The sequence below is a fragment of the Candidatus Sulfotelmatobacter sp. genome, from assembly GCA_035498555.1.
Taxonomy (GTDB): Bacteria; Eisenbacteria; RBG-16-71-46; order RBG-16-71-46; family RBG-16-71-46; genus DATKAB01.
In genome coordinates this window covers 1-43,461 of the sequence record DATKAB010000051.1, presented here as the reverse complement: position 1 = coordinate 43,461, position 43,461 = coordinate 1, and the positions used below count along the sequence as shown (strand labels likewise).

Annotated in this window: 39 protein-coding genes; 26 read left to right on the top strand and 13 right to left on the bottom strand. The window is 69.2% G+C overall.

What is annotated here, in order from left to right; genetic code table 11:
* The 4 genes from VMJ70_04475 to VMJ70_04460 all read right to left on the bottom strand — a co-directional run.
* On the bottom strand, nucleotides 1–326 hold a 326-nt coding region (locus VMJ70_04475), incomplete at its 3' end, for an RsmG family class I SAM-dependent methyltransferase (protein ID HTO90365.1).
* Between the two features lie 509 nt (nucleotides 327–835).
* Complete coding sequence (gene mnmG, locus VMJ70_04470; GenBank protein ID HTO90364.1) at nucleotides 836–2,845, bottom strand: tRNA uridine-5-carboxymethylaminomethyl(34) synthesis enzyme MnmG; 2,010 nt, start codon at nucleotides 2,843–2,845, stop codon at nucleotides 836–838.
* A complete protein-coding gene (gene mnmE / locus VMJ70_04465) occupies nucleotides 2,842–4,242 on the bottom strand; it encodes a tRNA uridine-5-carboxymethylaminomethyl(34) synthesis GTPase MnmE (GenBank protein ID HTO90363.1) in 1,401 nt (466 codons plus the stop codon). Before mnmE (VMJ70_04465) ends, mnmG begins: the two co-directional genes overlap by 4 nt.
* Before the next feature lie 34 nt (nucleotides 4,243–4,276).
* A complete protein-coding gene (locus VMJ70_04460; protein ID HTO90362.1) occupies nucleotides 4,277–6,877 on the bottom strand; it encodes a FlgD immunoglobulin-like domain containing protein in 2,601 nt (866 codons plus the stop codon).
* 382 nt (nucleotides 6,878–7,259) lie between these two features.
* On the opposite strand from VMJ70_04460, the gene VMJ70_04455 reads away from it, so the two are divergent.
* Nucleotides 7,260–7,991, top strand: a complete 732-nt coding sequence (locus VMJ70_04455; protein ID HTO90361.1) for a hypothetical protein — start codon at nucleotides 7,260–7,262, stop codon at nucleotides 7,989–7,991.
* On the opposite strand, the gene mnmE (VMJ70_04450) is transcribed toward VMJ70_04455, so the two are convergent.
* The gene (gene mnmE / locus VMJ70_04450) at nucleotides 7,988–8,851 is read right to left on the bottom strand and encodes a tRNA uridine-5-carboxymethylaminomethyl(34) synthesis GTPase MnmE (protein HTO90360.1); all 864 of its coding nucleotides are present in this window, start codon (nucleotides 8,849–8,851) and stop codon (nucleotides 7,988–7,990) included. The two genes, VMJ70_04455 and mnmE (VMJ70_04450), sit on opposite strands and share 4 nt — an antisense overlap.
* Before the next feature lie 155 nt (nucleotides 8,852–9,006).
* Here mnmE (VMJ70_04450) and VMJ70_04445 point away from each other — a divergent pair, with 155 nt between their 5' ends.
* The 3 genes from VMJ70_04445 (at nucleotide 9,007) to VMJ70_04435 (ending at nucleotide 11,288) form a co-directional block, all read left to right on the top strand.
* Entirely contained in the window at nucleotides 9,007–9,717 is a 711-nt protein-coding gene (locus VMJ70_04445; protein HTO90359.1) for a hypothetical protein, read from the top strand.
* Nucleotides 9,718–10,345: 628 nt separating this feature from the next.
* Nucleotides 10,346–10,504 carry a hypothetical protein gene (locus tag VMJ70_04440; GenBank protein ID HTO90358.1) on the top strand — a complete coding sequence of 53 codons (159 nt, stop codon included), beginning with the start codon at nucleotides 10,346–10,348 and terminating at the stop codon, nucleotides 10,502–10,504.
* Nucleotides 10,505–10,538: 34 nt separating this feature from the next.
* On the top strand, nucleotides 10,539–11,288 hold the full coding sequence (locus tag VMJ70_04435) for a hypothetical protein (protein HTO90357.1): 750 nt from the start codon (nucleotides 10,539–10,541) through the stop codon (nucleotides 11,286–11,288).
* 98 nt (nucleotides 11,289–11,386) lie between these two features.
* On the opposite strand, the gene VMJ70_04430 is transcribed toward VMJ70_04435, so the two are convergent.
* The 5 genes from VMJ70_04430 to rpmH form a co-directional block, all read right to left on the bottom strand.
* Nucleotides 11,387–12,742 carry a Jag N-terminal domain-containing protein gene (locus VMJ70_04430; GenBank protein ID HTO90356.1) on the bottom strand — a complete coding sequence of 452 codons (1,356 nt, stop codon included), beginning with the start codon at nucleotides 12,740–12,742 and terminating at the stop codon, nucleotides 11,387–11,389.
* A gap of 180 nt (nucleotides 12,743–12,922) precedes the next feature.
* On the bottom strand, nucleotides 12,923–14,743 hold the full coding sequence (gene yidC, locus VMJ70_04425; protein HTO90355.1) for a membrane protein insertase YidC: 1,821 nt from the start codon (nucleotides 14,741–14,743) through the stop codon (nucleotides 12,923–12,925).
* A gap of 2 nt (nucleotides 14,744–14,745) precedes the next feature.
* Complete coding sequence (yidD, locus tag VMJ70_04420) at nucleotides 14,746–14,952, bottom strand: membrane protein insertion efficiency factor YidD (protein ID HTO90354.1); 207 nt, start codon at nucleotides 14,950–14,952, stop codon at nucleotides 14,746–14,748.
* A gap of 4 nt (nucleotides 14,953–14,956) precedes the next feature.
* Nucleotides 14,957–15,343, bottom strand: coding sequence for a ribonuclease P protein component (rnpA, locus tag VMJ70_04415; protein HTO90353.1), 387 nt, complete (start codon nucleotides 15,341–15,343; stop codon nucleotides 14,957–14,959).
* 132 nt (nucleotides 15,344–15,475) lie between these two features.
* Entirely contained in the window at nucleotides 15,476–15,625 is a 150-nt protein-coding gene (gene rpmH / locus VMJ70_04410) for a 50S ribosomal protein L34 (protein ID HTO90352.1), read from the bottom strand.
* 192 nt (nucleotides 15,626–15,817) lie between these two features.
* On the opposite strand from rpmH, the gene VMJ70_04405 reads away from it, so the two are divergent.
* From VMJ70_04405 to VMJ70_04395, 3 genes are all read left to right on the top strand, one after another.
* Nucleotides 15,818–17,593 carry a HEAT repeat domain-containing protein gene (locus VMJ70_04405; protein HTO90351.1) on the top strand — a complete coding sequence of 592 codons (1,776 nt, stop codon included), beginning with the start codon at nucleotides 15,818–15,820 and terminating at the stop codon, nucleotides 17,591–17,593.
* Nucleotides 17,590–19,140: an HD domain-containing phosphohydrolase gene (locus VMJ70_04400; protein HTO90350.1), complete on the top strand. Its 1,551-nt coding sequence runs from the start codon at nucleotides 17,590–17,592 to the stop codon at nucleotides 19,138–19,140. The genes VMJ70_04405 and VMJ70_04400 overlap by 4 nt, the downstream gene beginning before the upstream one ends.
* Before the next feature lie 94 nt (nucleotides 19,141–19,234).
* Complete coding sequence (locus VMJ70_04395; GenBank protein HTO90349.1) at nucleotides 19,235–20,446, top strand: ATP-binding protein; 1,212 nt, start codon at nucleotides 19,235–19,237, stop codon at nucleotides 20,444–20,446.
* Nucleotides 20,447–20,455: 9 nt separating this feature from the next.
* Here the strand turns inward: VMJ70_04395 and VMJ70_04390 are convergent, their stop codons facing one another.
* From VMJ70_04390 to VMJ70_04380, 3 genes are all read right to left on the bottom strand, one after another.
* Entirely contained in the window at nucleotides 20,456–21,298 is an 843-nt protein-coding gene (locus VMJ70_04390) for a FecR domain-containing protein (protein HTO90348.1), read from the bottom strand.
* Nucleotides 21,295–21,894, bottom strand: coding sequence for an RNA polymerase sigma factor (locus VMJ70_04385; GenBank protein HTO90347.1), 600 nt, complete (start codon nucleotides 21,892–21,894; stop codon nucleotides 21,295–21,297). The genes VMJ70_04390 and VMJ70_04385 overlap by 4 nt, the downstream gene beginning before the upstream one ends.
* Nucleotides 21,895–21,995: 101 nt before the next feature.
* Nucleotides 21,996–23,621 carry a GAF domain-containing sensor histidine kinase gene (locus VMJ70_04380; protein ID HTO90346.1) on the bottom strand — a complete coding sequence of 542 codons (1,626 nt, stop codon included), beginning with the start codon at nucleotides 23,619–23,621 and terminating at the stop codon, nucleotides 21,996–21,998.
* A 142-nt stretch (nucleotides 23,622–23,763) separates the two neighbouring features.
* Here VMJ70_04380 and VMJ70_04375 point away from each other — a divergent pair, with 142 nt between their 5' ends.
* From VMJ70_04375 to argB, 19 genes are all read left to right on the top strand, one after another.
* Nucleotides 23,764–25,836, top strand: a complete 2,073-nt coding sequence (locus VMJ70_04375) for a hypothetical protein (protein ID HTO90345.1) — start codon at nucleotides 23,764–23,766, stop codon at nucleotides 25,834–25,836.
* Nucleotides 25,833–26,840, top strand: coding sequence for an alpha/beta hydrolase-fold protein (locus VMJ70_04370; protein ID HTO90344.1), 1,008 nt, complete (start codon nucleotides 25,833–25,835; stop codon nucleotides 26,838–26,840). The genes VMJ70_04375 and VMJ70_04370 overlap by 4 nt, the downstream gene beginning before the upstream one ends.
* A gap of 19 nt (nucleotides 26,841–26,859) precedes the next feature.
* Complete coding sequence (locus VMJ70_04365) at nucleotides 26,860–27,627, top strand: ABC transporter ATP-binding protein (GenBank protein HTO90343.1); 768 nt, start codon at nucleotides 26,860–26,862, stop codon at nucleotides 27,625–27,627.
* Nucleotides 27,624–29,258 (top strand): hypothetical protein, encoded by a 1,635-nt coding sequence (locus VMJ70_04360; protein HTO90342.1) that lies wholly within the window; start codon nucleotides 27,624–27,626, stop codon nucleotides 29,256–29,258. Before VMJ70_04365 ends, VMJ70_04360 begins: the two co-directional genes overlap by 4 nt.
* A gap of 281 nt (nucleotides 29,259–29,539) precedes the next feature.
* A complete protein-coding gene (locus VMJ70_04355) occupies nucleotides 29,540–30,238 on the top strand; it encodes a hypothetical protein (GenBank protein ID HTO90341.1) in 699 nt (232 codons plus the stop codon).
* 55 nt (nucleotides 30,239–30,293) lie between these two features.
* Nucleotides 30,294–31,019 carry a hypothetical protein gene (locus VMJ70_04350; GenBank protein ID HTO90340.1) on the top strand — a complete coding sequence of 242 codons (726 nt, stop codon included), beginning with the start codon at nucleotides 30,294–30,296 and terminating at the stop codon, nucleotides 31,017–31,019.
* A 78-nt stretch (nucleotides 31,020–31,097) separates the two neighbouring features.
* A complete protein-coding gene (locus tag VMJ70_04345) occupies nucleotides 31,098–31,664 on the top strand; it encodes a GNAT family N-acetyltransferase (GenBank protein ID HTO90339.1) in 567 nt (188 codons plus the stop codon).
* Nucleotides 31,661–32,083: a hypothetical protein gene (locus tag VMJ70_04340; GenBank protein ID HTO90338.1), complete on the top strand. Its 423-nt coding sequence runs from the start codon at nucleotides 31,661–31,663 to the stop codon at nucleotides 32,081–32,083. The genes VMJ70_04345 and VMJ70_04340 overlap by 4 nt, the downstream gene beginning before the upstream one ends.
* Complete coding sequence (locus VMJ70_04335) at nucleotides 32,073–32,243, top strand: hypothetical protein (GenBank protein HTO90337.1); 171 nt, start codon at nucleotides 32,073–32,075, stop codon at nucleotides 32,241–32,243. Before VMJ70_04340 ends, VMJ70_04335 begins: the two co-directional genes overlap by 11 nt.
* A 44-nt stretch (nucleotides 32,244–32,287) precedes the next feature.
* The gene (locus VMJ70_04330) at nucleotides 32,288–32,950 is read left to right on the top strand and encodes a 7-carboxy-7-deazaguanine synthase QueE (GenBank protein HTO90336.1); all 663 of its coding nucleotides are present in this window, start codon (nucleotides 32,288–32,290) and stop codon (nucleotides 32,948–32,950) included.
* A complete protein-coding gene (gene queC / locus VMJ70_04325) occupies nucleotides 32,950–33,633 on the top strand; it encodes a 7-cyano-7-deazaguanine synthase QueC (GenBank protein ID HTO90335.1) in 684 nt (227 codons plus the stop codon). The genes VMJ70_04330 and queC overlap by 1 nt, the downstream gene beginning before the upstream one ends.
* A 22-nt stretch (nucleotides 33,634–33,655) precedes the next feature.
* Entirely contained in the window at nucleotides 33,656–34,024 is a 369-nt protein-coding gene (queD, locus tag VMJ70_04320) for a 6-carboxytetrahydropterin synthase QueD (protein HTO90334.1), read from the top strand.
* 257 nt (nucleotides 34,025–34,281) lie between these two features.
* Complete coding sequence (locus VMJ70_04315; protein ID HTO90333.1) at nucleotides 34,282–35,196, top strand: NAD-dependent epimerase/dehydratase family protein; 915 nt, start codon at nucleotides 34,282–34,284, stop codon at nucleotides 35,194–35,196.
* A 161-nt stretch (nucleotides 35,197–35,357) separates the two neighbouring features.
* Nucleotides 35,358–37,115: a biosynthetic peptidoglycan transglycosylase gene (locus tag VMJ70_04310; protein HTO90332.1), complete on the top strand. Its 1,758-nt coding sequence runs from the start codon at nucleotides 35,358–35,360 to the stop codon at nucleotides 37,113–37,115.
* Nucleotides 37,116–37,271: 156 nt separating this feature from the next.
* Nucleotides 37,272–38,081, top strand: coding sequence for a CPBP family intramembrane glutamic endopeptidase (locus VMJ70_04305; GenBank protein ID HTO90331.1), 810 nt, complete (start codon nucleotides 37,272–37,274; stop codon nucleotides 38,079–38,081).
* 39 nt (nucleotides 38,082–38,120) lie between these two features.
* Complete coding sequence (locus tag VMJ70_04300) at nucleotides 38,121–40,763, top strand: T9SS type A sorting domain-containing protein (GenBank protein HTO90330.1); 2,643 nt, start codon at nucleotides 38,121–38,123, stop codon at nucleotides 40,761–40,763.
* 134 nt (nucleotides 40,764–40,897) lie between these two features.
* Nucleotides 40,898–41,377: a hypothetical protein gene (locus VMJ70_04295; protein ID HTO90329.1), complete on the top strand. Its 480-nt coding sequence runs from the start codon at nucleotides 40,898–40,900 to the stop codon at nucleotides 41,375–41,377.
* On the top strand, nucleotides 41,374–42,480 hold the full coding sequence (argC, locus tag VMJ70_04290; GenBank protein ID HTO90328.1) for an N-acetyl-gamma-glutamyl-phosphate reductase: 1,107 nt from the start codon (nucleotides 41,374–41,376) through the stop codon (nucleotides 42,478–42,480). The genes VMJ70_04295 and argC overlap by 4 nt, the downstream gene beginning before the upstream one ends.
* Complete coding sequence (gene argB, locus VMJ70_04285) at nucleotides 42,474–43,295, top strand: acetylglutamate kinase (protein ID HTO90327.1); 822 nt, start codon at nucleotides 42,474–42,476, stop codon at nucleotides 43,293–43,295. The genes argC and argB overlap by 7 nt, the downstream gene beginning before the upstream one ends.
* Nucleotides 43,296–43,461 lie beyond the last annotated feature (166 nt).

Sequence of the window (43,461 nt, the reverse complement as noted above, 5' to 3'; positions counted from 1 at the left end):
CGCGATTCCACGAGATCCCAGTGCTCGCCCACGCCGCACAGCGCGAGCGGAATCGCGGGGAAGCCGCCGCCCGATCCGAAATCCAGCCAGCGCGAGAGCCGGTGCGAAGCGATCCACTCGGCCGGCTCGAGCGATGGCACGAGATGCGCCTCGACCACGCGCGACTCGTCATTCTTCGAGATCAGATTGGAAACACGGCGATTCCATTGCAGCAGCAGCTCGACGAACCGCCGGAGCTGGACCAGACGCTCGACGCGGCCGTCGGCTGCCGCGGGAACGAAGCGCTCAATCGCTGCCCACGGCTGGCGCGCGAGAATCCCGCCCACGTCAGGCCAGCGCTGGGCCTGCTCATCGTAGGCCGGGCCTTCGCGCGGCGTCGGTCGGCGGGCGGGCGCCGAGCGCGCGGTCGAGGCTGGGAATCGCGATTTCCCCGGGCGCGACGGGGCCGGGCGAGAGTCGCGCGATCGCGCTTCGCCGGGGCGAGGACCGCCCGCGCGAGAGGTGCGCGAGGGCGGACGCGAGCCCGGGGCACGCGAACGAGCGGCGGGCGGGCCACCCGAGCCAGGACCGCGCGATCGGCCCGAGCGCGGGTCGCCCGAGCGTGGGCCGCCCGAGCGCGATCGGCCCGAAGGCGGAGCGCCCGAAGGCGGAGCGCCCGAACGTGGGCCTGCAGCGGGCCAGCGACTCGGTCGAGGGCCATCCGAGCGCCGGCGTCCCGCGGGCGCGCCGGTCGCGCGCGGGCCACCGACGCCAGGCGCTCTCTGGCGCGGTGCGCGTGGACTTCGTCCGCGATTGCCGGGTGTGCGCCCCATTCGCGCACCCTAGCACGCGACGTTCAGCCTCGCGTCGCGGTTTCTTCGATCGCGCCCAGCCGCTTCAAATGCACCATCAGCACCGCCGCGTCGGACGGCGACACGCCGGCGATGCGCGCGGCCTGGCCGAGCGTCGTCGGCCGCCAGCGCAGCAGCTTCTCGCGCGCCTCGCGAGACAGACCATTCAGCTCGCGCTCCCATAGCGCCGGCGGAATGGCCGCCGATTCCAGCGCCGCCGCCTGGCGTGCAGCGGCCTGCTGGCGCGCGATGTAGCCGCGATAGCGCACGCGCACTTCGAGCGCCGCGCCCCACGCCTCGGGCAGCTCCGGCGAAGCGCCGAAATTCCGGAGCGAAGCATACGTGACGCCGGCCTGCGCCAGCGCATCGATCGCGCGCACGCGGCGCGGCGCCTCCGGCGACTCGGAGCCGATTGGCGCCGTCGCATCTTCAGCGCTCGCCGCGCCCGCTTCGCCAGCTTCGGCGTGGCGCTCGATCGCCGCGCCGGTCTCCGCCGCCGCCCGCGGCAGCGTGACGCTCACGCGCGACAGGCGCCGCTCCTCGGCTTCGATCGCGGCATATTTCGCGCGCACCTGCTCCATCTGCTCGGCTGAGATCAGGCCCAGCTCGCGGCCGATCGCGCACAGCCGCTCGTCGGCGTTGTCGGCGCGCAGCAGCAGCCGATGCTCGGCGGCCGAAGTGAACATGCGGTAGGGCTCGCGATGCTCGCGCGTCACCAGGTCATCGACCAGCACGCCGATGTAGGCCTGATCGCGCCGCAGCACGAACCGCTCGCGACCGCGCACGAGCCGTGCGGCGTTGATGCCCGCGACGAATCCCTGCGCTGCCGCCTCTTCGTAGCCCGACGTGCCGCAGATCTGGCCGGCCAGGAACAGCCCCGGCACGCGCTTCACTTGCAACGTCTCGTCGAGCTGGTGCGGCATCACGAAGTCGTACTCCACCGCGTAGCCGGGGCGAATCATTTCGGCGCGCTCGAGCCCTTCCAGCGTGCGGATGAATTCGAGCTGCACTTCCTCGGGCATGCTCGACGACATGCCGTTGACGTAGATTTCGGGTACGTCGCGCCCTTCGGGTTCCAGGAACACGTGGTGGCTCGTCCGCTCCGGGAACTTGACCACCTTGTCTTCGATCGACGGGCAATAGCGGGGGCCCAGGCCCTTGATGGCGCCCGAGTAGAGCGGCGACAAGTGCAGGTGGTCGCGGATCACCCGGTGCGTCCGATCATTGGTGCGCGTGAGCCAGCACAGCGCCTGCTCGAGTTCCAGCCGATCGGTCCAGTGCGAGAACGGCTCGGGCGGATCGTCGCCGGGCTGGGGCAGAACCGCCTCCCAAGCGATCGAGTCCCTATGGAGCCGCGGCGGCGTGCCGGTCTTCAGGCGCCCGCGCTCGAGCCCGAGCTCGGCCAGGCATTCGCTCAGCGCGCGCGCCGCGTGCTCGCCGATTCGCCCGCCGGGAATCTGCCGCGGCCCGATGTGAATGAGACCGTTCAGGAACGTGCCCGGCGTGATCACCGCCGCGCGGCAGCGAAGCGGCGTTCCGTCGTCCAGCTCGATGCCGGCGACGCGCCCCGCTTCGAGCCGCACGTGATTCGCGACGCCGGCGACGCGCGTCAACCCCGCGACCGAATCCAGCAGCCGCGACATCTCGGCCGAGTAGAGCGCCTTGTCGCACTGGGCGCGCGGCGACCACACCGCCGGGCCGCGCGCGCGGTTCAGCATCTTGAACTGGATCCCGGCGCGATCGGTGACCACGCCCATCACGCCGCCCAGCGCGTCGATCTCGCGCACCATGTGGCCCTTGGCGATGCCGCCGATGGCCGGGTTACACGACATCTTGGCCGAATCGGCGAGGTTCACGGTGAGCAGCGCGGTGTCGAGGCCGAGCCGCGCGCACGCGACCGCGGCCTCGCAGCCGGCGTGTCCGGCGCCGACCACCACCACGTCGAACGACGCGGCGCGGTTCGCCAGCCCGCCGGACGCGGCGATCGGCGAGACGAAGTCGGCGCGCTCGATCATTTCCCCACGCAGAATCGGCTGAAGATCCGGTCGAGCAGATCGTGGCCGATCGAGCGGCCGGTGACTTCGCCGATCGCGGCGAGACTCTCGCGCAGCTCGAGCGCCAGGATCTCGCCCGGAGCACCATCGAAGGCGGCGCTCGACGCGCGTGTGAGCGCGGCACGAGCGCGCGAAAGCGCCTCGGCATGTCGCGGATTCGAGACCGCCGGGTGGGCAGAAGACCGCGAGTCGCTGAGATACGTGCCCAGCACATCGCGCAGCTCCCCGACTCCTGCGCCACTCAGCGCGGAGACCGACACCGCGCGATGTTCGGCGCCATTCAAGAGCGGCGCGACATCGGCAGCGACGAGCCGCGAGCCGCGATCGGATTTGTTGAGCGCTACCACCAGCCGGCGCGGCGGCGCCGCGCGCGCAGGTTCGGCGGAAAGCAGCGCCGCCACCTCGCGATCCTCGCGCTCGAGCGGCTCGGACGCGTCGACCACCCACACCGCGAGCGGACTCTCGGCGAGCGTCTCGCGCGCACGCGCGATGCCGATCGCCTCCACGCCGCCGGCCTCGGCGCGGAGCCCCGCCGTGTCAGAAATCAGCACGCGCACGCCGCGGATCTCGAGCGGCTCGCTCACGCGATCGCGCGTGGTGCCGGCTTCGGGCGTCACGATTGCGCGCTCTTCACCGATCAGCGCGTTGAACAGCGACGACTTGCCGACGTTGGGCCGCCCCACGATCGGCAGCCGCAGCCCCTCGCGCAGCGCGCGACCGTAGGCGGCCCCCTCGAGCAGCGCGGCGAGCGCGGCATCCACCACCGCGATGTCGTCGCGCGCGCGCGGCGGAATCTCGACTCCGCCCACGTCCTCGGCGAAATCCACGCGCGCCTCGACTTCGGCGAGCAGATCGGCGATCCGTTCCGAAAGCGCCTCGAGCCGGCGCGACAGATCGCCCGCGAGCTGGCCGAGCGCCAAGCCGCGCGCCGCTTCGGTCTCCGCGTGGATCACGTCGGCCACCGCCTCGGCCTGCGCCAGATCGAGCCGGCCGTTCAGGAACGCGCGCAGCGTGAACTCGCCGGGGCGGGCGAGCCGCGCGCCGGCGGCGATCAACGCCTCGAGCACTCCAGCGGCGCTCAACCGCCCGCCGTGGCACGACAGCTCGACCACGTCCTCGCGCGTGTAGGAGCGCGGCGCGCGGAAGATCGCGGCCACCACTTCGTCGATGCGCCCGCCATCGGCGCCCACGATCCAGCCGTGGTGCAGCGTGTGGCTCCTGGCCTCGGCCAGAGCGGTGCCGCCGCGAAACACGCTGGCCGCGATCCCAAGCGCCGAGGGCCCGGAAAGGCGCACCACCGCGAGCCCGGCGGCGCCGGGCGAGGTGGCGATGGCGGCGATGGTGTCCGAGAGGGTCATGAGCGGCGAGCCCCAAGTTTCGTTGGCTCGCGGCTCAACGAAGAACTACGGCCTTTTCCTCGGACTGATTCTCGCCCGCCCGGATCCGATAGAGATAGACGCCGGCGGGGACAAGACCACCCCGGTCGTCACGGCGATCCCAGATCGTCGTGTGGAACCCAGCGCTCATCGTTCCGGCGAGCAGCGTCCGCACCCGGCGTCCGCTCGCGTCATAGATCTCGAGCGTCACGCTGGTCGCGGTAGGCAGCGCAAGCCCGATCGTGGTCGTGGAGCTGAATGGGTTTGGATAGGTTGGGTGGAGCTCGAACGGCGCCGCTGGCCGCGAAGGCTGGTCCCCTCGAGTGGACATCATGGACGACCCCTGCGGAGCGACCCGCCGGCCTCTCAGCAGGAGAAACGCCTGGCGCGCAGGCTGCGTGCCCGAGGTCGGGGTCGAATATCGCAGCGTAATCGAGCCCCCGGCGCTCAGCGTCGCCTCGCTGCCGTCGATCGCCGAGAGCGCCCCCGCAACCGATCCCGACGACGCGGAAATGGCGCTGCCCGGCGCGATCCATGTTAGTGAGCTTTGCTGTGGGGCAGGGATTCGTTCGACGTTGCCGACCAGGTAGTCATGGTTGAAACGCAGGCGCACGTGGCTGGCGGTGACCGAGTCGAGAACGCACGCGTCAAGCCCCCGCCGCGGTTGAATCAGGCCGCTGCTGGACCAGCCCCCCGATCCATTGGGCAGCAGGACCTGTACGCCACCGCCCCCTGCCGCGTCGTCTGCTCCGCCACCGGCCAGTTCGATAAGCAGCGCCTGTCGGCTGCCCGCCGACGCGCCTGAAGACAGGGTAATGTCCCAAAGTGTTCCCGCAGACACCGCCCTCGTACTCCCCGCTGCCGAGACAGTCGGCGAGATGCTCGCGCCCGTGCTGTCCGTAATCTGGGCGACCGCCACCGGTTTGCCGACCACCACGTGGCTCCGACTCGCGACAAAGGCTTGGACAGTGTCAGCGTGCGGCACCAGCGCGACCAGGGCGGCGTCCAACGCCACCGAGTTCCCGCCGCCGAGGCTGAGACGGATTCCCAGCGAGTCCACCTGCGGGCCGTCATTCGCCTTCAGAGCATAGATGTCGGTGGCTGCTGCGCTCGTCGTCGCCAGGTCGAGGATCCCATTCTCGACCGCCATGCCGCTGCCACCCCCGCCCTGAGCCATCAGATCGTCGAAGCCGCAAAGGTACTCGGTGTGTCCGCTGCACAGCGTTTCACCGGACGCGACATTGCTGATCGCCGAGCTATTGCTGTCGGCGTCCGAGGTCTTGATGGCGAAGTAGTAACTCGTGCACGACGAGAGCGACGAGAGTCCAATGCATTCCAGTGTCCCGGCCGGATCTGGGTCCGCCGTCGTGATCCGCATGGCGCTGCTGAAATTCGCCCCTGTGATCGGCGCGGTGGAGTAGCGTAGATCGTAGAACGCCGCCGTCCCCGTGGTTGTGTCCGCGCCGGGGGCAGTCCAAGTCAGGACTGCCGTCGTCTTGCCCATCTCGGCCGACAGGTCGGTCACGGCCGAAGGCGCGATGACGTTGGCTGGAGTTTCGAGTGAAAAGTACGTGGAATCGCCACCCCAGGAATTGCCGCCCCACCATCGCATCTGCCAGATCAGGATCGAGCCGAAGCTGACGGCGCAATAGTACTCCCGCCCCGAACCCCCAACACTTGGGTCGCTAAGATACTCGGAGGCGAACTCGGAATTAGTATCAAGACAATCCAGATTCCCGATGCGGTCCCAAAAGCTCCATGCTGTCGAGTCGCTCGGGTCGTTGCCCGTCTGGAATTCCAATGGCTGGCCAGAATTTGTCGTATAGGCGATAAACCACTTGTTGTTGTGCCCAAACAGGTGGGACGATTCGAGCTGGCGGTTGTTATCCCACCAATTTGTGTTGCGCGTCCACAGCGACCCATGATCACGCCATGCAGTGAAATCCCCGGAAGAGAGGGCGACCCCGGGCACTGTCGTGGAATCGCCAACGGCAGGCACTCGGGTCGAATAGTACATAATCCAGCGCCCAAGACTATCCGGATCACGCATAACGAACGGGTCCCTAAAGTCGCGCCCATATCCGTTCAACGAGTCACACCACGTCCAAGGAGCGTTCGCGCATGAAAAGATTGGAGTATCCCTCCGCTGCCAGTCGAGGAGATCGGAGGAAGTCGCAAGCCCAATCGATTGCTTGCCGCTTGTGGACACGCCGGTATAGAAGAGGTTGAAGGTGCTATCGCGCTGAATGACGAAGGGCGCCCACATATTAGTGTTATCCCATTTGTCTGCCCGGACGGGAAGTATGGGCGGGAGTGAGTCCCAGTGGTAGAGGTCCTTAGAGATGTCGTGACCGAAACGCGTCTCGGACGAGGTGCCAAGATCGTCCGAATTGTGGAGGATGTAGACTAGGTGATAGAGCCCATTCCATTTGAAAAGCGAGAAGTCCTTCGCTTTGAAGCCCGGGCGCCGACCGGGCACATTGTCGCCTGCCGCGGCAGGGGGAAATGGTCGACAGCAATACTTTTGGGCCGGGTTGCTGCATAAAGGATGAATCGTCACCCGGTCGCAGGTGTCGGGGATGTCGAAGCAGTGGTCCGTGGCCCATGCGGGGCCCACCGCCAGAAGCGAACTCGCGGTCGCAAGCCTAATGGCGTGCAAGGTCCAGGCGCGAAAAAGGACGCGTGGGACGCATAGAAGCCGCAATAGTTCTTCGCAGGTAGACCGCATGGGCGAGCTCTCCTTTACGAAATAGCAGCACGCATTGGGGCCGACGCGGCCGGCAGGACCGCTAGCGCGGATAATCGGCCGGTCGCGCCCCTCTGAGCAAGCCGGCGAGCGAGGGCGAGTCTAGCCGGGCGCCATGAGCACCCAAGGATGGCTGCCCGAAAGGCATTGTGCCGAGGTCAGCTCCATGAAGGCATTGAACTACGCCGTCACCGGGCCATAGAATTGTCCCCGGACGAAACTTGGTCACCGGCTCGTTCACGTGGAGGCCACAATGCGCTGCGCCCTTCTCCCCACCGCGGTCTTGGCCGTCTGGGCCGGCTCGGCATCCGCCGGCGGCATCAATTTCGCCTGGGGTAACGGGTGCTGGGTCGACAACCCCCAGAGCCTGGTGACCTTCGCCTGCGACACGAACGTCGGCGCATTCCCCATGACCGCGTCTTTCGCTCCTGATTTCGACCTTCCGATGTTCTTTGCCCTCGACTTTGAGATCGACGTGCAGGCAGATATTCCGACCCTCCCGAATTGGTGGCAATTCTGCAGCGCTGACGGATGCCGTATGGGTTCATTGACCGGTACAGCCGACTTCACCTCGGCACCCGGGGGCTGCGCCTACGCATGGCCTGGGAGGTCGCCAAGCCTGACCATGGACTGGTTCACCGCAGGCGCCTGTGGCGGGGGCATCAACCTCGCCGCGAACCGGGCCAAACTACGCGGTTCCGTCGCGAGCGATGGATATCCGACGATCCATCGTGGGACCGAGTACTACGCGTTCCGCCTGAACATAGACGCGCAGAAGTCCAGCGGTGGCAGCGCATGTGGTGGGTGCAACGTGCCTGTCACACTTGTGCTCAACGAGATCGACCTCGGTGGGATCAGCGTGGACAGACTTACCACTCCGCTCGCCAACACCTGCCTCCGCTGGCAGGCCGCAGGCACCACGCCGTGCTCGGCGACGCCGGTGCGCAACATGACTTGGGGCGCGATCAAGAGCTTCTACCGCTAAGCGCCGCCGCCGGCCTCGGTGCGGAGCCCCGCCGTGTCAGAAATCAGCACGCGCACGCCGCGGATCTCGAGCGGCTCGCTCACCCGATCGCGCGTGGTGCCGGCTTCGGGCGTGACGATCGCGCGCTCTTCGCCGATCAGCGCGTTGAACAGCGACGACTTGCCCACGTTGGGCCGCCCCACGATTGGCAGCCGGAGCCCCTCGCGCAGCGCGCGGCCGTAGGCGGCGCCCTCGAGCAGCGCGGCGAGCGCGGCGTCCACCACCGCGATTTCGTCGCGCGCGCGCGGCGGAATCTCGACTCCGCCCACGTCCTCGGCGAAGTCCACGCGCGCCTCGACTTCGGCGAGCAGGTCGGCGATCCGTTCCGAAAGCGCGTCGAGCCGGCGCGACAGATCGCCCACGAGCTGCCCAAGCGCCAAGCCGCGCGCCGCTTCGGTCTCGGCCTGGATCACGTCGGCCACCGCCTCGGCCTGCGCCAGATCGAGCCGGCCGTTCAGGAACGCGCGCAGCGTGAATTCGCCGGGGCGGGCGAGCCGCGCGCCGGCGCTGATCAACGCCTCGAGCACTCCAGCGGCGCTCAACCGGCCGCCGTGGCACGACAGCTCGACCACGTCCTCGCGCGTGTAAGAGCGCGGCGCGCGGAAGATCGCGGCCACGACTTCGTCGATGCGCCCCCCATCGGCGTCCACGATCCAGCCGTGGTGCAGCGTGTGGCTCGGGGCCTCGGCCAGAGCGGTGCCGCCGCGAAACACGCTGGCCGCGATCCCAAGCGCCGAGGACCCGGAAAGGCGCACCACCGCGAGCCCGGCGGCGCCGGGCGAGGTGGCGATGGCGGCAATGGCGTCGTGCAGATCCGTCACGATTCGGGATTTCGCTCGAGTCGAAAATCTGAAGCGGCCGAAATGGCGTGTGGCCCGTGAGCCTACAGAGTTATCATCAACTGTAAATGAGGCGCTCGAAAGCTGGGATTCTGGCGGGCGGAAGGGTGCCGCCATTGGCGCTGCTGGCTTGCGTCTTGGGCATCGCGCTGGTTCGCGGCGCCCATGCTGGCGGCGGCATCAACCTCACCTGGGGCGAAGGCTGCTGGGCCGACAATCCTCAGACCGTCCAGACCTTCGCCTGCGACACGAACGTCGGCACGTTCGCGATGACGGCTTCGTTCGTTCCAAGTATCGACATCCGCCAGTTCGACATCTTTCAGTTCGAGATTGACTTGCAAGCCGACTCACCGAATCTGCCAGACTGGTGGCAGTTCTGCAGTGTTGGTGGTTGCCGAAATGGGGCATTGACGGGGACCGCCGCCTTCAACTCGACCGTTGGCGCCTGCGCCTTTGCCTGGCCTGGCAGTTCGCCGACCTTGGCTTTGAACTGGCGCACTCCTGGTGCCTGTGGCGGGGGCGTCATCGCGGCCAACCGGGGTCAAGTATTCGGTACCGTCTCGATTCCTGGCGTCGTAGACACGACGGCTCATCGTGGCACCGAGTACTACGCTGTTCGGCTGAACATCGACGCGCAGAAGACCATCGGCGGCGCTGCATGTGGCGGCTGCAGCGTCCCTGTGACCATCGTGCTGAATGAGATCGATCTCGGCGGTGTCGGCGAGGACAAGATCACCAGCCCGCTCGCCAACACCTGCCTCCGCTGGCAGGCCGCGGGCACCACGCCGTGCTCGGCGACGCCGGTCCGCAACATGACCTGGGGCGCGATCAAGAGCTTCTATCGTTGATCGGCGCCGAGCGCGACTGGTGTAGGCTTATGTCATGCGCAATCGGCCTGGGCTTCTTTTCGCCGTGCTGTCGACGCTAACGGCATGCTTGGCAGTGGACTCTCACGCCGGCGGAATGAACCTCACCTGGGGCTCCGGCTGCTGGGCGGACAATCCCCAGACCGTCCAGACCTTCGCCTGCGACGCGAACCCAAACACTTTCACGATGACTGCCTCCTTCATGCCCAGCCAAGACCTGCCCCAGTTCACTTCCTTTTTTGCACAGGTCGACCTCCAAAGCGATTCTCCCAGCCTTCCGGATTGGTGGCAACTCTGCGACCAAGGAGGCTGTAGATCGGGAGCGTTGAGTGGGTCAGCGGACTTCAATGTCGCTCCCGGCGGCTGTGTCTACGAGTGGCCCGGCAGCACGCCGTACGTGAGTATGAGTTGGCGAACAAGTCAGTGGTGCAGTGGCGGCGCGGCTCCGGCGCCCCCGGCTAACCGGGCGCAATGGCTCGGCGATTTTGGCAGCGGCGGAGGCGGGACGCTCCACCAGGGGACAGAGTATTACGCGTTTCGCCTCACTATCGATGCCCGAAAGACCACTGGCTCAAACGTCTGCGGTGGGTGCCTGGTTCCGGCGACCCTCGTGTTGAACAAGATTTCGCTCTTCGGCGAGATCACTGACCAACTCACCACGCCTCTCGCCAATTCCTGCCTGCGCTGGCAAGCGGCGAGCACCACGCCCTGCTCGGCAACGCCGGTCCGCAACACGACCTGGGGCGCGATCAAGAGCTTCTATCGATGATCGGCGCCGAGCGCGACTGATGTAGGCTTATGTCATGCGCCATCGGCCTGGGCTTCTCTTCGCCGTGCTGTCGACGCTAACGACATGCCTGGCCGTGGACTCTCACGCCGACGGCATGAATCTCACCTGGGGCGACGGCTGCTGGGCCGACAATCCGCAGACCGTTCAGACCTTTGCTTGTGGCTCGAACACCGGCAGCTTCTCGATGACGGCGTCCTTTTCGTTGACCGCCGACTTCCCCGGGTTCTCCGACATGGATGTGTATCTGGACCTGCAGAGTGATGCGCCCAATCTTCCGGATTGGTGGCAGATGTGCTTCGCAGGTGGCTGCAGAACAGGATCGATCAACGCCGCGGCAGACTTCAATGCCGCGCCAGGCGGCTGCACATACGCTTGGCCGGGGAGTACGCCCCGTGCCTCTTTCGTCTGGCGGACGTTCCAATGGTGCGACGGCAATCTAGTTTTTTCGTCGCCGAGCCGGGCGCAGTTGTTTGCGAGCTTCTTCAACTCCACAGCGGCAAACCTTCATCACGGTACGGAATACTATGCATTCCGAGTGACGATCGATACACAGAAAACGGCCGGGTCCGGCGTGTGCGGCGGTTGCGCGACCCCCGCCACGATCGTCCTCAACACTATTCACCTATTCGGATCGATTCAGCAGAACCTCACCACCCCGCTCGCCAACACCTGCCTCCGCTGGCAGGCCGCGGGCACCACACCGTGCTCGGCGACGCCGGTCCGCAACATGACCTGGGGCGCGATCAAGAGCTTCTATCGATGATTGTCGGCGCGCCCTGATCACAACCCGCGCTTCGAACCCCAAGTCAAAGGCGCCGGCCTCGGAACCGAGACCGGCGCCTTGTCACGTCCAACGCGCGCTTAGTCCTCGACCTCTTCTCCGCCGCCCTCGTGGCCCGCGGGCGCCACGGCCAGGCGTTTGATGTGCCCGGTCCCGAGCGCGTAGGTCTTGACGCGCGAATCTTCCCGCAGCGTCACATGAATGATGCGGCGCTCCTGGGCGTTGAGATAGTCGGTGATCACCTCGCCGTTCCGCGACAGAGCCTCCTCGGCCAGCCGCTGGGCGAGCCCGCGCAGCTCGTTCTCGCGCTTCTCCCAGAAGTCGTTGATCTCGAGCTGCAGGTGGTAGCGCGAGGTCTCGCCGCGGTTGATCATGCGGTTGAGCAACTGCTGCAGGGCCTGCCGCACCTCGCCCTTTTCACCGGTCAATAGTTTCTCGTCGCTCGCGACGGCCGCGCTCACGTTCACGCGATCGCCCTCGGCGCTGGCGCGCACGGTGGCCTCGAAGCCCATCGCGGTCAGGAGCTGCTCGGTCCAGCGTTTGCCCTCGGCGGCCAGCGCGTCGTTGGAAAGCGCCGGGGTGCCGGGAGCCGCGACCACGTCGGCGCCGCCGGCGTCGGTGGCGCGCGGCGCCATCACGGCCGGCCCGCGCTCTTCGCCATGGCCTTCGCCCCGCTCCATCGGCATGCCGCGATCGCCACGCTCGCCGCGGCCGGAATCTCCGCGACGGCCACGGCGACGACGGCGGCGGCCGCCGCCCTCGCGATCGCCGCGCTCGCCGATCTCCTCGCCGCCGCGCGCTTCCATCTCGATCGCCGGCGGCTCGGCGTGCGCGTCGTGCCCGTTGCTGACCGGGCGCGGCGCCTCGTGCATGCGGTCCTCGCGCGGGCGATCTTCACGCGCCTCGCGTGAACGGTCGGGCCCGCGGCCGCGATCCTCGCCGCGTCCACGCTCTTCTCGGCGGCCACGGTCTTCGGCACCCACGCGTTCTTCACCGCGCGGCCGGTCGTCGGGACGCCGCCGCTCGTCGCCGCGCCCGCGCCGTTCACCCGAGGCCGCCATCGGCGGGCGGCGTTCGTCGCGACCAACACGTTCGCCGCGACCGACACCGCCCTCGCGGCCACCGCGCGGGCCGCGCCCCTCGCGCTCGCCCCGGCCGCCGCGTCCACCGCGGTCGCGGCCTCCGCGTTCCCGCCCGCGTCCCCGCGAGCGTCCCCGGTCGTCGTCCTGGCGATACTCGGGCTCGCGGATCGCGCCGCCCGGCCGCGGCATCACGCGCACCTTGTAGGGGCGCGAGCCGAACCCGAGAAACCCACCCGAACCTTCTTCGATCACCGAGATCATGGCCTCGGCGCGGCTGAGTCCCAGGGACTCGAGCCCTTTGCGAACCGCTTCGTCCAGCGTCTTACCTTCGAAAACCGAGCCTGATGGCCCCATGTCGAACCTCTTGGCGGGCCGCCGCGGGAAGCGAACGGAGTGTTGTTCCGCGGGCGGCGATGTCAGCGAACCGGATCGTGGGCGGCGCGTGGCGCTAGAGGAAGCGCGAGCCGCGTTGGCTGAGCCGAGTCTACCTGCTCCGCACCCTCCGTCGCTACGGTGAGAAACGGCCCCTTCGAGTCACTTGCGCCGCCCGCGAGCCGTGACCGGCGCGGCCTGCACGGCCGGCACCACGGCCCCGCCGTCCTGCCTCAGCACCATCCATTGCTGGAGGGCGGTGAGCAGGTTCATGACGGTCCAGTAGAGCACCAGTCCCGAAGGGAGGTTGTAGAAGAACACCAGCATCACCACGTTCATCATGTACATGGTGGGGCGCTGGGTCGGATCGGTCGGCGTCACCGACTGCTGAAGCAGTCCCGAGCCCGCCATCAGCAGCGGCAGCAGGCGGACCGGGAGCGGGCCGATGGTGAACGCCAGGTCGGGGGCCGACAGATCCTGCATCCACGCCACGAACGGCGCACGGCGCAGTTCGATGGAGTTGTACAACACCTGATACAACGCGAAGAACAGCGGCATCTGCACGAACATCGGCAGGCAGCCACTGGCCGGATTCACCTTGTTCTCCTTGTAGAGCGCCATGGTGGCGGCGTTGAACGCCTGCGGATCGTGCTTGTATTTCTCCTTGATCCGCGCGAGCTCCGGCTGCAGCCGCTGCATGGCGCGCATGCTCTTAATGCTGGTGACGTTGAGCGGATGCAGCACCACGCGTACCAGCGTCGCCAGCGCCACGATGGCGAGGCCGTAGTTGCGCAGCACTCCGTAGATCCACTTCATCAGGCTGAGCAGCGTGGTGCTGAAGGGCAGCAGCCACGTCCAGCCCATGTCCACCACGCGCTCGAGCTGGAGATGCAGCTTCGCAAGCCGCTGGTACTCGAGCGGACCGAAGTAGACAACGAAGCGATGGACCGGGCTCTCGCTCGAAGGCAGAGCCATCACCAGCCCACTCTGAACCACGTCCTGCTCGGGTTTGGCGTCGGGACCGAGGGCCGCCACCTCCTCGCTGCTGAGCGGGCGCTTGCTGGTGCTGGCGTTCGAGCCCCGTGCGGGCCCACTCACCAGCGCGACCGCGCCGACGAAGTAGCGGGTCTGCACCGCCGACCACACCACGTTGCCGTCGTAGTCCTTCGGGCCCTTGTTGAGCTGGCCGGGATGGTCGCGATGGATGTTGGTGCCCACCAGGCTCGAGGCGCGCAGCGCGCGCTCGTCGGCCAGCTGATTCGCTTCGGTGAGCAGCGGCCACGAGCGGGTGGTGAGCGTGTAGTCGGAAATCCGCATCGCGTCGGGCACGCCGCGGATCGTCACCTGGAGATCGAGGGCGTAGTCTTCCGGGCGCACACGCCAGGTCTGGCGCACCTCGACTCCCGAGCTGTCGCGCGCGGTGAAGCTCATCGTGCGCACGTCGCCGGCAGCGTCGAGGCTCTCGCTGACCGCGTAGTCGAGCTCGGCGAGCGAGCGAAGCGACGCGCCCGAGCCGAGGTCGAGCCCGAAGGACGGCCCCCCGCCCAGCGCCACGTGCGGCGCCTCCTCGCGCGCCGCCTTGCTGACGCCCACGCCGTGAGCGGTCACGTAGTTCTTGAGCTCGACCGCCACCAGTCGCGCGCCGCGATCCGAGAACGTGGCGCGATAGAGCGGCGTCTCGATCGCGTAGCTCCGCTCGAGGCTGCCCGAGCGGGCGACCAGTGGCGTCGCGCCGAGCGAGGGCGGGGTCGCGGCGCCCGGATTGCTCGCGCCGGTCGCAGCAGCGCCGGGCGTGGCGGCGGGCGGAAGCGGCCGAGCGGCCGCCGCGACCCGGCTCGAGTCGACCGCGGTCGAAGTGGCGCGCGTCGGCGACGACTTCGGCGGATACAGATACTTGTCGAGCCCGATCAGCTTCAGGATCTGCGGGTAGAGAATGAGGAACGCCACGCACAGAACCACCGCCGCGATGCCGCGCTTGTCCATGGTCAGGGCACCGGGTCGTAGCCGTGGGATCCGAACGGCCGGCAGCGCGACAGACGCCGCAGCGCGAGCCACACGCCGCGCATGCCGTGGCGCTCGATCGCCTCGCGCGCGTACTCCGAGCAGCTCGGCACGTGACGGCAGGCGCCGGCGAAATGGGGCCCCAGCACCAGCTGGTAGCCGCGAATCAGAAGTACTGCGAGCGCGCGCACGGGATCAGCGGCCCGGTGATTCGAGCGGCGCGAGCGCGCCGGCCGCGGTGAGCAGGCGCTCGACCTCGCTTGCCAGCTCCTGATGCGTCGCAGCGAGCACGCCCGCCGACGCCACGAACTCGAGCCACAGGCCGGTGGCCGGAATGCGCGGCCAGCGCCGCCGCACGATCTCGCGCAGCCGCCGGCGGGCGCGATTGCGCTGCACGGCGTTCCCGACCCCGCGGCGACTGGCGAGGAAGCCGAGCTTGGTTTGCTCGCCGGGCGCGGCGAGCGAAAGCAGCAGGCAGAAACGCCCGCGATGTGCGGTGGCGCCCGCGCGCACCGCGGCATGCTCGCGGGACGAGCGCAGGCGATTGCTGGCGGCGAGCCGCTCGGGGTGACGATCGCTCATCGCGCTCCATGCCGGCGGAAGGGCCGGCGCCCCGCCGATCAAGAGAGTGGCCCGCATCCGGCGTGGGCGGCAGGGTGATGGGTGAGCGGCGCTCGCGCGCCGGACCCGCCCGTTGACCGCATGATCTGGCGGCTACTTCTTGGGAGCCGTGGGGGTCAGGCGCTTGCGGCCGCGCTTGCGACGGGCCGCCAGCACCTTGCGGCCGCCCTTGGACGACATGCGGGCCCGAAACCCGTGCGTCTTCTTGCGGTGGCGATTGCGGGGGCGATAGGTGCGCTTCATCGGCTAAGCCTCGTGAGTGCGGCGGGTTGGGCGGGTCGGGAAAGGACGGGGCAGCCTAAGGCAGCCGCGGGCCGAGCGCAAGGCCGGGGCCGTTTCGAACGCCCCCAGCCGGGGCGGCCCGCCCATTTCCGGGCTTCAAGCCAATGGGCGGCCGGCCGATAACTCGACCACCTCACCGGCTGGAGAGGCTCCATGGCGCCCGACTATTCGCCGCAGCAACGAGCGCATTCGCACAAGGACCTGTCGCCCGCCGGCCAGGCTCTGCACGCCTGGCTGCGGCAGTTCGCGCGCGCCCTGCGGGTCGCCCGCCTCTATCGCAGCGACAACCCGGTGGTCAAGCAAACGCGCGACCTCGTCGCGAACGGGCTCAGCGAGATCCTCAAGAACCACGGCACCATCACGCTGCGCTTCACGGCGCGCGAGATCCGGCTCGAGAACGAGCCGGTGGTTCGCCCGTACATCGCGCCGCCCGGGCACGATGCGCCGCCTCCCAACCCGGAGGACACGCTGCCGTTCCTGTTCTATCGCGACGGCATTCGAACGTTGCAGATCGCCGAGGGCATGCCGCGCGAGGACTTCGACTCGTTCTTCGACGCCGTGCGCATGGTCGGGCAGGAAGCCACCCATCACGACGATCTGCTGACGCTCATGTGGCAGGCCAACCTCACTTACATCCGCGTCGAGGCGGTGCCGCTCGAGCAGACCATCTACCTCTCGTCCAGGAAGCCGGGCGAAAAGGACAAGGACGAGATGGAGTTCAACGCCCTCGCGTTCAGCTGGGCGCCGACCGGGACCGAGATCCACGCCGAGCTGGGACAGGTGCAGGGCGCTCAAGGTCTGCACCGCGACACCTTCGACGACTGGGAATTGCCCTATCAGACCGGAGACGCGAAGCAGGCCTACGAGGATCTGCTGCCCGACGTCGAATTGGCCCGTTCATTCCTGATGGCGACCTGGGCCGAGGATCGCGACCGGGTGTGGACCACCGAGGCCACCGACACGCTCCGCCACATGCTGAAGGTCGATCCGAGCGACGACACGCGCTCGATCGTGGCCCGTTCCGCGATGACCTGGGTGCTGAGCGCGATCCACCGCACCGACTGGAAGGAGGCCACCGAAGCGCTGGCGCTGCTCAAGGAGTTCGATTCCGACCTGCGATTCGTGCGCGACGAGCTGACCGCCAAGGTCAAGGAGCTGCCGTTGAACGACATCTCCGAGCAGCTCGAGGAGTCGGACGACCAGGATCAGGCGCGGTTCGCCGCGGTGTCGGTGGGGCTCGGCCCCTACGGCGTGGACCTGGCGCTCGCGGTGATGACGCTGTGCTCGCGCAGCCGTCCGCGCGCCGCCGCCTGCACCGCGCTCTGTTACACCTGCACCGAAAATCCGATGCTGCTGGCCGGCGCGGTCAACGATCCGCGCTGGTACGTAGTGCGGAACGCGGTGTTCATCCTCGGCCAGATCGGCGGCGTCGAGGTGATGGACCTGCTGCGCGTCGCCGCACGCCATCCCGAGCCGCGCGTGCGCCGCCAGGTGGTGCAGGCGCTGGGCGGCGTGCCGGCGGAGCAGCGGCTCCCGATCCTGCTGAGCCAGCTCGACACGCGCGACCAGCAGCTGCTGTCGGCGACGCTTGCCATGCTCTCGCGCGACCGCCGGCCGCGCGCGCTCAAGTCGCTGCTCGAGCGCTTCGCGGCGCCCAACTTCGAACACGCGCCCGAGTGGGTGCTGCGCGGCTATCTGCACACGCTGTCGGACTGGGTGGACAACACCTGCGTGCCGATGCTCGCCGGCCTGCTCGAGCGCGGCGGCTGGATGGCGGCGCCCTCGCTGGTGCGCACCGGCTCCGCGCGCCTGCTGCAGAAGATCGGCACCGACGCGTCGAGCGCGGCGCTCGAACATGCGTTGCGCTCGCGCAGCCCGGCGATCCGCGAGGCGGCGATGCAGGGCATGGCGGGAAGGCGGGCGGCATGAGCGAAGACGCGCAGAAGAAACTGGCGGCTGGCTCGGGCGTCACCGGCGACAAGCACACCTTCGACTTCAAGGTGCGCGAGGCCGGGTTGCGCCTGGTGATGCGGCTCGCGGGCGTGATCCGAGTGGGACGCGCCTATCAGGTGGGCAATCACCTGTTCCGCGAGCAGATGTCGAGCTTTCTCGACTCGCTGCGCCCAATCCTCGACGACACCAGGGAAGTGGTGCTGGTCGCGCTCGAGACCGACCTCTACTTGAACGGCCTGCGCATTCCGGTGCGAACCGCCAACATCCGTTTCCACCAGGTGATCCACGACGAGTTCCAGCGCCGCAAGATCGCCGGCATCAAGGTCGAGCCCGGTCTCGATCTCGACGAGCTGGAGCGGTTCTTCAGCTACTTCATGCAGCCCGACGTCTACCACGGGACCGCGCTGCTCGAGGCCTGCCTCGCGAATCACGTCGATCACATCCTGCCGGCGATCCACGCCTCGACCGAAGCGCCGGGACCGGACATCGGCATGCCCGAGGAGGAGCCCCGGGAGGCCTTCGAGGACGCCTGGTCCACCGAGGAGCAGAAGCCCGAGGAGGAGCAGGAGGATCCGCACATCCTCCCCGGCGGCGCGGTCCGCAAGAACTACTCGATGGCGGTGGACGGCATGCGCTCGCTGCTGGCGACCACGTCGCTGCATGAGGGCTTCCACCTCAAGCACGCGAAGCGCGTGGTGCAGCCGCTGGTGGACGACGCGTTCAAGCACCAGCCGGTGGTGGTGGGCCTCGCGGTTCTGCGCCAGCACGACGAATACACCTACGCTCACGCGGTCAATGTCTGCATCGTCTCGGTGAGCATGGGCTACTTCCTGGAGCTCGACCGCAAGGCACTGGCCGATCTGGGCGTCGCGGCGCTGCTCCACGACGTCGGCAAGAGCGTGGTGATGGCGCGCATCCGCCACGGCATCGACGAGTTCACCGACCAGGAGAAGCTCGCCGCCGAGAAGCACGCGATCGAAGGCGCCAAGCTGCTCGCCCGCACCACCGCCCTCAACTCGACCACGCTGCGCTGCATGCGCGTGGCGATGGAGCACCACCTGCCGCAGGATCCGACCGGGGATCCCAAGAACCGCGGCGACTGGACGCCCAACGTGCTGTCGCGGATCGTGTCGGTCGCCGACTGCTACGTGAGCCTGCTCACGCATCGCAGCCGCGGCGGCCAGGCGATCACGCCCTACGACGCGCTCGGGCGCATGCTCGGACCGATGGCGTCGCGATTCGACGCCGCGATGCTGTGGGCGCTGGTGCAGTCGGTCGGGATCTATCCGCCCGGGCAGCTCGTCGAGCTCTCCGACGGCGCGCTGGCGATCGTGCTCGCGCCCAACTCCGAGGATCTCTACCGGCCGCGCGTGCGCGTGCTGACCGACGCCCAGAAGAATCTGCTCACCGCGAGCACGGTCTACGAGTACCAGCCGCTCCCCGAAGAGCTGAAGATCGTGCGGGCCTTGAAGGCCGACGAGTATCCCGAATACATGAAGCCGCCGGCGCCCAAGGCGGCGTAGGGGCGGGGAGGCAGGGCCCCCTCACGACTGGTTCCGGAACCAGTCCGAATGCCCTTGAATTTGCTCAATGTATTGAGTAAAAATACTCAACGTAATGAGTAAACGGGACCTTGCCTATCACCGCCCGCAGGCGGCTGAGCTGAAACGACGGCTGGCCGAGCCACGCCGATTCATGCAGGTCGTGGCGGGCCCGCGGCAGGTGGGCAAGAGCACTCTGGTCGGCCAGGTCCTGGAGGGAGCAGCGCTCTCCAGCCGAGTTGCCAGCGCAGACGAACCCACTCTTCGCCACGCCGAGTGGATCGGTCAGCAGTGGGAAGCGGCCCGGCTGACGGCTCGCGATGCCGGCCGCCGAGGCGCGGTGCTGGCGCTCGATGAGATTCAGAAGATCCCGGGTTGGTCCGATGCGGTGAAACGGCTCTGGGACGAAGACACTCGAAGCCGCGTTCCCCTCAAGGTGGTCCTTCTCGGGTCCGCCCCGCTGCTCGTTGCGCGAGGCCTGTCCGAGAGCCTCGCGGGGCGATTCGAGCTGATCCATCTTCCGCACTGGTCGTACGCCGAAATGCGCGCGGCCTTCGGCTGGTCGGTCGAGCAGTTCATCGTCTACGGCGGATACCCGGGGGGTGCGCCGCTGGTGAAGGAGCCCGGCCGGTGGGCGCGCTACGTACTCGATTCGCTGGTCGAGACCTCGATCTCGCGAGATGTGCTCCTGCTCTCTCGCGTGGACAAACCGGCACTGCTCCGCCGTCTATTCGAGCTGGCCTGTCGGTATTCCGGCCAGGTGCTTTCCTACAACAAGATGCTGGGTCAGCTCCACGACGCCGGCAACACCACGACGCTCGCCCACTATCTGGACCTGCTCGCCGGCGCTGGAATGGTGACCGGGCTCGCCAAGTATTCTGCACAGCCCGCGCGCAGCCGAGGTTCAAGTCCCAAGCTTCAGGTGTTCAACACGGCACTCCTGTCGGCGACTAGCGGTCTCGCGCTCGCTGATGTCCGTCATGACACCGAGATCTGGGGGCGGCTCGTCGAGTCAGCGGTTGGCGCACATCTGGCCAACGCGGCTGCGTCGGGAGAAAGCGAGTTGTACTACTGGCGCGATCGGGGCGCCGAGGTGGACTTCGTGGTTCGGGCCGGGAAGCGCGTCGTCGGCATCGAGGTCAAGAGTGGACGTGCACCGCGCTCGCTCCCGGGGATGGCCGCATTCAGGGCCGCGTTCAAGCCACATCGGACTTTGCTCGTTGGGAGCGGTGGAATCGCCATTGAGGAGTTCTTGGCGAAGCCGGTGGGGGACTGGGTGCGCGGGTGAGGGCCGCACCTACTTCATCATCCCGCTCATCCGCGCCTTGAACCGCGGCAGCTCGGCGTGCTCGGTGTCGCGCATCTCGGCGTTCTCGTCGGGCCGGCCGTCGGTGAACAGGTAGCGCCGGCGCCCCGCTTCCACCATCGCCATGCCGACGCCGCCGCGCGTGCCCACGCGCACGCGGCCCTCGTAGACGCACACGCAGGTGCCGGTCGGCTCGCAGATCACGGCAAACGTGGTGCCGGTGGCCTCGACGCGCGCCTCGTGGGTCTCGATCGCGAGCCTCGCGCCGTGGAACGCGCTTCCGGTGGTGAAGCGCAACTCGCCGACGCGCACCTCGGCCAGCGCGTGACGCTGGAACCAGCGGCCCGGCGCCTGCGGCAGGCTCGCCTCGGTGCCGGCGGTGTACTCGATCGCCAGCTCGCCGGCGCTCGCGATCTCGAGCTCGACTCCGTCCGGAACCTGAACGAACACGCCGGGCTTGAGGTGCTGCTCCAACTCCTCGACGTGCTGGGTGGGAATCGGTACGCCGTCCACCACCACGATGCCCTCGCCGCGCACGTCGGAGAGTTTCCAGGCCGGCGCCTGATTCATGACGCTGACGACGACCAGTGCCGCCGCCGCGGCGACCGCGGTGGCTCCCCAGCGCGCCATCGAGGTGCGATACCAGGGGATCGAGAGCGTGCGCGGGGGCGGCGCCGACTCGATCGCCCCGGTCACGAATTCCTGGCGCAGCCTCGAGCGGAATGCCGCTCGGGGCGCGGCTGCCGGCAGCGCCCGCAGGGTCTCCCGCGCCCGCTCCATATCGGCGGTCAGCGGCTCGTCCGGCGGCAACGGATCGCGCGCTCGATCGCTCATCTCAGCCGTTCCTTGAGCAACACGCCCAGCTTCTCGAGCGCGCGCGAATAGCGCTTGCGCGCCGCGGCGTGGCCGAGGCCGGTAAGCCTGGCGATCTCGAGATGGTCGAGCCCCTGGTAGTCGTGCAGCACCACCGCGAGCCTCAGCGGCTCGGGAAGCTCGCCAATCGCCTGCTGAACGATTCGCTCGCGCTCGCGGGCGATGGCTTCGCCTTCCGGCTCGTCCTGATGGCGCGTCAATCGCTCGGCGAGCCCGGAATCGTCCTCGAGCGAGTCACTCTTCTTGCGCAGTCGATGCGCGCCGGATCGCCACAGGTCGCGGCAGGCGTTGGTCGCGATGGTCGTGAGCCACGGTCCGGGATCGCGACTCGCGTCGAGTTGCGGAGCGGCGCGATGCACCTTGAGAAACACCTCCTGCGTCACATCCTCGGCCAGAGTCCGATCGCCCAGCAGCCGGTAGACCAGCGAAAAGACCTGGTCGACGTAGCGCTCGAAGAATGCCCCCAGCGCCTCCGGTTCGCGCGCCCGCACGCGCTCGAGCACCTCCCGGGGCAGCGGGTCCGAGCCCGCACGGCGTGCGGCCGCGGAGCCTGACATCTCACTTACGAGTGGCGGGGCGGAGTGTGCCCGGTCTTCGGTCGAGGTCACGAGGAACGGGAGTATGTCACAGGCGGAAGCGGCCGCCCGGAGGCAAGCCGCTACGCCGCCTCGCGCCGGATCTCGACCGGAGCCTCGGGCCGCACGCTCTCGGCCAGCGAGAGCGGCAGCCGCACCCAGAACGTGCTGCCGTTGCCGGGCGTGCTGTTGACGCCGACGTGGGCGCCGTGGAGCTCCGAGATGCGCTTCACGAGATGGAGTCCGATGCCCAGCCCGCCGTCGCCCGGCTCCTGGCCGCGAGTGCCCTGCGCGAACAGCTCGAAGATGTGGGTGGTCTCGTCGGGCGCGATCCCCGGGCCGTGGTCGGTGACGTCGAAGACGAAGCTGTCGGGCTCGCGCCAGGTGCGGACCGTGACCTGCCGGCCTTCGGGACTGAAGCGGATCGCGTTGGTGATCAGGTTGACCCCGACCTGCCGCATCTTCACCTCGTCCAGGATCAGGCGCGGCATGTCCTCGGTGTAGTCCTCGATCAGCGTCACCCGGTGCTTCTCGGCGGTGGTGCGCGAGGTCTCCACCGAATCGCGCATCACTTCGTTCAGCTCGACCGGGCGGCGCCGCAGTACCAGCTTGCCGCTTTCGATCCGCGACAGGTCGAGGATGTCCTCGATCAGGCCCATCAGCCGCATGGCTTCGCTCCGCAGGCGGCGCAGAAACTCCTCGCGCTGGTCGCGCTCGAGTTTGTCGGCGTTCTCCTCGAGCAGCTCGGCGTAGGCGATCACCGACGAGAGTGGCGTCTTCAGCTCGTGGCTGGCGGTCGAGAGGAACACGTCCTTCATCTGGTTCAGCTCGCTGAGCTTGGTGTTGGCCTCTTCGAGCGCGCGCGTGCGCTGGTTCAGGCGCTCCATCGCCTCGGCGCGGTCGATCACCGCGCCGACGTGCTCGGCGAACATCCGCAGCATCTCGCGGTGGTGCTCCTTGAACGGATCCGGATGGTTGATCCGGTTCACGTTGAGCACGCCCACGCAGCGGTCGCCGACCTTGAGCGGCAGCGACAGCGCCGAGGTGATGTTGCGGTTGGGCTTGTAGTGCTGCCCCAATTCAGGGGTGGCCGCCTTGGCCGCGAGCAAGATGGCTTCCTTGCGTTCGGCCACCCATCCGGCGATCCCTTCGCCGAGCTTGGCGCGCGCGTTGCGCGCGAATTCCGATTCGAGACCGTACGAGGCGCGCGTCTCGAGCACGCCATCCTCCGGGCTGTAGATCATGATCGACGCCTGCTGCGCGCGCAGCGTCGAAACCACGCGGCGCACGATGATCTCGAGGATCACGTTGAGCCGGAGTTGCAGGTTGAGGGTCGTCGAGACCTGGAAGAGCGCCGACAGCTCCGAGAGCCGCAGGCGCACCGCTTCCTTCTCTTCCTCCTCGCGCTCGAGCGCCTCGCGCACGCGGTTCAACTCGCGCTGCTTGAGCGTGACGTAGAGGCAGAAGATCACCACCAGCCCGGCGAGCCCCACGATCGCGTAGTAGCTCTCGACCGGGTGGGAGCCGCCGCCGCCGGCCTCGTCCATGGCGCGCACCATCGGCAGATAAAGGAGCGGCACCGAAGCCGCCAGCGCGATCACCACCGCGAACGTGGCGGCCCACAGCATCCAGGTGCGCCTGATGATGGACTTCCGCTGGAGCGGGGGACGCGGCTTGTCGGTGTCGAGCTCGCTGGGTCCCAGCGTCATGCGGGGTCGCTCCTTGCCGGTCAGGGCGTCAGCCTCCGTGTAGGCGTATCGGTTATCGGCACCCGACGGCCCAAGCTTAGGTCCGACTTGGGGCTCCGGGCTCGTTGCCCGCCTGGCCCCGCTCTGCTTAGGGTGGGCGACCATGTCTCGCCTCCCCAGGGCACTCGCCGTCCCCATGCTGCTGGCGCCCGGCCTCCTCACGCTCTTCATGGGGTCGCTGCGCACCGGCTTTCTCAGCGACGACTACGTGTTCCTCGAGCAGGCGCGCAGCCAGCCGCTCCTGCACTGGCTCTTCCGACTCGACGCCCTTGGCAACTACTGGCGGCCGCTTTCGCGGCAGATCTATTTCGAAGCGCTGAGCCCGATCGCCGGTGGGAACCCGCTGGTGTTCCACCTCGCCAACTTTCTGCTCTTCCTCCTGGCGCTGGGGCTGCTGGCCGACCTGCTGAGCACGTTCGCTTCCGGGGCCGCGATGGTGGCGGGCGTGCTCTATTTCGCGCTGCTCCCGCTCCACGGCGTCAACCTCATCTGGGTCTCGTGCAGCCAGGATCTGATGGCCCTGGCCGGCGCTCTGGGGACGCTCGCATTCTGGCGGCGCGACCGTCGCGGCTGGGCGCTGCTCTGCTGGCTCGGCGCCATCGCCAGCAAGGAGGCGGCGCTGCCGTTGCCGCTCGCGCTGCTCGCGTGGGACCTCGCCATCCGCCGGCGGCCGCTGCGTGAGGCTCTGCGGCACGTCGCGGCGTTCGCGGCGGTGGGTGCGGTTTGGATCGGCGCGACGCTGGCGATCCGATCGCGGGCGGGGCTCCCCTCACCGCTGCGATTCTCGCCGGTCGGCCTGTTCGCCACGTACCTGCGCATGGCGCAGAGCCTGCTCGGCCTCGAGCATCCGGCAGGCTTCGTGCGCTCGCTGCTGCGGAGTCCGCCGCCGATCGTGCCCCTGGTCCTGCTCGCCGCCGGAGCCTGGTGGGCCGCCGCTCCCGCGCGCCGGGGATCGGCGGACGACGGCCGCGCGGCCGGCCCAACCGAAGCGCTCGCGCCGGCGCCGCGATCGTCGGCCGGATTCGGAATCCTGTGGCTGCTCGCGCTCGGCATCGTGACCTGGCCGGTGGTGTACAGCTGGAGCGGCTACTACTACACGCTGTCGGCGGTGGGTGCGGCGTGGCTCGTCGCGCTCGCCGCGCGACGTCTCGATCGAATCGCCGCGGCGCTGCTGCTCCTCGTTCTGCTGCCGTGGCATCAGGCCGGAACCAGGCCGCCCGTGTTCTCGATCGTCTACCCGCCCGCGGGCGGGTGGACGTCCCATCTGACGCCCTACTTCTTCTCGCGCGGCGCGGCGCTGGCCGACACGCTGTCGAGCCAGTTGCGCGTTCGCGAGCCGCGCCCCGCACCCGGCACGCGGTTCTTCTTCGCGACGCTCCCCCCGTGGGCAGGGTTCCAGATGGGCAATGGCCCGCTGATCCGCGTGATGTACCGCGATCCCAGCCTCGAGTCGTACTACTACTCGCAGTTCAGCGACTCGACCGCCGATGCGCACCCTTGCCGCTTCTACTACTGGGACGGCGCGCGGCTCCTGCCGCTCTACGGCGGAGCGCGCGATCCCTACTTCCAGGTGGGCTGCGATCTGCTGCTGATGGATCGCCCGCAGGGCGCCGTGCACGCGTTCACCCGCGCGCTCGAGACCGGCGGCCGGCGCGAGGACAACTTCTACTGGCTGGGCTGGGCACAGCTGTGGAGCGGCCGACGCGACCAGGCCGAGCGTGCCTGGGCGGAGTTCGGCGCGCACGACGACACCCTCACCTTCAACACCTGTTTTCGCGCCGTGCGTGGCGCGCTCTACCAGCGCGCCGACACCGTCGAGGCCCGGCGTCTGCTCATGAACTCGATCCGCACCGGCATCGGCCAGCCCGGCCCGCACGCCATTCTCGGCGAGCTGCTGTGGGCACGAGGCGGCGAGGACGCGCGCTACGGCCTGCTCGAGCTCAAGGTCGCGACCTGGCTCAACGCGCGGGACATCCTCGCCGCGCGCGAGCTGATCTTCGGCCTCTATCAGGTGCGGCTGGACGAGCAGGCGCGTCTCGAGCTGACGCGGCTGCAGGAGACCTATCCCGACTGGCGAAACGACTCGCTCACGGTGAATCTGGTGAAGCTGCTCGAAGCTCGCGCGCCGCGCGGCGGCGACGTGGCTTCGTTCGAACAGGAGGATTCGGGCCCATGACGACCGGCACGGTGGTCACGCATCGCTTCGAGAGCGCGCTGCTCACAGGGAACGCCGCCGGCGACCCGCACGTTCGTGCGGTGCCGGTCTATCTGCCGCCGTCCTACGCGAGCGATTCCAAGCGGCGCTATCCGGTGGTGTACGTGCTCACCGGGTTCACCGGCCGCGGGCGGATGCTGCTCAACGACCATCCCTGGACCCCGTCGCTCGACGATCGGCTCGATCGCCTGATCGGCGAGGGAAAGTGCGGCGAGGTGATCGCGGTGATGCCCGACTGCTTCACGCGCTATGGCGGCTCGCAGTACCTCGACTCCTCGGCCACCGGCCGCTACATGAGCCACATCATCGAGGAGCTGGTGCCGTTCGTGGATCGCACCTATCGGACCCAGCCCGATCGCGCGCATCGCGGCGTGGTCGGCAAGTCCTCGGGCGGCTACGGCGCGTGGCTGCTGGCGATGAAGCATCCGGAAACGTTCGGCGCCATGGTCTCGCACAGCGGCGACTGCTACTTCGACTACTGCTACCGCGGCGACGTTCCCAAGTTCTGCACTGCGGTGCAGGTCGGGGGCGGAGTCGAGAAGTGGTTCGCCGAGTTCGAACGCAAGATCCAGAAGAAGCACGACGACCTCACGGTGCTCAATATTCTGGCGATGGCGGCGGCCTACTCGCCCAATCCGGCGGCGGCGCTCGGCATCGACCTGCCCTGCGATCTCGACACCGGCGCGTTCCGTGACGACGTGTGGGCGCGGTGGCTGAGGCTCGATCCCTATCGGATGCTCGATGAAAAGCCGCACGCCGACGCACTGCGCTCGATGAAGCTGGTGATGCTCGACTGCGGCATCAAGGACGAATGGTTCCTGCACCTCGGCGCGCGGTTGATGGCGAAGAAGCTCGGTTCACTCGGCATCGCGCACCAGCACGAGGAATTCGACGACGGCCACATGAACGTCCAATACCGCTACGACGTGTCGCTGCCGCGCCTCGCTCGGGCGCTCGAGGCCTGAGACGTCCGCGCCGCTCGAGATCGAGGGCCTCACCCGGCGCTACGGCGCGCTGGTCGCCGTCCACGCGCTCGATCTCACCGTGCGCGCCGGCGAAGTGCTGGGGTTCCTCGGCCCCAACGGCGCCGGCAAGACCACCACGCTGCGCGTCGCCGCCGGACTCCTGCGGGCCGACTCGGGTGAGGTGCGGATCAGCGGCGCGTCGCTGTCTCGTGAGCCGATGCGCGCCAGGGCCCGGCTCGGGTTCGTGCCCGACCGGCCCTATCTCTACGAGCGGCTCACCGCGCGCGAGTTCCTCGAGTTCGTGGCCGCGCTCTACCGCGTCGCGCCCTCGGACGCCGCGCCCCGCGCCCAGGCGCTGATCGAGCGGCTCGATCTCGGCGAGGTCGCCGACGACCTGATCGAGACCTACTCGCTCGGCATGAAGCAGAAGCTCTCGCTCGCCGCGGCGGTGCTGCACGATCCGCCGCTCCTCATGCTGGACGAACCTCTGATCGGGCTCGATCCACGCGGCGCGCGCGCCTTGAAGGATCTGCTCCGCGAGCGCGCCGCGCGCGGGCTCGGCGTGCTGGTCTCGACCCATCTGCTCGACGTGGCAGAAAGGCTCTGCGATCGCGTGCTGATCCTGGACCGCGGCGAGAAACGCGCGGAAGGGACGCTCGCCGAGTTGCGTGGCGGCAGCGATGCCTCGCTCGAAGACGTGTTCCTGGCGTTGACCGCGCATCCGGACGATGGCGCCCGCGATTCTTCCCACAGCCCCCACGATCCTTCCCGGGGCGGCGCGCCGTGATCGGGGCCCTGCTCCTGAGCCGCGCCCGGCTCGCGCGGCGCGCGCTCTTTTCCCGACCTCGCGCCGACTCGAGCTGGCTGCGCCATCCGCTGGTCGCGGTCGGCATTGCAGCCTGGATGGGCGCGTTCGTGTACGGCGGCCTGCGCACCGTGCTCCGCGCGCTCAGCGCCGCCGGCGCCCCGCCGCGGGAGTTGGCCGGAGTCCTGGCGCTGGCGCTGGGCGCGGCCCTGGTGGCATTGCTGGTGTTCGACGTGGACGATGCGGTGCGAACGCTGATGCAGGATCAGGATCTCGAGCTGCTGCGCCGCGCGCCGATTCCGCCGCTCGCGCTGCTCGGGCTGAAGGCGCTGGACGCGGTGCCGCGCACGCTCGTGCCGGTGCTGGCGCTGGCGGCACCCGCGCTGCTCGCCTTCGCCGGCGCGCTGCGGCTCTCGGCCGCGGCGCTGCCGTTCGGCATCGCCGCGCTGCTCGCGCTGTGGACGCTGCCGCTGGCGGCCGGCGCGGCGCTCGCGCTGCTGGTGCTGCGCGTGGCGCCCGCGGCGCGCGCCCGCGAGACGCTGGCGTTGATGTCCACTGCGACGCTGGTCGCGATCTGGATCGTGGGCGCCGTGTGGCTCCCGCACGGATTCGCCGCCAGCCCGGGGTCGCTCGCCTCGCTCCACGGCCTGCTCGATCGCGCACTCGTCGCGCCGACGCCCGGCGCGATGGCCGCGCGCGCGTTCGCCGCGATCGCCGCGGGCGCGACCGGCGAGGCGCTGCGCGAGCTCGCCGGGCTCGCGCTCGCGGCGCTGCTCGCGATCCTGGCCGCGGCGCTGGTCGCGCAATCGAGCCTCGTCCCGGCACTCGAGCGCGTGGCGAGCGGAGTCGCTTCGAAGCCGCGAATCCGCCGCGCGTCCTCGAACGCGGCGGCCGGCTCGACTGACTCGGCGGCCTGGCCGCGCGATGGCGCGATCGCCGCGCTCGTGCGCCGCGACGCCCGGCTGCTGCGTCGCAGCTGGACGCTGCTCGGCGACCTGCTGGTGGCGTCGACGCTGTGGGTGTTGCTACCGCTGGTCGGGATCTCGCGCTTCGAGATCGGCTGGGAGCTGCTGTCTCGGATGATGCTGCTGACGATTTCGGTCGGACTCGGATATGAGATCGCGGCGCGCTCGATTCCCTTCGAGCGCCACCTCGAATATTGGTCGCGCGTCGCCCCTCAGCCGCCGGTACGCTGGCTGATGGCCAAGCTGCTGGGATCGGGCCTGCTGGCCCTGCCGGTGATCCTCCTCGCCGGGGCGGTGCTGGAAGGGGTCCATCCCTTGTCGGCCGGGGGGGCGGCGAGGGCGCTCGCCCTGGTGGCGGGCGCCCTGCCGCTCTCGATCTCGAGCGGCCTGTGGGCGGGCCTTACATTCGGCGACCCGGAATGGATCAACCCCCGGGCCATGTTGCGGCTCCCCGGCCGGCTCGCGACCTCGGGGCTCCTGATCCTCCAGATCCTGTTCTGGCTGGGAATTGTGTTCGGTATTGGGAGGCTCTCGGGCCGCGGCGAGGCCCTGGCATGGGCCGGGCTTCCCCTGATCGGCGCGGGTCTGGCCACCCTGCCGCTGCTTGCCGGAATGCGGCGGCTCGAATCTCCCGGTTGGGCCCACTAAACCCAAGCGAAAGATCAGGTTCTTGCGAATTTCCCCCTTGCTCCGGGCCCCCGCGGCCCGCCTATACTGTCCCTCGTCAGACGGCTTGCCGGGGTTTCCCCCGAGCCCTGGCTCTTCTGTTGAAGAGCGGCAGCCTCGCGCTCTTCACATCGCTCGACATTCATGGGGTCTTCTTGTCGCTCGTGCCCGTGACCCCAGAAAGGTGGCTTGAACGCTTGCGACGGCTCAGCCGTCGGTCGATTCTCCCTCTCGCTCTGCATCAGATCCCCTGGAGGTGGCCGATGAAGCGTAAGGCCTTGCTACTCATTTTCACCGCATGTCTGGCGTTCGCGACTCGCGCGGGCGCAGATCAATTGCTGTTCGGTTTTACCGGATTCGACTATCAGGATCCCAACCTCGACGGCACCTACCTCGATGTGGGTGAGGGCTACAACGTGATCGGCTTCGTCACCGGAGTCGGCCTGCTGCTCGATCCGTACTTCGATGACACGGTCAACCAGTACACGATCCAGATCCACAATCTCACCGTGACCAGCCGTACTTCGCTCGGGTCGTTGCTCGCCGTGAACTTCGCCAACGGCGGGCGCGCGAGCTACTTTGCGGATCCGCTCCTGGGCGGCACCAACGCCACCTACGGCATCAATCCGCCCAACGCGACCGCGCCTTCGACCTTCATCGACGGCTCGATGCGGATCACGGGCTCGGTGGACAACTTCGTCCTGACCTACAACTTCAGCACCAATCAGGGCAGCTTCTCGGGCAACATGACGGTGGACGGCGGCCCGGATGCCGACTACGTTCCGGCCGAGGTCCGGAGCGGCTGGGTGCTCGGCGGCCTGTCGGGCAATGGCCTCTCAGGTCCGCCCAACGCGACGGTTCCGACGGGTTACGATCATCAGGTGTCGGGTGAGTGCCGCCATCCCGACGTGACGTCTGCCACTCACGCGACCTGGGGCGCCGTGAAGGCGCTCTACCGCTAACCTCGGTCTCCGACGCGCGGCTCTCGCGGGCCGCGCCCCCCAAGGAGGATGCGACATGAAGAAGATCATCGGGGTGGCGGCAGCGGCAGCCCTTCTCGCGACCGGCGCGGCAGCTTCGGCGTTCGCTCAGTGCGGCACCGGAGTCATGATCAAGTTCGACGCCGACGCTTTCGCGTACGAGACCAGCTACGTCAACGCCACCTATCACTCGAATCCCGGCAGCGTGTTGAGCATGGTCGGAATCGTGGACCTGTTCTGCGCGCCGTTCCTCGATCTCGACCCGAGCGACCCGACCACCGAGTACACGTTCTACATCACCAACCTGACCTCGGCGGGCACGACCGTGATTCCGGTTGGGCCCACGACGTTCTACGAGACCGATTACTCGGGCGGCACGTGGGAAATCCACGCTGGCTCGCCGCGCAACGCCCCGAACGCTGGCGGAATGCCTGCGCTGCCTTCGGCGCTGGTGCCGGCGAACTTCACCGACGGTCCGGTGATCCTTTCGGGCACGCTGTCGGGATTCCACGTCGAGGTGACCACGACCGGCGCCAACATCAACGGCTCGTTCAACTCGACCTACGTGACCACGGGCGGAACGCTGGCCGGCCGCGTCGGCAGCGGCTCGGCGAGCTTCGCTGGCAACTGGTGTCCGACCATGCAGCCCACCGGCTGCACGCCGGCCACTTACAGCGCTCATCCGAACGGCAAGTGGGACACCCCGGGGACCACCCCGGCGCTGCCCTCGAGCTGGGGCCGGATGAAGATGCTGTATCGCTGATCGAGCTAGATTTCTCACCGCCCGGGTCGGCAACGGCCCGGGCGGTTTTGTTTGGAACGCACCGTCGAGATGATCCGGATGCCACTCATCGAAACCGCAGAGTTCCGGCACGCCGAAGCGATCGCCGCCCTCCATGCCGCGAGCTGGCGCGCGACCTATCGCGGCATCCTGCGCGATGACTTCCTCGACCACGCAGCCTCCCAGGCGTTGCTCGAGCTCTGGCGCGAGCGGCTCCGGCAGCCGGCGGCGAGTGCCGGGCGCTGGATCGGCAGGATCGAGACCGACGGCGCGCTCGAGGCCTTCGCATGTCTGTTCCTCGACGCCGATCCCCGCTGGGGCGCGGTGCTCGACAATCTCCACGTTGCGCCGGATCTCCACGGGCGCGGGCTCGGCCGCGCCTTGATCGCCGCGGCCGCCGACTGGGTGATGGGCGAGCGTCCCGGCTCGGGGCTCCACCTGTGGGTCTATTCGCGGAACACGCCGGCGCGGCGATTCTACGAGCGCCTCGGCGGGCAGCTCGCCGGCGGCAAGCTCGGTACCGCGCTGGATGGCGGGCCGGTGGACACGGTGCGCTACGTGTGGCCGCGACCGGCCGAGCTCGCGGCCGCCGCTCGAATCCCGGCGCGTCGAGGGGCAGCATCGTGACCCGGCGCGTGATCGCGGTGGTCCCCGATCTCTTCTTCGCGACCAAGATCGCGGCGACCGCCGAGGCCGCCGCCGTGACGCTCGAAGTGCTGAGCGCCAGGGAAGCGCTCGAGCGCTGTCGCGCCGCGCCGCCGGCGCTGCTGATCCTCGACCTGTCGGCCGGAGAAGCGCCGCTCGATCTGGCGCGCGCGCTCCGCGCGGATGCCGCGACCGCCGGGCTCCCGATCGCCGGCTTCTACTCCCACGTCGAGGGCGGCACGCGTCTGGCCGCGCTCGCCGCCGGTGTGGATCCGGTGCTGCCACGCTCGGCGTTCGTCCAGCGCCTGCCGGCCCTGCTCACGGGCGAGGGCGCACCCGGCTATAATCCGGCGCTCGGAACCTCGACTCCTGTTCCCGGGAACGAATCGAATGAATCCTGAAACCTCCACTTCCTCGACCGGCGCCGAGCGGGTTCGCATCTCCTGCCCCGGATGCGGGCGCCACGACATCGTGAGCTGGCCCGCGGGCCAGCCGACCTATCACTGGAAGTGCTTCAACTGCGGGAAGCAGTTCGACCTCTCCCGCAAGCCGGCGCACTGAGCGGACGCGGCGCGGCCGTCGCGCCCGTCCGTCGCCCATCGACCGTGACGAGCTACCGGATCAGCGAGCTGTTTCTGTCGCTCCAGGGAGAGGGACCCTCGGCCGGCAGTCCCGCCCACTTCCTGAGACTTCAGGGCTGCGACGTCGGCTGCCAGTGGTGCGACAGCAAGTACACCTGGGACGCCGCCGGAGGCCGCGAGCGCACTCTCGATCAAATCTGGGCGGAGATGGATGCGCTCGGCCGGTCGGAGCTGCTGGTGATCACCGGCGGCGAGCCGCTCGAGCACCCGAACCTGGCCGAGTTGCTCGATCAGGCGTGCGCGCGCTGGGCCCGCGTCGAGGTCGAAACCAGCGGGGTGCTGCCCCCGCCGAGATCGCTCGCCAACCTCTTCTACAACGTCTCGCCCAAGCTCACGAGCGCCACGCCGCGCGCCGCGCTCACCTGGGCTCACGTCGACACCTGGCGCGACGAGCCGCGCGCCACCTTCAAGCTGGTGGTCGGGGATCCGCCCGACGTCGATGAAGCGCTGCGCCTCATCCGCGAGCACGATCTTCCGCGCCAGCGCGTGATGCTGATGCCCGAGGGCCTCACCGACGCGAGCCTGCGCGAGCGGGCGGTCGCGCTCGCGGAAGTCTGCAAGCACGAAGGCCTGCGCCTGAGCCCGCGCCTCCACATCTGGATGTGGGGCGCGAAGCGGGGCGTGTGATGAAGCGCGGGGTCGTGCTGCTCTCGGGCGGCCTCGATTCGAGCACCTGTCTCGCCTGGGCGAGGCGCGAAGGTTTCGAATGCCACGCCCTGGCGGTGGACTACGGCCAGCGCCATCGCGTCGAGCTCGATGCGGCGAAGCGCGTGGCGGCGGCGATGGGAGCGGCGTCCTACCGCGTCGTCGCCGTGGACCTGCGCGCGATCGGCGGCTCGGCGCTCACCGGCGCGATCGCGGTGCCGCGCGACCGCGACGAGCGCGCGATGGGCGCCGACATTCCAGTGACCTACGTGCCGGCGCGCAACACCGTGCTGCTGGCACTGGCGCTGGGGCTCGCCGAGACCCTCGCCTCCCACGATCTGGTCGCCGGAATGAACGCGCTCGATTACTCGGGCTATCCCGATTGCCGCCCCGAATTCGTGCGCGCGTTCGAGCAGGTGGCGAAGCTCGGCACGCGGGCCGGCGTCGAGGGCGCCGAGTTCCACGTGCACACGCCGTTGATGGCGCTCGACAAGGCCGGCATCATCCGCCTCGGGCTGTCGCTGGGCGTGGATTACGCGCTCACGCATTCCTGCTACGATCCCGCGCCCGATGGCGCGGCGTGCGGCCGGTGCGACGCCTGCCAGCTGCGGCGGAAGGGTTTCCGCGAGGCCGGCGCCGCCGATCCGACCCGTTACGCCGAATGATCCATCGGCCGGGAACGCGCTCATGCGAGTCGAATTGACCAAGGAATATCGCTTCGAGGCCGCGCACCGGCTGCCCCGGGTGCCGGCCGACCACAAGTGCTTCCGCATGCATGGCCACTCGTTCCGGGTCGAGATCACGATCGCCGGCGAAGTGGACGAGGCGCTCGGCTGGCTCCAGGATTTCGGCGAGATCAGCGCGATCGTCGAACCGATGCTCAAGCGCGAGCTGGATCACCGCACGCTGAACGACGTCCCGGGGCTCGAGAATCCGACCTCCGAGGTGCTGTGCGGGTGGCTATGGCGGCGGCTGGCCCCCGCGCTGCCGCTCCTTTCCGCCATCACCGTCCACGAGACCTGCGCCGCCCGCTGCACCTACCGGGGCGGGGCTTGACCGAATCGTTACGCACTCGCAAACCCGTGGAGCCCGGTCGCTTGACCTGTGAGCGGCGACCGCTTCAACTTGGTGCGCATCGGGAGGGCGCCCGGACAATCCAACCGGCCGACTCCCAGCAGGCGCGACTTCTCCTGTGGCGCGCCATTCCATTGGACGATGACTAGGGACGAAGTGGGACGGGCCTGCGAGCGCAAGCTCCGCTGGGGACGCCAGCGTGGCCGCGCGCCGATCGCCCGGACCTGGAGCCTTGAATCATGAAGCGCAGAGTGTTCGTAACCGGCGCGAGCGGTTATCTCGGCAGCGCGATCGCCACGCGGCTCGCGCGTGGCGAGTACGAAGTGATGGGGCTGACTCGCAGCCCCGAACGAGGCCGGACGCTGGCCGCGCACGGCGTCATTCCGGTGATCGGAGACCTCGACAAACCCGAAGTCTGGCGCGGCCAGCTGAAGAACACCGACGTCGCCATTCACGTCGCCTCGGATTCGAAGGACGCCGCGACGTTCGATCAACACGCACTCACCACGATCCGCGAGGCGGTGAACGACGGCCGCGTTCGTCGCGTGCTCTACACCAGCGGCATGTGGGTGCACGGCGACACGCACGGCCAGGTGGTGGACGAGACCACTGCCGTCAATCCGCTGCCGATCGTCCACTGGCGCGCCGCGCACGAGGAAATCGTCTTCGACCTGGCCGAGTTCGAGGTGCAGGCGATCGTGTTGCGGCCGACGATCGTCTACGGCGAAAGTCGCGGCATTATCGGCGGCTATTTCGCCGAGGCGCGCGACCAGCGCACCGTGACCTGTCCGGGCAACGGCGCGCAATTCTGGGGCATGGTGCATCGTGACGACGTGGCCGAGGCCTACGCGTTGGCGCTCGAGCACGGCAAGGGCGGCGAGCGCTACATCCTGTGCGACGAGTCGCAGCTCACCGCGAAGCAGATCTTGGAAGCGATCGCCCGCGCCACCGGCGCCGAACTGCGCCTGTGGGAAGCCGAGGGCGTGCTGAAGCAGCTCGGGCTCTACGGCGAAGCGCTGCTCGCGAGCCAGAAGAGCACCGCCGGCAAGGCGCGCCGCGAGCTGGGCTGGGTACCGCGGCACCAGAATTTCGTGCGCGAGGCGGATGATCTGTTCCGCGAGTGGCAGGCGGGCCAAAAAGCGCCTGTCGCGTAGACGTCAGATCACGGCTCGATCACTGCCTTGGATCGGTCCTGACGGCCTGCGGAGTATCCTAGCGGATCGACCTCGGCTGTCAGTCCCGATCCGCCTTGTCCTCGAGCCCTTCTCTGACGTCTAGACCCGCTCGCTCGGTCCTCATCCTTCTTCCCGCCGTCGTGCTCCTGGCGGCGGCGGTCGCGCTCGGGCCGTTCGCGCTCGGCGCCGCGATCCGTCACGCGGCGGGCAAGCGCGGGCTGATCGCTCGCTTCGACCGGCCGCAACTCACCGTCGCGTTCGGGGCGCGCATCCGGGACTTGCGCCTCATCCGTGTTTCCTCCGGCGACACGCTGCTCGCCGCCGATTCGCTCGAGTTGCGCCTGTCGCCGCTGCGCCTCCTCGTCCTGCAGCTCGCTCCCGCCGGGGTGCGGCTGACTCACGCCCGCATCGAGCTTCCGGCGCCGCGCGAGTCGGGCCAGGACTCGCTTGGCGAAGAAGAGACCGGCTCGAAGCGAAACGCGCGCCCCGATCGATCGGGCCGGCTGCGGGCGCTGGCCGATCAGTTGGTGCGGGCGCTGCTGCTTCCCGCGCGCACGCTGCCGAGCCTCGAGCTGCGCGACGTGCACGTGCGGCGCGCGAGCGCCGACGACACCCTCGAGGTCGATATCGAGCGGCTCGCGCTGAGCGCGAAATCCGCCGGCGCCGCGCTCGCGGCGAAAGGCCGGCTGGGCGCGGCAGGGGCGGTGCCGTTCGCGGGCCGGCTCCACTACGGCCGCGACGATCGGCTCACCGGCGCCTTCCGCTTCGAGCTGCCCGACCCGGGCGGATCCCGCGCCTGGCCGCTCGAGTTCGGCGTGGACGGCCGCGTGACCCAGGATCGGCGAGCCGGACGGATCGAGATCCGCGAGCCCACCACGCTGCGCGTGGGGCGGATCGCGATGCGGCTCGCGGCCACGCTCGACCGCCGCGGACCCGCGCTCGACCTCCGGCTCGCCGCCGACAGCCTGACCGAGTCGCGTCTCAAGGCCAGCCTGCCGCCGCCCGTGCTCGGACCGCTGGAAGAGGTGGGCGCTCGCGGCGGCTGGGACTACCGGCTGCGCTTCCAACTCGATCTGGCGCGGCCCGATTCGGTGGAGTTCGCGGCCGGCGTGATTCCGCACGGCCTGTCGCTCGACCCCGACCGTACTCGCCTCAACCTTCTCACCCTCGACCAGCCATTCGTCGCCACCATCCACCTGCCGCACCGGCGCCTCGTCACGCGCGATCTGTCGCCCGCCAATCCGCACTTCCGCGCCCTCGATCGGATCGATTCGACGCTCGCCCACGCGGTGGTCACCAACGAGGATGGCGGCTTCTTCCGCCACCGCGGCTTCAATCCCGAGGCGATCCGCAACTCGATCGCCGAGAACATCCGCGCCGCCGCCTACCGGCGCGGCGCCGGCACCATCACCATGCAGGTGGCGCGAAATCTCTGGCTGGGCCACGACCGCACGCTGGCGCGGAAGGCGCAGGAGGTGATCCTGGCCTGGGTGCTCGAGCACCTGACCGGCGTCTCGAAGCAGCGCCTGCTCGAGATCTACCTCAACGTGATCGAGTGGGGACCGGACGTCCACGGCGCCGACGAGGCCGCTCGCTACTTCCTCGGCCACGACGCCGGCCGGATGAGCGTGGACGAGGCGCTGTTCCTCACCACGGTCATTCCGTCCCCACTCAAATGGCGCTGGCGCTTCGAGAAGGACGGCAGCCTGCGCCAGTTCGAGCGCGAGCAGATGCACTTCATCGGCCGCGCCATGATCGCCCGCGGCTGGCTGGCGCCCGAGGCGCTCCCGCCGGTCGAGGCGCTGAGGGTGGAGCTGCGGGGGCCGGCGCGCGAGGTGATCTTCCCGCCGGCCGCGGACAGCGTCGGAGCCGGGCAGGCGGGCCGGCCGGCGTCATAAGACTCTGGACCCGCTCCCCCCCGGGTGTCAGAATCCTCAGCCGCGCTCGCACTCCCCGCCTGACGTGCCGCCGAGCGCCCGCACGCCTTTCGCTCGTGCGCCGCCAGTCCATCGTCGGCGCCAGTCGGAACCGAAACATTCTTCTGGAGAATTCTGTTGAGCGCTTCCGTGACGGCCGCGGCTCTTCCGGCCGGGCCGCCGCCGCTGGGGCAGCTGATCGCCGGATTCGCGGTGCTCGCAGCCGGGCTCGCCCTGCTCACGCGCCGGCGCGGACACCGCCCGCTGCGCTCGACGAGCGGCACGGTACGGGTGCTGCTCTACATCCTGGTCTACGCGCTCACCACGCTGTGCTTCATGCGCGTGCTGGCGCCGGCGCTGCTGGGGCGCATCGAGAGCCCGTGGCTGATGGCGCTCGGCGACGTCCTGTGCGTGACGCTCGGGCTCTTCATCTGGGTGCTGGCGCTCGCCGAGCGTCATCCGCTTCGGGACTACGGGCTCCACGGGGCGCCGCCGGCCCGACTCCTGCTTGCCACCGTCATGGGACTCGGCAGCGTGCTGGTGGCCTCGTTCGGGGCCTGGCGGACCCTGTGGATGCGCGGGGCCTCGCTCAATGGCGATCTCGTCATCTTCGCGCTGGCCTTCGCGGTGCTGGGCTCGGCGATCCCCGACGAGCTGCTGTTCCGCGGGCTGCTCATGACCTCGCTCGAGGGTCGCTTCGCCCGCTGGTGGCGGGTGGCGGCGCCGGCCCTGATCTTCACCGCGGTGCGCTCCCTGCGCTTCCTGCCGGGGCTGGAACTGTCCCCCCAGACCTGGCTGGCCTGGGTATTCGGGACCGTCTTGCCCCTTGGACTCTGGTGGGGTCTGATGCGAGACTTGGCGGGCGGCTCCCTGTGGCCCGGGCTGGTTTCCCATGCCCTGCTCGAGTTCGGGACCCTGGTGGCCGGGCCCGCCCGGCAGCATCCGTAGTCCGTTCGCGCTCATCTCGCCGCGATTGAGGAATCTTTCATGACGGTTCGACCGTTCCGCCCCGCCGCATTCGCGGCGATGCTCGCGCTCGCCCTCGTTCCATGCGCGCCGCGCGTGATTCACGCGTCCGAAAAGGCCCCGGCCGGCCCCGAGGCCGAACAGCAGCTGCGACTCAACAAGCTCTTCGCATTGAAAGTCGCGCTCAACCGCCAGGAGGCGCGCGAGCGATTCGAGATCGCGAAGGCGCGCGCCTACAGAAAGAAGCACGGCAAGTGGCCGAAGGGATTCAAGCTCGAACACGAGACCGAGGGCCGCGTGGATGCGGAGCGCGTTCCCGCCGCGCTCGCTCAGCGCGCCCGCGAGGCCGCCGAGACACCGGTGGCCACGTCGTTCCCGCCCAACGTGCGCGCCAACGATCCGAGCGGCGACCTGTTCTCGGATGCCGGCCAGTCGGAGACCAGCATCGCCGCGGCCGGCGGAAACGTCCTCCTGGCGTGGAACGACGGCAACGGGTTCGACGTCGGGACGCCGCCCAACTGGCAGCTCCAGGGGTTCGGCTACTCGACCAACACCGGCGCGAGCTGGACCGACGGCGGCATCATTCCTCCACAGACCGGCTCACCCAACTGGGTCTGGGCCAGCGACCCGGTGGTTACGGTGCGCGAGGGCACCGGCGATTTCTGGTATGCGGGGCTCATCTCTCCCGACGGGCTCTCGGGTTCGCACAACGGAGTCGGGGTGGTGAAGGGCTCGTTCACCGGCAGCACCTTCACCTGGGGCAACCCGGTGATCGCCGTGCAGGGATTGAACACCCAGAACGGCTACGACAAAGAGTGGCTCACGGTCGATCCCGCGAGCGGCTATCTCTACCTCGTGTACACCGATTTCGTCTTCACCGGCTCGGGCTCCGATCAGATCGAATTCGTCCGATCCCTCGACGGCGGCGCGTCCTGGACTCCGCCGACGGTGCTTTCTTCTCCCACCGACAACGCCAATTTCGCGGTGCAGGGATCACGCGTCGCGGTGGGCCCGAGCGGCGAGGTCTACGTGGTCTGGCAGGCGCTCGGCGATTCGGCCGCCGATTACTTCAAGCTTCGCAAGTCCACCAACAATGGCACCAGCTGGAGTAGCGAAGTGAAGGCGGCGCGCTACTTCTCCAATTTCGGCACCGGCGCTCCCGGCTTCAACCGCGGCCGCGGCATCACCTATCCGGCGATCGCGGTGGATCGCACCAGCGGCCCCTATCACGGGCGCGTCTACCTGGCCTGGAACGAGGCCGTCAACTGGTACCCCGAGGTGCTCAACGGAATCACCTCCGGCAGCGTCACCGAGCCCGAGGCCACCAGCGGATCGGGGGTCAACGACACCCCGGCCAACGCGATCTCGTTCACGATCGGCAACCGCGTGCGGGGCTGGGTGGGGAGCGCGAGCGACCTCGATTACTTCAAGTTCAACGCGGTCCAGGGCAAGACTTATACGTTCTACTGCGACACCGTCGGCGTCAGTCTCGACCTCGACTCACGCCTCTACTGCTCGGATCAGGCCACGCGATTGGCGCTCTCGACGGCCCCGGCGGCGGGCTACAGCACGCTCATCACCTGGACGGCTCCGGCGACCGGGACCTACTACCTGCGTTCGCAGGCCTTCCAGGGAGTGAGCGGCGGCACCGGCTACTACTCGATCGCGAGCTTCGTTCACAACACGCCGAGCGGCGACGATCGCGCGCGCGACGACCGCGACATCTTCGTCGGCTATTCGAGCGACGGCCTCACCTGGAACGCGCAGCCGGTGCGCGTCAACGACGATTCGCCGTGGCTCGACGACTGGCTGCCCGAGATCGCCATCACCGGCAACAGCCGGCTGTTCTGCACCTGGTTCGACTGGCGCGACGCCAACCCCAGCACTTGCTACGGCGAGTCCAACGTCTATCTGTTCCGCTCCGACGACGGCAGCGCGACCTGGAACGACCTGGGCCGCGTGTCCGACGCGACCTCGAGCTGGAGCGCCACCAGCAGCAACATCGCTCCCAATCAGGGCGATTACGTCTCGATCTATGCCAACAACACCGGCGTCTTCCCGGCGTGGGGCGACGGGCGCGACGGCAACCCCAACGTGTACACGGTGGGCATCCCGGTCATCACTCCGACGCTGGCCGCGCTGGCCAGCTCGCGCGTCGAGTCGGGCCGGGTCGAGATGGTGTGGTACGCCGCCGATCACGCCGGCACTCTCGCCACGCTCGAGCGCCGCTCGGGCGCGTCCGACTGGATCGACATCGCCAGCCGCGCGGTGGACGCGAGCGGCCAGGTGAGCTTCGTGGACGACACCGTGCAGCCGGGTGTGATCTACACCTACCGCCTGTCATTCGTGGGCTCGACCGATTACTCCAGCGAGGCGGTCATCAACGTGCCGCTCGGGCCGGCGCTGGCGCTGCGCGGCTCACGCCCCAATCCGGCCGAGCGCGAGCTGGTGGTGGCGTTCTCGCTGCCTTCCTCCGAGCCCGCCACGCTGTCGCTGGTGGACGTCTCGGGCCGCATACTTCGCAGGCGCGAGGTCGGAAGCCTGGGCGCCGGCCCGCACGAGCTGGACCTGACCGAGGGCGGCGCGATTCCGTCCGGCGTCTACCTGCTCGAGCTGCGCCAGGGCGCCGCGGTGCGCACCCGGCGGGTCACCTTCGTGCGCTGAGCCAGCGCTCCATCCCGGCTCCAGCCGAAGCCCGGCGCGCCCGCCGGGCTTCGTCGTTTTTCGCTTGACCGCGGCGGCCGGATGCGTTTTTATGCACGGTCACCAATAGTTATTCGACGCGTCCCGGAGGCTCGATGTCCCGCACTCGCCGTCTCGCCACGCTGGCCCGCCTGCTGAGCGGCCACCGGTTCGGTAGCCAGGAGGAGCTGGCCGACGCGCTGGCCCGCGACGGCTTCGAGGTCACCCAGGGCACGCTGTCACGCGATCTGAGGAGCCTGGGCGTGGGAAAAAGGCCGGGCGCAGACGGCCGCTCGGTCTACGAGCTGCCCGCGCCGGCCGCAGAAACCCTGGATCGCGAGCGGCAGCTGATCGATCTCAAGTCGTTCGTGAACGAAGTCCGGGTCGCCCAGAACCTGATGGTGGTGAGGACACCGCCCGGCCACGCCCACGGCGTGGGCCGCGCGATCGACCTCGCCGACTATCCCGGCGTGATCGGCACGGTGGCCGGCGACGACACCATCCTGGTGATCGTCGAGGACGCGCCGCAGGCGCGAAGGCTCAAGAAACATCTCGACGCGGTGGCGTCGGGCCGCGCCAACGGACTGGGCAAGTGAACCCGGGAAGCCCGCTCGAGCTGGGCGCGGAGCCCGGCGTCCACCTGTCGGCGAAGCGCGATGCCGGCGCACCGGTCGCGCGCGTCGCGGTGCTCGGCGCGAGCGGCTATTCCGGGCAGGAGTTCGTGCGCCTCTCGCTCGCGCACCCCGGCCTTCGGTTGACCGCGCTCGCCTCGCGCGAGCACGCCGGGCGGCCGGCGGGCGAGTTCCTCGCCGGGGTGGACGCGCGCGCCGCCGAGCTGCCCGAGGTGGTCGAGCCCGCGGCGCTCGCCAGTCTGCTCGAGGACGGCGTCTTCGACACCCTCGTCGCCTGTCTGCCGCACGGCGCCTGGCGCGAGCTGGCGCGCCTCCATCCCCGGCTGGCGAGCGAGCCCCGGCGCGTGCTCGACGTCTCGTCGGACCATCGCGACGGCTCGGCCAGCCCGCCCGGCTCGGCGCCCTATCGCTACGGCCTGCCCGAGGCGTTTCGCGATTCGCTGCGCGGCGCCTCCCGCATTGCCAACCCCGGCTGCTATCCGACCGCGGCGCTGCTCGCGCTCTTGCCGGCCGCGGAAGCGCGCTGGCTCGCCGGTCCCGCGATGGTGAGCGCGCTCTCGGGTGTCTCCGGCGCCGGACGCGCGGCGTCGCTGCGCACCTCGTTCGTCGAGCTCGATGGCAACGCCTCGCTCTACAAGGTCGGGACCGAGCACTCGCACGTCGGCGAGATGGAACGCGTGCTCAGGCAATTCGCCGGCGGCGTGATTCCGGTGGGCTTCGCGCCGCAACTGGCGCCGATGGCGCGCGGCATCCTGCTCACCGCCTGGGCGCCGCTCGCGAGCCCGGTGGCGCCGGAAGCCGCGCACGCGCACTACGCGCGGCGCTTCGAGAACGAGCCGTTCGTGCGCGTGCTGCCCCCTGGCCAGTGGCCCGAGACCCGCGCCACGCGCTCGTCCAACCGCTGCGACGTGGCGGTGACCACGCTCCATGGCGGGAAAACTCTGCTGGCGATGAGCGCGCTCGACAATCTGGTGAAGGGCGCGGCCGGTCAGGCAATCCAGAACCTGAACCTCATGCTCGGCTGGCCCGAAGAGACCGCGCTCCCGCGGCATTCCATCCCGTGGTGACACCCGCCTTCGCCGCAACGCGGCCGCTGGTGCTCAAGATCGGCGGGCGCGCGCTCGAGGCCCCGGGCGCCGCGGAGGATCTCGCGCGCGAGATCGCGGCGATCCAGGGCAGCAGCGTGATCGTTCACGGCGGCGGCTCGGAAGTCACCGCGTGGTGCGAGCGCTTCGCGATCGAGCCCCGCTTCGAGCGCGGACTGCGTGTCACCGACGCGGCGACGCTCGAAGTGGTGGTGGCGGTGCTTGCCGGGCTCGCCAACAAGCGCCTGGTCGCCGGGCTTCGCAACGCCAACGTCGACGCGATCGGGCTCTCGGGCGTGGATGGCGGAACGCTCGAAGTCGAGCCCCACCCGGACGCCGCGACGCTCGGCGCGGTGGGCGCGGTCACCGCGGTCTCGACCGCGCTGCTCGACACGCTGCTCGCGCAGGGCGCCGTGCCGGTGCTGGCCAGCGTTTCGGCGCAGGCCGGAGCGCTGCTCAACGTCAACGCCGACGACGCGGCGGCCGCTCTGGCGCCAGCGCTGCGCGCGCGCGCGCTGGTGCTGCTGAGCGACACGCCGGGCCTCGTGCTCGCCGGCGAGCATGTGCCGTCGCTCGATCGCGACGGGCTCGCGGCGGCAATCCGCCACCCGGACGTCCAGGGCGGCATGCTCCCCAAGCTGCTGGCCGCGCGCCGCGCGCTCGACGCAGGCGTGCCGCGCGTGGTGATCGGCGCGTGGGGCGGGCCCGGCTCGCTCGCGCGATTGCTGTCGGGCGAAGGCGCCGCGACCACTCTCACCTACGAATCCAACGTCACTCAGGAGGCGACGCATGGCTGACACGATGACCGCCACGAATTCCCCAGCGCCGGGGCAGAACGCTGCCGGCGCCATGGCCGAAGCCGAGCTCGGGCTGTTCGCACCGCTCTATCCACTGCCGCGACTCGAAGTGGTGGAAGGCCGCGGCGCGCGCGTGCGCGATCGCGAAGGCCGCGAGTATCTGGAT

Bases quoted from the DNA above. Each gene is read 5' to 3' on its own strand.
- mnmG (HTO90364.1), bottom strand. From the start codon at position 2,845: ATGATCGAGCGCGCCGACTTCGTCTCGCCGATCGCCGCGTCCGGCGGG.
- mnmE (HTO90363.1), bottom strand. From the start codon at position 4,242: ATGACCCTCTCGGACACCATCGCCGCCATCGCCACCTCGCCCGGCGCC.
- VMJ70_04455 (HTO90361.1), top strand. From the start codon at position 7,260: ATGCGCTGCGCCCTTCTCCCCACCGCGGTCTTGGCCGTCTGGGCCGGC.
- VMJ70_04435 (HTO90357.1), top strand. From the start codon at position 10,539: ATGCGCCATCGGCCTGGGCTTCTCTTCGCCGTGCTGTCGACGCTAACG.
- VMJ70_04430 (HTO90356.1), bottom strand. From the start codon at position 12,742: ATGGGGCCATCAGGCTCGGTTTTCGAAGGTAAGACGCTGGACGAAGCG.
- yidC (HTO90355.1), bottom strand. From the start codon at position 14,743: ATGGACAAGCGCGGCATCGCGGCGGTGGTTCTGTGCGTGGCGTTCCTC.
- rnpA (HTO90353.1), bottom strand. From the start codon at position 15,343: ATGAGCGATCGTCACCCCGAGCGGCTCGCCGCCAGCAATCGCCTGCGC.
- rpmH (HTO90352.1), bottom strand. From the start codon at position 15,625: ATGAAGCGCACCTATCGCCCCCGCAATCGCCACCGCAAGAAGACGCAC.
- VMJ70_04405 (HTO90351.1), top strand. From the start codon at position 15,818: ATGGCGCCCGACTATTCGCCGCAGCAACGAGCGCATTCGCACAAGGAC.
- VMJ70_04400 (HTO90350.1), top strand. From the start codon at position 17,590: ATGAGCGAAGACGCGCAGAAGAAACTGGCGGCTGGCTCGGGCGTCACC.
- VMJ70_04395 (HTO90349.1), top strand. From the start codon at position 19,235: ATGAGTAAACGGGACCTTGCCTATCACCGCCCGCAGGCGGCTGAGCTG.
- VMJ70_04390 (HTO90348.1), bottom strand. From the start codon at position 21,298: ATGAGCGATCGAGCGCGCGATCCGTTGCCGCCGGACGAGCCGCTGACC.
- VMJ70_04385 (HTO90347.1), bottom strand. From the start codon at position 21,894: ATGTCAGGCTCCGCGGCCGCACGCCGTGCGGGCTCGGACCCGCTGCCC.
- VMJ70_04380 (HTO90346.1), bottom strand. From the start codon at position 23,621: ATGACGCTGGGACCCAGCGAGCTCGACACCGACAAGCCGCGTCCCCCG.
- VMJ70_04375 (HTO90345.1), top strand. From the start codon at position 23,764: ATGTCTCGCCTCCCCAGGGCACTCGCCGTCCCCATGCTGCTGGCGCCC.
- VMJ70_04370 (HTO90344.1), top strand. From the start codon at position 25,833: ATGACGACCGGCACGGTGGTCACGCATCGCTTCGAGAGCGCGCTGCTC.
- VMJ70_04355 (HTO90341.1), top strand. From the start codon at position 29,540: ATGAAGCGTAAGGCCTTGCTACTCATTTTCACCGCATGTCTGGCGTTC.
- VMJ70_04350 (HTO90340.1), top strand. From the start codon at position 30,294: ATGAAGAAGATCATCGGGGTGGCGGCAGCGGCAGCCCTTCTCGCGACC.
- VMJ70_04345 (HTO90339.1), top strand. From the start codon at position 31,098: ATGCCACTCATCGAAACCGCAGAGTTCCGGCACGCCGAAGCGATCGCC.
- VMJ70_04335 (HTO90337.1), top strand. From the start codon at position 32,073: ATGAATCCTGAAACCTCCACTTCCTCGACCGGCGCCGAGCGGGTTCGC.
- queC (HTO90335.1), top strand. From the start codon at position 32,950: ATGAAGCGCGGGGTCGTGCTGCTCTCGGGCGGCCTCGATTCGAGCACC.
- queD (HTO90334.1), top strand. From the start codon at position 33,656: ATGCGAGTCGAATTGACCAAGGAATATCGCTTCGAGGCCGCGCACCGG.
- VMJ70_04315 (HTO90333.1), top strand. From the start codon at position 34,282: ATGAAGCGCAGAGTGTTCGTAACCGGCGCGAGCGGTTATCTCGGCAGC.
- VMJ70_04300 (HTO90330.1), top strand. From the start codon at position 38,121: ATGACGGTTCGACCGTTCCGCCCCGCCGCATTCGCGGCGATGCTCGCG.
- VMJ70_04295 (HTO90329.1), top strand. From the start codon at position 40,898: ATGTCCCGCACTCGCCGTCTCGCCACGCTGGCCCGCCTGCTGAGCGGC.